This is a genomic window from Lelliottia sp. AC1 (assembly GCF_023278595.1).
GTDB lineage: Bacteria > Pseudomonadota > Gammaproteobacteria > Enterobacterales > Enterobacteriaceae > Enterobacter > Enterobacter nimipressuralis.
This window is the reverse complement of record NZ_CP025699.1, coordinates 4,160,909-4,203,978: the sequence shown is the minus strand read 5'-3', so window position 1 is coordinate 4,203,978 and position 43,070 is coordinate 4,160,909. Positions and strand designations below refer to the sequence as shown.

29 protein-coding genes and 1 rRNA gene are annotated in these 43,070 nt (G+C 56.9%); 22 read left to right on the top strand and 8 right to left on the bottom strand.

Translation table 11 applies throughout. The features are described 5' to 3' along the window. Positions 1-181 precede the first annotated feature (181 nt). From rrf to C0560_RS19930, 10 genes are all read left to right on the top strand, one after another. Positions 182-297: ribosomal RNA gene (gene rrf, locus C0560_RS19975) — 5S ribosomal RNA — on the top strand. A gap of 146 nt (positions 298-443) precedes the next feature. After that, complete coding sequence (gene murB, locus C0560_RS19970; RefSeq protein ID WP_248859303.1) at positions 444-1,472, top strand: UDP-N-acetylmuramate dehydrogenase; 1,029 nt, start codon at positions 444-446, stop codon at positions 1,470-1,472. After that, positions 1,469-2,431 (top strand): bifunctional biotin--[acetyl-CoA-carboxylase] ligase/biotin operon repressor BirA, encoded by a 963-nt coding sequence (gene birA / locus C0560_RS19965; protein ID WP_100778477.1) that lies wholly within the window; start codon positions 1,469-1,471, stop codon positions 2,429-2,431. Before murB ends, birA begins: the two co-directional genes overlap by 4 nt. Positions 2,432-2,960: 529 nt before the next feature. Further along, a complete protein-coding gene (bcsO, locus tag C0560_RS19960) occupies positions 2,961-3,452 on the top strand; it encodes a cellulose biosynthesis protein BcsO (protein WP_248859302.1) in 492 nt (163 codons plus the stop codon). Continuing rightward, on the top strand, positions 3,443-4,246 hold the full coding sequence (gene bcsQ / locus C0560_RS19955; RefSeq protein WP_123429841.1) for a cellulose biosynthesis protein BcsQ: 804 nt from the start codon (positions 3,443-3,445) through the stop codon (positions 4,244-4,246). Before bcsO ends, bcsQ (C0560_RS19955) begins: the two co-directional genes overlap by 10 nt. 18 nt (positions 4,247-4,264) lie before the next feature. Then, entirely contained in the window at positions 4,265-6,364 is a 2,100-nt protein-coding gene (gene bcsA, locus C0560_RS19950; RefSeq protein WP_248859301.1) for a UDP-forming cellulose synthase catalytic subunit, read from the top strand. Then, the gene (gene bcsB / locus C0560_RS19945; protein WP_123429840.1) at positions 6,361-8,643 is read left to right on the top strand and encodes a cellulose biosynthesis cyclic di-GMP-binding regulatory protein BcsB; all 2,283 of its coding nucleotides are present in this window, start codon (positions 6,361-6,363) and stop codon (positions 8,641-8,643) included. Before bcsA (C0560_RS19950) ends, bcsB (C0560_RS19945) begins: the two co-directional genes overlap by 4 nt. Further along, the gene (locus C0560_RS19940) at positions 8,640-12,665 is read left to right on the top strand and encodes a cellulose biosynthesis protein BcsC (protein ID WP_248859300.1); all 4,026 of its coding nucleotides are present in this window, start codon (positions 8,640-8,642) and stop codon (positions 12,663-12,665) included. The genes bcsB (C0560_RS19945) and C0560_RS19940 overlap by 4 nt, the downstream gene beginning before the upstream one ends. Continuing rightward, positions 12,665-13,144 carry a cellulose biosynthesis protein BcsD gene (gene bcsD / locus C0560_RS19935; protein ID WP_248859299.1) on the top strand — a complete coding sequence of 160 codons (480 nt, stop codon included), beginning with the start codon at positions 12,665-12,667 and terminating at the stop codon, positions 13,142-13,144. Before C0560_RS19940 ends, bcsD begins: the two co-directional genes overlap by 1 nt. 7 nt (positions 13,145-13,151) lie before the next feature. After that, positions 13,152-14,144, top strand: a complete 993-nt coding sequence (locus C0560_RS19930) for a glycosyl hydrolase family 8 (RefSeq protein ID WP_248859298.1) — start codon at positions 13,152-13,154, stop codon at positions 14,142-14,144. A gap of 67 nt (positions 14,145-14,211) precedes the next feature. Here C0560_RS19930 and bcsG read toward each other — a convergent pair whose 3' ends face one another. From bcsG to bcsE, 3 genes are read right to left on the bottom strand one after another with little or no spacing between them, the layout of a single operon-like run. Next, positions 14,212-15,891: a cellulose biosynthesis protein BcsG gene (gene bcsG, locus C0560_RS19925; RefSeq protein ID WP_100778485.1), complete on the bottom strand. Its 1,680-nt coding sequence runs from the start codon at positions 15,889-15,891 to the stop codon at positions 14,212-14,214. Then, a complete protein-coding gene (gene bcsF, locus C0560_RS19920) occupies positions 15,884-16,078 on the bottom strand; it encodes a cellulose biosynthesis protein BcsF (RefSeq protein WP_100778486.1) in 195 nt (64 codons plus the stop codon). The genes bcsG and bcsF overlap by 8 nt, the downstream gene beginning before the upstream one ends. Then, entirely contained in the window at positions 16,075-17,637 is a 1,563-nt protein-coding gene (gene bcsE, locus C0560_RS19915) for a cellulose biosynthesis c-di-GMP-binding protein BcsE (protein WP_102105270.1), read from the bottom strand. The genes bcsF and bcsE overlap by 4 nt, the downstream gene beginning before the upstream one ends. Positions 17,638-17,815: 178 nt before the next feature. On the opposite strand from bcsE, the gene bcsR reads away from it, so the two are divergent. The 9 genes from bcsR (at position 17,816) to C0560_RS19870 (ending at position 33,705) form a co-directional block, all read left to right on the top strand. After that, the gene (gene bcsR, locus C0560_RS19910) at positions 17,816-18,004 is read left to right on the top strand and encodes a cellulose biosynthesis protein BcsR (protein WP_100778488.1); all 189 of its coding nucleotides are present in this window, start codon (positions 17,816-17,818) and stop codon (positions 18,002-18,004) included. 11 nt (positions 18,005-18,015) lie between these two features. Continuing rightward, positions 18,016-18,768, top strand: coding sequence for a cellulose biosynthesis protein BcsQ (bcsQ, locus tag C0560_RS19905; protein WP_100778489.1), 753 nt, complete (start codon positions 18,016-18,018; stop codon positions 18,766-18,768). Continuing rightward, entirely contained in the window at positions 18,765-21,383 is a 2,619-nt protein-coding gene (gene bcsA / locus C0560_RS19900) for a UDP-forming cellulose synthase catalytic subunit (protein ID WP_100778490.1), read from the top strand. The genes bcsQ (C0560_RS19905) and bcsA (C0560_RS19900) overlap by 4 nt, the downstream gene beginning before the upstream one ends. A gap of 10 nt (positions 21,384-21,393) precedes the next feature. Next, entirely contained in the window at positions 21,394-23,826 is a 2,433-nt protein-coding gene (gene bcsB, locus C0560_RS19895; RefSeq protein ID WP_100778491.1) for a cellulose biosynthesis cyclic di-GMP-binding regulatory protein BcsB, read from the top strand. Between the two features lie 6 nt (positions 23,827-23,832). Beyond that, entirely contained in the window at positions 23,833-24,939 is a 1,107-nt protein-coding gene (bcsZ, locus tag C0560_RS19890) for a cellulose synthase complex periplasmic endoglucanase BcsZ (protein ID WP_248860316.1), read from the top strand. Further along, positions 24,921-28,418 carry a cellulose synthase complex outer membrane protein BcsC gene (bcsC, locus tag C0560_RS19885; RefSeq protein ID WP_248859297.1) on the top strand — a complete coding sequence of 1,166 codons (3,498 nt, stop codon included), beginning with the start codon at positions 24,921-24,923 and terminating at the stop codon, positions 28,416-28,418. The genes bcsZ and bcsC overlap by 19 nt, the downstream gene beginning before the upstream one ends. Before the next feature lie 119 nt (positions 28,419-28,537). Beyond that, positions 28,538-30,544 (top strand): biofilm formation regulator HmsP, encoded by a 2,007-nt coding sequence (gene hmsP, locus C0560_RS19880; RefSeq protein WP_248859296.1) that lies wholly within the window; start codon positions 28,538-28,540, stop codon positions 30,542-30,544. 159 nt (positions 30,545-30,703) lie between these two features. Then, positions 30,704-31,990, top strand: a complete 1,287-nt coding sequence (gene dctA, locus C0560_RS19875; protein ID WP_100778496.1) for a C4-dicarboxylate transporter DctC — start codon at positions 30,704-30,706, stop codon at positions 31,988-31,990. A 224-nt stretch (positions 31,991-32,214) separates the two neighbouring features. Next, positions 32,215-33,705 (top strand): pitrilysin family protein, encoded by a 1,491-nt coding sequence (locus C0560_RS19870; protein WP_100778497.1) that lies wholly within the window; start codon positions 32,215-32,217, stop codon positions 33,703-33,705. Positions 33,706-33,778: 73 nt separating this feature from the next. Here the strand turns inward: C0560_RS19870 and C0560_RS19865 are convergent, their stop codons facing one another. Further along, positions 33,779-34,708: a sugar kinase gene (locus C0560_RS19865; protein WP_123429833.1), complete on the bottom strand. Its 930-nt coding sequence runs from the start codon at positions 34,706-34,708 to the stop codon at positions 33,779-33,781. Positions 34,709-34,939: 231 nt separating this feature from the next. Between C0560_RS19865 and pdeH the strand changes: the two genes are divergently transcribed. After that, on the top strand, positions 34,940-35,713 hold the full coding sequence (gene pdeH, locus C0560_RS19860) for a cyclic-guanylate-specific phosphodiesterase (protein WP_100778499.1): 774 nt from the start codon (positions 34,940-34,942) through the stop codon (positions 35,711-35,713). A 122-nt stretch (positions 35,714-35,835) separates the two neighbouring features. Beyond that, the gene (locus tag C0560_RS19855; RefSeq protein ID WP_123429832.1) at positions 35,836-37,896 is read left to right on the top strand and encodes an AsmA family protein; all 2,061 of its coding nucleotides are present in this window, start codon (positions 35,836-35,838) and stop codon (positions 37,894-37,896) included. Between the two features lie 88 nt (positions 37,897-37,984). On the opposite strand, the gene C0560_RS19850 is transcribed toward C0560_RS19855, so the two are convergent. From C0560_RS19850 to C0560_RS19840, 3 genes are all read right to left on the bottom strand, one after another. Then, a complete protein-coding gene (locus tag C0560_RS19850; protein ID WP_100778501.1) occupies positions 37,985-39,307 on the bottom strand; it encodes an MFS transporter in 1,323 nt (440 codons plus the stop codon). Between the two features lie 274 nt (positions 39,308-39,581). Next, positions 39,582-40,607, bottom strand: a complete 1,026-nt coding sequence (gene yhjD, locus C0560_RS19845) for an inner membrane protein YhjD (RefSeq protein WP_100780794.1) — start codon at positions 40,605-40,607, stop codon at positions 39,582-39,584. A gap of 52 nt (positions 40,608-40,659) precedes the next feature. After that, complete coding sequence (locus C0560_RS19840; protein ID WP_100778502.1) at positions 40,660-41,559, bottom strand: LysR family transcriptional regulator; 900 nt, start codon at positions 41,557-41,559, stop codon at positions 40,660-40,662. A 119-nt stretch (positions 41,560-41,678) separates the two neighbouring features. Between C0560_RS19840 and C0560_RS19835 the strand changes: the two genes are divergently transcribed. Beyond that, positions 41,679-42,437 carry an SDR family NAD(P)-dependent oxidoreductase gene (locus tag C0560_RS19835; protein ID WP_102105277.1) on the top strand — a complete coding sequence of 253 codons (759 nt, stop codon included), beginning with the start codon at positions 41,679-41,681 and terminating at the stop codon, positions 42,435-42,437. 4 nt (positions 42,438-42,441) lie between these two features. On the opposite strand, the gene C0560_RS19830 is transcribed toward C0560_RS19835, so the two are convergent. Further along, positions 42,442-42,981: a GNAT family N-acetyltransferase gene (locus tag C0560_RS19830; protein WP_123429831.1), complete on the bottom strand. Its 540-nt coding sequence runs from the start codon at positions 42,979-42,981 to the stop codon at positions 42,442-42,444. Between the last annotated feature and the right edge of the window lie 89 nt (positions 42,982-43,070).

The following is a 43,070-nucleotide window of genomic DNA, read 5'->3' as shown; positions in this document are numbered from 1 at the left end:
GTTGAAGACTACGACGTTGATAGGCTGGGTGTGTAAGTGCAGCGATGTATTGAGCTAACCAGTACTAATGAACCGTGAGGCTTAACCTTACAACGCCGAAGATGTTTTGGCGAAGCAGAGACCGATTTTCAGCTGATACAGATTAATTGATTCGCAGGAATGCGTGTTGATACAGAATTTGCCTGGCGGCTTTAGCGCGGTGGTCCCACCTGACCCCATGCCGAACTCAGAAGTGAAACGCCGTAGCGCCGATGGTAGTGTGGGGTCTCCCCATGTGAGAGTAGGGAACTGCCAGGCATCAAACAAGTGAAAAGGCCATCCGCAAGGATGGCCTTTTTGCGTTTTTGTCGTACATCAGATCCCCTTTACTACGCGTCAAACTAATCACCCATCCCCCCACATATACGGTAAACTATCCCTGATTTTGCATCAGGATAGCATCTATGAACCACTCCCTTAAGCCCTGGAATACCTTTGGCATTCAACGTAATGCTAATAATATCGTGCGTGCAGAGAACGCTCAGCAACTGCTCGGTGCGTGGAAAACCGCCACTGAAAATCACCAGCCTGTCCTGATTCTTGGTGAGGGAAGTAACGTTCTCTTTCTTGATGATTTTGCCGGTACGGTTATTGTTAACCGCATTTCAGGCATCGATGTCACCGAGACAGACGACAGCTGGCATTTGCACGTTGGGGCAGGTGAAAACTGGCACAATCTGGTGCAATTCACCCTGGAACACGGAATGGCTGGCCTGGAAAATCTGGCGCTTATTCCCGGCTGTGCAGGATCATCCCCCATTCAAAATATCGGTGCCTACGGCATTGAGTTAAAACACGTTTGTGAGTATGTCGATTGCATTGAGCTGGCGACGGGCAAAGCCAGCCGGTTGACCACTGAACAGTGCCGTTTTGGCTACCGCGACAGCATCTTCAAGCATGAATATCAGGATCGTTATGTCATTGTTTCTGTAGGATTTCGCCTGGCAAAACAGTGGCAGCCAGTACTGACGTACGGTGATTTGACGCGCCTTGATCCGCAGACCGTAACGCCTCGCGAAGTGTTCGACGCCGTCTGCCACATGCGCATGACAAAACTGCCCGATCCAAAGGTGAATGGAAACGCCGGCAGCTTCTTCAAAAACCCAGTGATCAGCAGCGAAACAGCGCAAACGCTGCTCGCACAATGGCCAAACGCGCCACATTATCCGCAGGCTGATGGCAGTGTAAAACTGGCTGCAGGCTGGCTTATCGATCAATGTCAGTTAAAAGGTGCGGTTGAAGGGGGGGCAGCGGTGCATCGCCAGCAAGCCCTGGTGTTAATCAATGAAAATAATGCGACCAGTGAAGATGTTGTGCGTCTGGCGCACCACGTTCGCCAGTGCGTAGGCGATAAATTCAACGTATGGCTTGAGCCGGAAGTTCGCTTTATCGGTCGTACAGGTGAAGTGAACGCCGTGGAGACAATTGCGTGAAAGATAACACTGTACCCTTAACGCTGATTAGCATCCTGTCTGATGGGGAATTTCACTCTGGTGAGCAGCTGGGTGAACATCTCGGGATGAGTCGTGCTGCCATTAACAAACATATTCAGACCCTTCGCGACTGGGGTGTGGACGTTTTCACTGTTCCGGGAAAAGGGTACAGCCTGCCCGAACCTATCCAGTTACTGGATGAATCAGTGATTTGCCGCCAGCTTGATCAGGGTAAAGTGACGGTCTTGCCGGTTATCGATTCCACCAATCAATATCTGCTCGACCGTATCAGCACCCTCAACTCCGGTGACTGCTGCGTCGCGGAATACCAGCAAGCCGGTCGTGGTCGTCGTGGCCGCAAATGGTTCTCACCCTTTGGTGCCAACCTTTACCTGTCGATGTTCTGGCGCCTTGAGCAAGGCCCGGCGGCGGCAATTGGCTTAAGTCTGGTGATCGGCATTGTGATGGCCGAAGTGTTACATGACCTCGGCGCTGATAAAGTCCGTGTAAAATGGCCGAACGATCTCTATCTGAACGATCGTAAACTTGCAGGCATATTAGTGGAACTGACAGGTAAAACCGGCGATGCCGCGCAAATCGTGATCGGTGCAGGTCTCAATATGGTCATGCGACAAGTTCAGGCGGATATCGTTAACCAGGGCTGGATTACGCTGCAGGAAGCGGGCATCACGATGGACCGCAACACGCTCGCCGTTCGTCTGATTAAAGAGCTGCGTGAGGCGTTGACGCTCTTTGAGCAGGACGGGCTTGCACCTTTCCTCTCCCGCTGGGAGAAACTGGATAACTTTATTCATCGTCCGGTAAAACTGATCATTGGCGACAAAGAAATCTTCGGGATTTCACGCGGTATTAACGCCCAGGGCGCACTCATGCTGGAGCAGGATGGCATTCTGAAGCCGTGGGTGGGGGGGGAAATCTCCCTCAGAAGCGCGGAATAATCAAAGGGAGCCACTGGCTCCCTTTTTTAATCTCCATTTAACGCGCCCTACCTAAACGGGTAGGTTTCAAAGATCAGTAATGAGAAGAAGGGGTTACTGATTTTCTCAAAATAATAACGACATAAAAGTATTTCTAAATATTTCACAGAGTAACTTTTTATTAAAATGAGATTCATCCTGGTTGGTTTTTAATTCTTAGTATTTTCAAGTTAGCAATTTATCACGCTGCATTTATTGTTATTATCCCTCTTAAATCGCCACAGTTTTGGTTAGTTTAAACCAAAAACACTTCGATATTTTTATGTGTTAAAAACAGTTAGCATGTGTCGAGTCGATGTTTAAGCTTATGCCGTAAATAAGCAAATCGGTAATAAACCCATAATTTAAACATGCCAAAAATAAGCGTTCGGTTTAAACCGAAACGTGAATGTACGCCTGCGCCTGAATAAAACACGTCTGTTGATCGTGAATGGCCACTGAAGTCAAACGTGGTGTGTACATTATTTATTTGTAAATCATGAGTATAACTATGAATCATTATGATGATTTGCAGCGATTTAAGGATAAAACGCGCAATCAAGCGCTCGATTTCAAAGACTTTTCAGGACAAAACCAGGTGAGCGATCAAGGGAGTTGGGCCATTCTCAACCAGCTTCAGCCACAGGCTGAAAACGATACTTTCGCGCACGGGGGGCATGTTTCTCTAGCCGCGCCGCAGCCTGTCAGTGCAGAGACCTTCACCCAGGCTGAGGCAACGCCATTACCCGATGTTACTGCTGTCGATATCATTTCATCCAATGCCTCGTCGATTTTTCAGGGCGTTGCTGAGCAACTTGCTACTCAAGCAGAAAGCCTCCCGATGCCCACACCTGCGCCGGTTCGCGTCGCGGCACCCGTCCATGCCCCGACAGAGGTGAATTTTTCACGTCTGTTTGCGCCTGCCGCAAGTGCGCCAAAACCCGCGGCTGAAAAGAATCAGCCACTCAATTCCCTGCTGGAAAGGATCGCCACATGCCGTTAGTTTGCGTTTGCTCGCCGAAGGGCGGCGTAGGGAAAACGACCATAACCGCAAACCTGGCTTATGCGCTGGCGCGCTCAGGAAGCAAAGTGTTAGCGCTGGATTTTGATGTGCAAAACGCGCTGCGTCTGCACTTCGGCGTGCCGCTTGCCGACAGCCGGGGTTACGTTGCCAAAGCTGCGGAATCCTCAGACTGGAGCCAGTTTGTCCTCACGGCGGGCGGAAACCTGTTCGTGCTGCCGTACGGCGATGCCAGCGAAGATCAGCGCATGGCGTTTGAAGAGCGACTTAAGAACGATGAGCACTTCCTCACGCGTGGGCTGAGTACGCTGCTCAACTATCCGGGCCTGATTATTGTTGCTGACTTTCCTCCTGGCCCGTCACCGGCGCTAAAAGCGATGTCGCGCCTGGCCGATCTGCATCTGATCACGCTGCTGGCAGACACCGCTTCACTCTCACTGCTGCCGCAAATTGATAATCAGCGCCTGACGGGCGGGGTGCTCAACCACAAAGCCGGACACTATTTCGTCCTCAACCAAAGTGACAACCGCCGTCAGATCAGCCGCGATGTCACCACCTTTGTGGAGAATAAACTCGGCGACAAGCTGCTGGGTGTGGTTCACCGCGATGAAAGCGTCGGAGAAGCCAACGCCTCTCAACAGTCCATATTCGACTTTAGCCCGGCGTCAGCCGCCGCCTTCGACATTGAGCTTATTGCCAAAAAAGTCGCAGGTATTCTTGGCGTAAAAGTGGGCGACGGCACTGTCCATACCCTTCCGCGTAAGTCAGGGTTTTAAATCCACCCAGGACGACCTATGAAAAAGTTTCTTTATATTTTGCTGACGTTAGCAATGCTTCCCGTCGCGCTGCTGATCGTCATCACGCCGATGGACAGCCAGAAACAATATATCTTTGGCTTTATTAGCATTGGCCTGCTGTTTTTAATGGGCTTCAGCAAAAGACGCAGTATCTCCGTGATTATGGTGGTGATGTCATTATTGATGTCGACCCGCTATATGTATTTCCGCCTGACGCAAACCCTGCATTTTAATTCCGAGATTGAGACCATTCTCGGGATGGGACTTTTTCTGGCAGAGGTCTACGTCTGGGTCCTGCTCCTGCTGAATTATCTGCAAACCATCTGGCCGCTCAAGCGCGAGATCGTGCCGCTGCCGGATGACATGTCGCTCTGGCCGACAGTCGACGTCTATATCCCCACTTATAACGAATCGCTGGATGTAGTGCGCGATACGGTCCTTGCCGCGCAATGTATTGACTACCCGCGCGACAAAATGAAGATCTACCTGCTTGATGACGGCAAGCGTCGCGAGTTCGCCGTCTTTGCGGCAGATGTCGGCGTGGGATACATCACGCGCAACGACAATTCCCATGCGAAAGCGGGCAACCTCAACCACGCGATGAAACTCACCCAGGGCGAGCTGATCACCGTTTTTGACTGCGACCACGTCGCCACGCGCATTTTCCTGCAGGCCACCGTGGGCGGGTTCCTGAAAGATCCGAAGCTGGCGCTGGTGCAGACGCCGCACTACTTCTACTCACCCGATCCGTTCGAGCGTAACCTCTCCGTCGGGCGCAATATCCCGAACGAAGGGACGCTGTTCTACGGCCCGATTCAGCAGGGCAACGACAACTGGAACGCTACTTTCTTCTGCGGTTCGTGTGCCGTGATTCGTCGCAGCGCGCTGGAGGAGATCGGCGGCTTCGCGGTAGAAACGGTCACGGAAGATGCCCACACCGCGCTGAAAATGCAGCGTCTCGGCTGGAAATCCGCGTTTCTCGATATTCCACTGGCAGCAGGCCTCGCAACCGAACGTCTGGTGCTGCACGTCATTCAGCGTACGCGCTGGGCGCGCGGGATGACGCAGATTTTCCGTCTGGACAACCCGCTCTTTGGCCGCGGGCTGACCATCCAGCAGCGTCTGTGCTACCTCAGCGCCATGCTTTACTACCAGTTTGCCCTGCCGCGCATCGCCTTCCTGACCGCGCCGCTGGCCTATCTGCTGTTTAACCTCAACATCATCCACTCCTCGGCGGGGCTGGTCTTTGCCTACGCGCTGCCGCATCTGTTCCTGGCGATTTACCTGAACTCGCGCATGAACGGCCGCTATCGCTACAGCTTCTGGGGCGAAATCTATGACCTGGTGCTGGCGTTCCATCTGGTACTGCCCACCGTCGTTACCATGGTTTTCCCGAAGCGCGGCAAGTTCAACGTAACGGACAAAGGGGCGCTGCTTAACGTCGGTTATTTCGATTTCCGCGTCGTTCGCCCGCACCTGGTGATTGCGATCCTGCTGGGCATTGGCGTTATCGCGGGTATCGTCCGCGCCTGCGCTCACGACTACTACGGCGTCGATCCGAGCGTGATCGCCCTGAACGTCGGCTGGGGACTCTACAGCCTGATCTTCCTGCTGGCGGCGATTGCCGTCGCCCGGGAAACGCGCCAGACGCGCAAAACCATCCGCATCGACGTCAAAATTCCGGTGCTGATCCACTATGCCAGCGGGATTTCCTCCCGTAGCCAGACCGCCGACCTGTCGATGGGCGGCTGTCGCGTAGAGCTGCCGGACGATCGCCATCTGACAGACGACATCGAAGAGGTCGAGTTGCTGCTGCAATCAGGTGCAATCAGCATTCCCGTCAACGTTGTCGCGACGGACGAACACTTTATCCGCCTGATGTTTGAAGATATTCCTCTGGCGCGCCGCCGTGAGCTGGTGCGCGTGGTGCTCGCGCGTGCAGATGCGTGGATCCAGCCACCGAAACCGCAGGACAACCCATTCCGTTCGCTGTTCACCATTGTGCGCTGCGTGTTTGATCTCTTCTGGCTGACGTGGAAAACGCGTCGGGAAAACCGGCGTGCGCAAGCGCAGGTGCAGGAGGACGGCAACGCATGAAACAGCTGACAAAACTCACCTTGCTTGCGGCATCCCTGTTCGCGTTGCCGCTCCACAGTGAAGAGACCACCGTTGCCTCGCTGCTACCGGTCGAAATGCCTGCGCCAACGGCGGCTGCGCTGCCGACTTTTGTCCCTTCGACGGTGAACAGCATCAGCGTGGCGCAGATGGGCCAGCCGCAGGGGCTGGTCTTGAGCGGCGGCCAGCTTCAGGGGGGAATGAACTTCACCCTGCCGGTCGATCAGGTGATCACCAACGCCCAGCTCTCACTGAACCTGAAAGTCTCGCCAGCGATGGCGACACGTAACGCCACCCTGCAGCTGATGCTCAACGGACAGCCGCTGGGTACCGTGCCTCTGGGCGCGGCGGACAGTGATATCTCACGCTTCCAGCTGGATATTCCGGCGGCGCTGCTGGTCTCCAGCAATAACCTGAGCCTGCAGATCAATGACGGCGACGCGATGCAGTGCCAGCGCGATCTGTCGGATAAATATCGCGTCACCATCCTGCCGGATTCCCGCTTCGAGCTGGAAGGGCAGCAGCTGGATATCGGCTCGGACCTGAGCCATTTCCCGCGCCCGTTCTTCGACAGTATGCAGATGACGCCTGCGGCCATCGCTTTTGCCTTCGCCCCCACGCTCAGCAGCGACGCACTCAGCGCAGCGGCGCTTATCTCCTCCTGGCTGGGGATTCAGGCTGATTATCGCGGCGTCTCTTTCGCGGCGTTGCACGACATCCTGCCGGAGAAAAACGGCATTCTGATTGGCCATTCGGGTGACAAAATCGGCGGCCTGACGCTGCCGCAATCCACCGAGCCGATGCTGCAGGTGATCGATAACCCGGCGAACCCGGTGTACAAACTGCTGCTGGTCGTCGGGAACGACGACGCGGCGCTGCGCACGGCGGCATGGCGACTGACGCGCGGCAACTTTGCCCTGCAAACCGCCAGCATTTCGATCCCCGCGCAGACGATCCCGACGAGCAAGCCTTACGATGCGCCGCGCTGGATCCCAACGGATCGTCCGGTGAAGCTCTCGGAGCTGATCCGCAAGGATCAAAGCCTGACCGTCACCGGGATCTGGCATGCGCCGCTGCGGGTGGCCTTCCGCGCCGCGCCGGACCTGTTCCTCTGGGACGGGGAAACCATTCCGCTGCACATCGGCTACCGTTTCCCGACGGAGAGCTGGATTGACGAAAACCGGTCCTGGCTCAGCATGACTCTTAACGACACCTTCCTGCACAATCTGCCGGTGAACAAACAGGGCGCGCTGGAAACCTTATGGCACAAAGTGGGCGGCGACGCGCGGCAGGAGAAGTTTGATATGCCGCTTGAGCCGTACATGATTTACGGCGACAACCAGCTCTCGCTCTATTTCAACATCACGGCGAAAGAGAACGCGCCGTGCAGCGTGCTGCTGAACAACAACATCAAGAGTCGCATCGATGAAGACTCGTGGATCGATCTGAGCCACACGCGTCACTTCTCGCTCCTGCCGAATCTCTCTTACTTTGTCGGCGCGTCGTTCCCCTTCACGCGTCTGGCGGACTACTCCCAGACGGTGCTGCTGCTGCCTGAACAGCCAACGGAGACGCAAATCGCCACGCTGCTGGATATGGCGGCGCGTTCCGGTAACGCCACCGGCACCGCGCTGTACAACAACCGCGTGGTGCTCGGCGTGCCCACGGCAGGCGGCAATCTTGAGCTTCTGCGCACGCGGGATGTGCTGGCGGTCAGCGGTATGGCGCAGCACGACTTTAACCAGGCCCTGCTGAACGCATCGCCGTTTACCTCTCACGACAACACGCTGGGCGTGCGTACGCCGTCCACCTGGCAAAAACTGCAGCGCTGGCTGGCGGGCGACTGGACCTCCGACGGCGTCGAAGCAGACCGCTATTTCTCCTCCAACGAAGCGTGGCGCGGATTTGTCAGCTTCCGCTCGCCGTGGAGCAGCGACCGCCTGGTAGTGATGGCGCTGGGCAGCAACGACGATCAGCTCTCGCGCCTGCATGACGACTTAACCTCCGCGCGCATTAACGCCGGAATTCGTGGCGACGCGGCAATCATCACCAACGAAAACGGTGTGCGCAGTTTCCGCGTCGGCTCGCAGTTTCCGAGCGGTGAAATGCCTGCCCACATGATGATTGTCTGGTATGCCAACCAGCACTCGGCGCTGCTGGCGATCCTGGGTTTGATCATGAGTTCGCTGGCCGGTCTGGGCTTGTACGCCTGGCTGAAAAAGCGTGCGCGTAAGCGCCTGAATCCGGAGAGCGGAAAGTGAAAAAAAACAGTCTACAATCGGTCCTCTGTCTTTCCGGTGTGCTGGCCTTTGGCGGCACCGCGCAAGCGGCGCAAAACGAGGCGGCGCTGAAGGCGCTGTTTGACCAGGCCAACTACTGGCACGAAAAATCCCACGACGATCTGGCGAGCGAGTCGCTGAAAAAGGTGTTGATGGTCGATGCCAATAACACCCAGGCGCTCTACCTGATGGCCCTGTGGGCGCAGCAAAACGGCGATTTGCAGGCGGCGGCGCAGTGGCGCGCACGGCTGGCAAACGTCTCGCCAAATGATGGCGGTCTGCAGGCGCTGGATAATGCCAAACAGATGACCCAGGTTCCGCAGGGCACGCTGACGCTGGCTCGCCAGCAGGCGCGCAGCGGAAACATTCCGGCGGCGCTGGCGACCTGGAAAACGCTGTTCAACGGCGACACACCGCCCGCGAGCCTCGCGCCAGAGTATTACCAGACGATGGGCAGCGACAAAACCCTCTATCCAGAGGCGCTGGCCGAGCTGCAGCGTTTTGCGGCACAAAATCCGCAGGACAACGCCGCACGCGTGGCGCTGGGCAAAATGCTCACCTGGCAGGAGAGCACGCGCCGCGACGGGATCATTCAGCTGCAGCAGATGGCGAGCGGCAGCAAAGACGCGGATGCAGGCCTGCGTCAGGCCCTGCTGTGGTTAGGGCCAAAAGTAGGTGACGAGCAATTCTACGACACCTGGCTGCAACGCCATCCGCAGGACAGCGAAGTGCAGGCCTATTACCGCAAAAACGTGGGCGGCGCGGCGAAAGGCGAAGGCTTCACCGCGCTCAACAGCGGCAACACCGATGCCGCCAGACGTCAGTTTGAGCAGGTGCTGCAAACCAACCCGCAGGACGCCGACGCGCTCGCCGGGATGGGCTATATCGCTCAGCGCAGCGGCGACTATCAGGCTGCCGCGCAGTATCTCGGACGCGCAGCCAGCCAGGGCGGCGACGCCTCCAGCGAACGCCAGCAGCAGGCCGACGACGCCGCCTTTTATGGTCAGCTCGCTCAGGCGCAGCAGGCGCTAAAAGAGGGCAATGTCAGCCAGGCGCTGGCGCTTTCGGCTCCGCTGGTGCAGCAGAGCGGTGAGCGCGGCACGGCGGCTCGCCTGTTCCGCGCCGATGTGTTGCGTCACAACAAAGATTATCCGCAGGCCGAACAGACCCTGCGCGAGTTGCTGAACCAGCAGCCAAACAACGGCGCCGCGCGGGAAAATCTCTATTACGTCCTGAAAGAGCAGAACAAAACCGCCGAAGCCCAGGCGATGCTGCGCACGCTGCCCGCCAGTTTGCAGGCGAAACTTCAGCCGCGCGTGGTAACCGGTTTACCGGGCGATCCGATTCGTCGTCAGGCGCAGCAGGCGGCGGCAAGCGGGAACACTCAGCAGGCGATCGCGGTTCTGCGCGAGGGGATTGCCCGTCTGCCGGACGATCCGTGGCTCCGCCTCGATCTGGCACGTTTGCTGCAAAAATCCGGTGCCGACGGCGAAGTCGCTTCGGTGATGCAGCCCGCATTTCGTCAGGGAGCGGGGGCCAGTTCGCTGTATGCGGCGGCGCTGTTCGCCAGCGAAAACGGAGCGTGGCAGCAGTCGCAAACCATTCTGTCGCGCATCTCGCCCGCCAGCCAAACGCCGCAAATGCGCGAGCTGGCTCAGCGCGTGAACTACAACCTGCAAATGGCGACGGCAGAGCGTTACCTGGCGCAGGGCAATTCCGTTGCGGCGGCCAATACCCTGAAAACCCTCTCAACGCGCCCACCGGAAAACCCGGCCGATGCGGGGAAACTGGCGCGAATGCTGGCGCAAAGTGGCGATCTGACGGGCGCGGTGGCGGTGGTGCGCAGCAATATGCGTGAGGGTGTGCAGGGTAACGCGGGCGATTACGCCGATCAGGTGTCAGTGCTCAATCAGGCCGGGCTGAGCGGCGAAGCCCAGAGCTTCCTCGCGAATCCTGAACTGCTGGCGCGCAGCACGCCGACTCAGCTGGCGGGCGTGCGTAACGGGTATGTGATCAACGAAGCCGACCAGCTGCGCGAGCAGGGCAACTATGCGGCAGCGTATGACAAACTGATCCGCGCCCTGCAAAGCGATCCGCAAAATACCGACCTGATGTTTGCGATGGCGCGTCTGTATCAGACCGGCAAAATGAACAAAGAGGCGGGTGTGGTCTACGACTACCTGATGACGCGGGATACGCCGGATCAGGATGCCCGCGCGGGCGCCATCGACGTGGCGCTGGCTGAAGACAACGTGGTGAAAGCGAAGCAACTTGCCAACGGGCTGCAAAATAACAGCTCGCCGGAGCGCCTGGTGTTACTGGCGCGTCTGGAAGAAGCTCAGGGCAACCATCAGCAGGCGATGACTTATCTGCGCAGCGCGCGCGGCAAACTGCTGGGTCTGCAATCCACCAACAGCGCGGCGACGCCGACGATGGGCGGCTTGCTGCTGGCGGATAACCCGTTCGTAAGTACCAGCCGCACTGCTCAGGCTGTCGGCGCTACGGCCTCCAGTGATAACGGGCTGCCGTGGCAACTGGCGCAAACGGCACGCGAGCCAGGCTCGACGCTGCCGGGCACCACGCGTCCCGATCTGCCGCAGGAGACGGCCCAGAGCCGCACCTTGCGTCAGGTCGATGAGATGATGCAGCAGATGAACGAGCAGACCGGTATGTGGCTGCAGGGCGGGGTGGACGTACGCGGGCGCGATGGCGAATCAGGCACCAGCAAGCTGACGGAAGCCAAAGCACCGCTCACCTGGTCCAGCTCGCCGTTTGGTGAGTCTCGCTTCGAATTCACCGCGACGCCCATTACGCTCAGCGCGGGCAGTGCCAGCGGTGACGCGTGGCGCCGCTTCGGCTCTAATCCGCTGGCAAACGCCGCGTCGAACATGGTGGCAACGGCGACCAACGAGCAAAAAGCCATTGCAGCGATGAACGCCACGGAGCGGGCAACTTATCTTGCCGCGCATCCGGGGGCTGCATCGCTGGTGGGCTTAGGCGATCTGGACAGCAACGACTTTAACCTGACGAGTTCCGACGGCCAGCTGAATCTGGCGAAACTTGGAGCCTACGACGGTGGTAAGGTCGGGGAATACCTTGAAGCCTCGAACCTGAAGGCCAACGTCAATCAGCCAGGGGATGTCTCTACGGATTCGCAAAAAGCGAATGGCGTGGAGCTGAACATGGCGCTGAGCGGGAAAGATTATCGGCTTGATGTCGGCAGCACGCCGCTGGGACAGGATCTGAGCACGCTGGTGGGCGGCGTGAAATGGTCGCCAAAACTGACCAATTACCTGTCGCTGATCATGACCGGAGAGCGCCGTGCGGTAACAGACAGCCTGTTATCTTACGTGGGGCTGGAAGACAAATATTCCGGCAAACGCTGGGGGCGGGTCACTAAAAATGGCGGCAGCCTGCAGCTGAGTTATGACGACGGTGATGCCGGTTTCTACGCGGGCGGCGGTGGTTACAGCTATCTCGGTGAAAACGTGGCGAGCAACACCAGCATCAATGCGAACGCCGGGGTCTATCTGCGTCCTTACCACGACGACTTCCGCGAAGTGAAAACCGGGCTAAGCATGAGCTGGATGGATTTCTCAAAAAATCTCAGCCAGTTTACCTTCGGCCAGGGCGGATACTTCAGCCCACAGAACTATGTCAGCGTCTCGCTGCCGATCGACTACGCGCAAAAAATCGATAACTGGAAGCTGAAACTGGGCGGCTCGGTAGGCTACCAGTCTTACAGCCAGGACAGCAGCGACTACTTCCCGACTAACGACAGCTGGCAGCAACTGCTGGAAGGGGCCGTCGAGAGCGGCTTTGCGAAAGAAGCGACCTACAAAGGCACCTCTGAAAACGGCATTGGCTACACCGTCCGCGCCGGGGTCGATTACAACGTCAACAAAGACATGACCATCGGCGGCAAGGTCGGGTATGACACCTTTGGCAGCTATAACGAAAGTACGGCGGGACTCTATTTCCGCTACATGCTGGGAGATAAATAATGACAACGACGCTGGAAAACCCTGCGATCCTGAGCTGGTTTCGCGCGCAGCAAACGCCGGAAGGCTGGTTTGACCTACTGGCGCTGATCGTTGACGGCATGGTGCGTAACGTCGGTGAGCTGGAGAGCCAGCCGTTCCTGCATCAGATGGGGGGGGCGCTGGCCGAACAGTTTCCGTTGCCGCCGTCAGAAACGGTGGGCGAACTGGAAGCCAACATCAACGCCCAACTGGCGCGTTTTGGCTGGGGCTGCGTGGAGATCAACACCACCGACACCGACCTCACCCTGCGCCATCTGGCGCTGCCCGTAAGCCGCCGTGAGGACCAGCAAAGCCGCTGGTGTCACGCCTTCTGTGCAATACTGGAAGGGCTGTATGTCCGCTGGATGCAGGACCAGGGCGGGAAAGCGCATGTGACGGTGAGTCGCGAGCGTCTCTATTCCCTTTCGGACGTGCAGTTCCGTTACCACAACCCACAGTGAGTAAATGATGAGAAAGCCTGCATGCGCCGCACTGGCGGTCATGATGAGTCTCTGTTTTTCGCCGTTTTCTCAGGCCGGTCAGGCCTGGGAGAGCTATAAAGCGCGCTTTTTAATGCCGGATGGCCGCATTGTCGATACCGGAAATGGCAACGTTTCCCATACGGAAGGGCAAGGTTTCGCCATGCTGATGGCGGTGGCGAGCGACGACAAAGCGGCGTTTGATAAGCTTTGGCAGTGGACCGACAGGACTCTAAAAAATAAAGAGAACGGCCTGTTTTACTGGCGCTACAACCCCGTCGAGCCGGACCCGATTACCGACAAAAATGACGCCACCGATGGCGATACGATGATCGCCTGGGCGTTGTTAAAAGCCGACGCCCGCTGGCATGACAAAGGCTACAGCACCGCCTCGGATGCCATTACCAAAGCGCTGGTGGCCCACACGGTGATTCGCTACGCGGGCCAGCGCGTGATGTTGCCGGGCGCGCAGGGGTTTAACCTCAACAGCGAAGTGGTCCTCAATCCGTCGTATTTTATCTTCCCCGCCTGGCAGGCGTTCGCTGACCGCAGCCATTTGCAGGTGTGGCGCGAGCTGATCAAAGACGGGCAAACGCTGCTCGGAAAAATGGGAAGCGGTAAGGCCAATCTGCCGACCGACTGGGTTTCTCTGGCCGCAGACGGCACGCTGACGCCCGCGAAAGCGTGGCCACCGCGCATGAGCTACGATGCGATCCGCATTCCGCTGTATGTGCACTGGTTTAATCCACAAAGCCCGCTGCTCTCGCCCTGGCGCAGCTGGTTCGGTCAGTTCAGGCGGGAGCAAACCCCGGCCTGGGTCAATGTCACGACCAACGACTATGCGCCGTACATGATGGAAGGTGGCCTGCTGGCGGTAAGGGATTTAACGATGGGGCAGGCGATGAGTGAGCCGGAGATTACGGCGAAGGATGACTATTATTCGGCGAGCCTCAAGATGCTGGTGTGGGTGGCGGGACAGTAGAACGGATCTCCCCACCCCGGCGGCTCTCCTGTGCGGAGAGTCGTCAGGGTGGGGGAGTTACTGAACCTTATTGCGGGTATGGCACCCAATCACCACCGTTCAACCGTACATACGGCTTGTTCTGGTACTGAATCACCACCGCATTCGCGTTCTCAGACACTTCCGCCGTCTGCGGCAGACCGCTGGTGAGCTGATTCCAGTTCACGCTGTCTTCCACAAACAACTTCCCGTCTACCGCACGTGCAACCAGCTCGGAAATCGCCAGATAGCTGCTCGGCTGGGTGATTTCGATTGGCGCACCCTGATGCGGTGCTTTCATGCCGAAGAACTTAATCCCGGCGGGCACGTTGGTGATGGACGGGCTTGGGATATCGCGCAAGCCGGAGACCTGCATTCTGTCGCCTTTCAGCGCGCCACCGTGCTCTGGCACCACAACCACCATCACCCGACGGCCTGATTTTTCCAGTTCGGTAAAGAACGCATCCAGCTCATCGAAGAACTTCTGCGCACGAACTTTGTAATCCGCCGTTTTGCTCACGCCTGGATAGTGGTTACCGTCGTGCAGCGGCAGGGTGTTGTAGAAGGTCGCGCTACGGGTGTTTTCCTCTTTCCCGACCGTTTGCAGCCAGCGTTGCAGCGTGGCGGTGTCGTCATACACCGGTGAACCGTCAAAGCCCAGCAGCGGCACCGGCAGACCGGTTTGGTCCATCAGCGGCGCATGCATCCCGCCGTTCTCGCGCACCTCTTTCAGGAAGCCGCCAAAGATACCGTTATGGCCGAGCATCAGGTGCTGGGTAAAGCCCAGTTTTTCGAGGTTATCGAACAGGTAGCACTGATTGCCCGCGGGCTGATACAGATTTTTATGCGACGGCTGACCGCAGCTGGCGCGCAGCAGACGAATCGCCGCCGGGCCGCTGTACGAGGTGGCCGAGTTAAAATCTTTGAACTGGATATCGAAATGCGACCACAGCGGGTGAGACGACAGACCTGCTGCCTCCACATCGGCCCAGGAGAGGGAACAGATGTTGATCACCAGCAGTTCAAACGGCTGCGCGTCGGCAGGCAGTGACGCCGGGAATTTCGTCTGACGCTTGGCTTCCGCGTTATAGAAGCTGGACAGCCAGGCGTTAAGGTTGGTGGAGGTCGGTGGCGCAGTTTGCGCCGGGATATCCCCGATCACAGCTGTATCTCCGGCGGTGGCAACTGTCGGCGCGGCGCTGCCGCCCGTGGTAGTCACGGTTTCTGTTGGCTGACCGGCTGGCCACAGGGAGAAGCTCGGGCCTGCCAGCGTCAGGACGTTCAGCCAGATCATAATCGCCACCACGAACACCGTGATGCGGATCCATTGGGAGAGGAACAGCCATGCAATCAGCATCACGAAGATGGCGCCAATCATCTGCCAGTTGATAAAGCGTTCGGTCAGATCGAGAAGATAATCGCTGCTAAAGCCCGCCACCTGCGAGCCCTGGCTCATGATGCTATCCGGGCCTGGAAGCCAGGTGTCATGCCAGAACAGCCCGAAGCCAATCGGTATCGCTACCCAGTGGCGCAGGCGGTGCAGCTTCAGGTTCGGAATGGGCATCAGCAAAAATGCCATAAACACCAGGTTAAGCAGCGGATGGAAATTCAAATAGCCCGCCCAGAGCAGGCCAAATTTCACCAGAAAATAGAAGTTCCAGCCGGACAGGCCGCGCCAGTATTGCCAAAGCGGCGAAGGTGCCGAAGCAGTATAGGTAGAATTAGTCATGTTTTCGGTTTGCCTTGACGTGTGAAGCCCGTTTCAGTGTTCCAGCTGGTTTAACATAGCGAGGTTTTGCAAACAGCAGTCTTACCGTATCGCGGGTACGGCGTAATGAATGGCGCGCATAGTAGCCAAGTGGGAAGAAGATGATCGCGCACAGGATCACGAGCTGAATAATGTCAGTGTTGTTCATGATGATGCCCTCTCCTCTGCATCACTCAGCAAACGCAGCGGCTCAGGGACGCGACGCCAAACGTGTCCGTCGTGGGTGGCGTTCAGCACCGGTTTGCTGTCGCTCGCGACCAGCAGCGGTTTGCCCCATTGTTCCGGCTGCAGCTGTTTCATCTGCACAATTTCGGCGCTGATCAAATTGTCTTCAAACCAGACCATGCGGTTGGAGAAGATATCTCCGGTTGGCAGCGGGAAAATGTGGTTAAGGGCGGTATCCAGGTCGTTGATGCGACAGAAGGATAAAAACAGCACCAGGCGATTATCGCCGATGGTCATGATATCCCCGGTACGGTTCGGGCGGCATAACGTCAGCGCCTGCTCAATACGGATACCCGGAACCGGACGCAGCGCGACCATCACCCCTTTACCGTCTGCGGGCAGCAGCGTGTTGCTCATCATGTTGCTCACCGCGTCGCAGAAGGTATCCCATTTCTGGTAGCCGCGCAGCTTCATCGGCTGGGTCATGGAGAGCAGCGTTGAGATCTCTTCCGGGACGTGGCGATTAAACTGCTGACCCTGGAGGCTTTCAATGAGCGTCAGGCAGCGAGAAAGCGGGGCGTTCCACGGGATCACCATGTTCGCGCCGCAGCCGAGCAGCAGGCGTTCATCGGTGGCGCGCAGGCTGGTGTTGTTCTCACGGACCACGATTTTCAGTGCGCTGCCGCGCTGGCGACGCAGGGTGTGGATCTGTCGGGCTATCGACTCAATCTGATTATTCTGCGTCAGTGAAAAGACAATCGTCGCGGCCTGCGTGGTGCGGGCTTCATTAAACAGCGATTCGTTGGTTTCGAACAAAGACCAATATTCAGAGAGGGCAGGGGCGCCTTCTAATACAGCGATGTGGCTCAGTATGCGTTTTTCATCGTTTCGTGGCTGAACGACGGTTTCTTCCTGCTGGGCGACATGCCACTCGCCAGCAATATGCTTCAGCGTCAGCTGTTGTCGGGCGCTCACCCCTTTTTCATTGCACCAGAACGCAATATCGTAAAGATGGCTGTCGGCCTGATGGCGCGTACTGGCCAAACCAAACAGGGAACGATATTCACTCATTAAAAATGAGAACTGCTTATCATTATTACTACCAGGACTGATCACCAGCAGCGTGCAATTTTGATCGCGCACCCATTTATTGATTTTTTCCAGCCAGACTCGCAATTTTTCTGTGGGTATATTTTGCCAGGTATTGTTCGCGCATTTAAGCACCAGTAAATAATGATGAGGATCGATGCTGCATTGAATGTCGCGGGGCAAAAAGTATAGACCATCTTCCTGGTTTGGCATGGAAAACAGACGTACTTTATCTGGCCCCTGTTCATTACTCAGGCTGATGATATCTTTAGGGTCCTCACCCATGGTCACCACAGCAACGTGGGCACTTTTCTCTTGCGCTGCAATTGTTTGATTCACAAGACTAATAGCGTCTTCATTGCGGTCCGTACTGATCCACCAGACTCCGCCGGCTGGCATGTGGCGCAATTCATCCCATAATGACTGGATACCAACTGAAAATATGGGGTTCACGGTGTCCCTCTTCGCGACTAATTTACCTGTATCTCAGTTTACTAGCGAAAGCTCAGAAATAAACCTAACATTGAAATTAAAGACCATCAGATTTAGCATATGAATGAATTTTCGCAGGCAGGAAGCCGTGCAACTACCTCTGTTGTTCGTTGAGAATTAATAAAGGAATGAAACTAAAATGCATAATAACGAACCAACAACGCCGGTTGATTCTGGCCTTGGGTACACATTCCAAAATGATTTTTTGGCGTTAAGCCAGGCTTTCTCATTGCCTGAAATAGACTACACCGATATTTCACAGCGAGAACAGCTGGCAGCGGCGATTAAACGCTGGCCATTATTAGCTGAATTTGCCCGTCAACAATAAGGGAGCCATTGATGGCCATACTTGGATTACAGGGCATTCGTGGCGGTGTTGGCACGACGTCAATAACAGCAGCGCTGGGATGGTCATTACAGATATTAGGCGAATCGGTACTGGTTATTGATGCCTGTCCCGATAATTTGCTGCGGATGTCTTTTAACGTTGACTTTGACACTTCTGATGGCTGGGCGCGGGCGTTGCTCGACGGTCGCGACTGGCGAGATACCGCACAACGTTACACGTCGCAGCTCGATATCCTGCCGTTCGGCCAGTTGACCGCGAGCGAAAAAGAGTCCATTTACACCCGCTATGGCACGCTGGGCTATTTTGCCGATGCATTGCAGCTGTTACAGGAAAAAAGCCACTACCAGTGGATTTTGCTCGATCTCCCAAGCGGCTTCTCACCGCTCACCCGCCAGTTAATCGAACACTGCGATCACACGCTGACGATTGTGAACGCGGATGCCAACTGCCATGTTCGCCTGCATCAGCAGGTGCTCCCGAACGGAGCGCATATTCTGATCAACGATTTACGCCTGAACAGCCAAATTCAGGACGATCTCTACCAGGTCTGGCTGCAAAGCCAGCGTCGTCTGCTGCCGATGGTCATTCATCGCGATGAAGCCATCGCCGAGTGCATGGCATCCAAACAGCCGCTCGGCGAATACCGTAGCGATTCTCTGGCGGCGGAAGAGATCCTCACTCTGGCGAACTGGTGCCTGTTGCACTATACCGGACGCCCGGAGCCTGCCGGGAGAGGCCTATGAGCCGGCTGTCCAACGCGCTCCTCATCCCGCCCGTTAGCGCGCGCTTAAGCGAGCGATACCGGAATTATCGCCGTCACGGTGCGTCTGCCTTTAGCGCCGCGCTGGGCTGCTTCTGGGTGATTTTGGCCTGGATGTTCATCCCCCTCGAACATCCGCGCTGGCAGCGTATTCGTGCACGCCATCGCGAGCTTTATCCGCATCTCGACCCTGACCGACCGCGCCCTCTCGATCCGGCGCGCTACGCGATTCAGGCGTTATGGCTTATCGTCAGTCAGGCGAAACGCGAAAAAACCGAACCGCGCTGGCGCACGTACAGTCGCTTTAAGAACGTGCGCGGGCGTTACCATCAGTGGCTGGAAACACTGCCTGAGCGCTTCAGCGACCAGACCAGCCATCTCGATTCACATAAAGAGCTGGGGCATCTGCATCCCGGCTTGCGGCGTTTTATTCTCGGGGTGATCGTCGTTTTCTCGCTCATTCTGGCGCTGCTCTGTATCACTCAGCCGTTTAACCCGCTGGCGCAGTTTATCTTCCTGATTCTGCTGTGGGGCGTGGCCCTGCTGGTGCGGCGTATTCCAGGGCGTTTCTCGGCGCTGATGCTGATTGTGCTCTCCCTGACCGTCTCCTGCCGCTACATCTGGTGGCGCTATACCTCGACGCTGAACTGGGATGACCCGGTGAGCCTGACCTGCGGTTTGGTCCTGCTGTTTGCGGAAACTTACGCGTGGGTAGTGCTGGTGCTGGGGTATTTCCAGGTGGTCTGGCCGCTGAATCGCCAGCCGGTTCCGCTGCCGAAAGACACCGCCCAGTGGCCAACGGTGGATATTTTCGTTCCGACCTATAACGAAGATCTGAACGTGGTGAAAAACACCATCTACGCCTCTCTCGGTATCGACTGGCCGAAAGACAAGCTTACTATCTGGATTCTGGACGACGGAGGGCGCGAAGAGTTTCGCCAGTTCGCCGACAGCGTGGGGGTGAAATACATCGCCCGTACTACCCACGAGCACGCCAAAGCCGGGAACATCAACAACGCGCTGAAGTATGCCACGGGCGAATTCGTGTCGATTTTTGACTGCGACCACGTCCCGACGCGCTCGTTCCTGCAGATGACCATGGGCTGGTTCCTCAAAGAGAAACAGCTGGCGATGATGCAGACGCCGCACCACTTCTTCTCGCCGGACCCGTTCGAGCGCAACCTCGGGCGTTTTCGCAAAACGCCTAACGAAGGCACGCTGTTCTACGGGCTGGTGCAGGACGGGAACGACATGTGGGATGCCACCTTCTTCTGCGGCTCTTGTGCGGTGATTCGCCGTAAACCGCTGGATGAAATTGGCGGTATCGCCGTCGAAACCGTCACCGAAGATGCGCACACCTCTCTGCGCTTGCACCGTCGCGGCTACACCTCGGCGTACATGCGTATTCCGCAGGCGGCGGGGCTGGCGACGGAATCGTTATCCGCCCACATTGGCCAGCGTATTCGCTGGGCGCGCGGAATGGTGCAGATCTTCCGTCTCGATAACCCGCTGACGGGTAAAGGGCTGAAGCTCGCGCAGCGTCTCTGCTACGTCAACGCCATGTTCCACTTCCTGTCCGGTATCCCACGGCTGATCTTCCTGACGGCACCGCTGGCCTTCCTGCTGCTGCACGCGTACATCATCTTTGCCCCGGCGCTGATGATTGCCCTGTTCGTTCTGCCGCACATGATCCACGCCAGCCTGACCAACTCGAAAATTCAGGGGAAATACCGCCATTCGTTCTGGAGTGAAATCTACGAAACGGTGCTGGCCTGGTACATCGCACCGCCAACGCTGGTGGCGCTGATTAACCCGCATAAAGGCAAATTCAACGTCACCGCAAAAGGCGGGCTGGTGGAAGAGGAGTACGTCGACTGGGTGATCTCCCGCCCGTACATTTTCCTCGTCCTGCTGAATATCTTCGGCGTGATGGTGGGGATCTGGCGCTACTTCTACGGCCCGGAAAACGAAGTGCTGACGGTCTTCGTCAGCCTCGCATGGGTCTTCTACAACCTGATCATTCTCGGCGGCGCGGTGGCGGTATCGGTGGAGAGCAAACAGGTTCGTCGCTCCCATCGCGTTGAAATCTCCATGCCTGCGGCGATTGCCCGTGAAGATGGCCATCTCTTCTCCTGTACCGTCCATGACTTCTCCGACGGGGGGTTAGGCATCAAGATTAACGGCCAGGCGAAAGTGCTCGAAGGGCAGAAGGTGAAATTGCTGCTCAAGCGCGGCCAGCAGGAGTACGTCTTCCCGACGCAGGTTGTGCGTGTGTTGGGCAATGAAGTGGGGCTGCAGCTGATGCCGCTCACCAAGAAGCAACATATTGATTTTGTACAGTGTACCTTTGCCCGCGCGGATACGTGGGCACTCTGGCAGGATAGCTTCCCGGAAGATAAGCCGCTGGAAAGTCTGCTGGATATTCTGAAGTTGGGGTTCCGTGGTTATCGCCACCTTGCAGAATTCGCTCCGCCGTCAGTGAAAATAATTTTCCGTTCACTTACCTCGCTGGTTTCCTGGGTGGTGTCGTTTATCCCTCGTCGCCCTGAGCGGGATGAGGCGAAACAACAACCGGACCCGGTTATGGCTCAACAATGATGATAACGCGATGAAAAGAAAACTTTCCTGGATATGTGCTGTGGCGGTTGGGATGAGTTCGCTGCCCGCAATGATGGCTCAGGCGGCGCCTGAAAATTCGACGCAAACCCCTGCACCGACGGTGCCTGTCGTGGCGCAAGCGACGGATCCGGTGGTTACCGCAGCACCTGGGCAAACCGAAAACGTGGTGCCTAATCAGCCAACGGAGGGGAACACCCTGCCGGGAACGCCGACGGGCGCGCAGGCGGTTGGCCAGGTGATGCCGGGCGTGAACGGTGCGAATGCGCCTATCGTTGCGGATAACGTTCCGTCGCGTGACGTGAAGCTGACGTTTGCGCAGATTGCGCCGCCTCCGGGCAGCATGATCCTGCGCGGGATCAACCCGAACGGTGGCGTTGAGTTTGGCATACGCAGCGATGAAGTGGTCTCCAGCGCGCTGCTGAATCTGGAATACACCCCATCGCCGTCCCTGCTGCCGGTTCAGTCCCAGCTGAAGGTCTACCTCAATGACGAGCTGATGGGCGTACTGCCGGTCACCAAAGAGCAGCTGGGCAAGAAAACACTGGCGCAGGTGCCGATCAACCCGCTGTTTATCACCGACTTTAACCGCGTGCGCCTCGAATTTGTCGGCCACTATCGCGACGTCTGCGAAAACCCGGCCAGCAGCACTCTGTGGATGGACGTCGGTCGTAACTCCTCCCTGAACATGACGTACCAGACGCTGGCGGTCAAAAATGATCTTTCCGCGTTCCCGATTCCGTTCTTTGATCCACGCGATAACCGCGAGCTGAACCTGCCGGTGGTGTTTGCCGGTTCACCGGACGTGGCGCAACAGCAGGCGGCGACCATCGTCACCTCGTGGTTTGGCTCCCGCTCTGGCTGGCGCGGGCAGAGCTTCCCGGTACTGTTCGACAAGCTGCCGGAAAGAAACGCTATCGTGTTTGCCACCAACGACAAACGCCCGGCGTTCCTGCGCGATCACCCTGAGGTGAAAGGCCCGACCGTCGAAATGATGAATCATCCGGATAAGCCGTATGTGAAATTGTTAGTGGTATTTGGTCGCGATGATAAAGATCTGGTCCAGGCGGCGAAAGGCATTGCCCAGGGGAACGTGCTGTTCCGTGGCAATAGCGTCGCCATTGGCGACGTGAAACCGCTGCTGGCGCGTAAACCTTACGATGCGCCAAACTGGATCCGCACCGATCGCGCGGTGACCTTCGGCGAACTGAAAACCTATGAAGAGCAGCTCCAGTCTACCGGGCTTGAGCCATCCGCCATTAACGTCTCCCTGAACCTGCCGCCGGATCTCTATCTGCTGCGCAGCAACGGGATCGATATCAATCTGAACTATCGCTATACCGCGCCGCCAACGAAAGACAGCTCGCGCATGGATATCAGCCTGAACAACCAGTTCCTGCAATCCTTCCCGCTGACCAGCAGCCAGGACACCAACAAGCTGTTGCTGCGTCTGCCGGTCCTTCAGGGTCTGCTGGACGGCAAAACGGACGTCTCCATTCCGGCGCTGAAACTCGGGGCGGTGAACCAGTTGCGCTTTGATTTCCAGTACATGAACCCAATGCCTGGCGGCTCGGTGGATAACTGCATCACCTTCCAGCCGGTCGCGAATCATGTGGTCATCGGCGATGACTCCACCATCGACTTCTCGAAGTATTATCACTTTATCGCGCTGCCGGATCTGCGCGCTTTTGCTAACGCCAGCTTCCCGTTCAGCCGTATGGCCGACCTCTCTGAAACCATCGTTGTGATGCCAAAAACACCTAACGAAGGCCAGGTGGCGACGCTGCTCGATGCGATGGCATCCGTCGGCGCACAAACCGGTTTACCGGCGCTGAACGTCACGTTGACGGATGATGGCAGCCAGATTCAGGGTAAAGACGCCGATATCATGCTCATTGGCACCATCCCGGATAAGCTGAAAGACGATAAACGTATCGACCTGCTGGTCCATGCGACCGAGTCCTGGGTGAACACACCGCTGCGCCAGACCTCCTTCCCGAGCATCATGCCGGATATGGCCGACCGCGAAGCGAGCGCTCAGACCAACATCAGCTCCCAGGGACCGATGGCGGCGATTGTCGGCTTCCAGTCTCCTTACAACGATCAGCGCAGCGTCATCGCCCTGCTGGCAGACAGCCCGCGCGGGTATGAGCTGCTGAATGGCGCGATGAATGACAGCGGTAAGCGCGCCGCGATGTTTGGTTCGGTCGCGGTGATCCGTGAGTCCGGCGTGAATAGCCTGCGCGTGGGTGACGTCTACTACGTCGGTCATCTGCCGTGGTTCGAGCGCATGTGGTATGCCCTGGCAAACCATCCGGTGCTGCTGGCGGTCTTCGCGGCGATAAGCGTCGTGCTGCTCGCGTGGGTGATGTGGCGTCTGCTGCGTATTATCAGCCGTCGTCGTCTGCATTCGGATCGTGAGTAACCGGTGATGAAAGGGTTTCGCTGGTGCGTAATGGCTATGGTGGTAATGGCGGCGGTGAACGTTCGCGCCGCCTGCACCTGGCCTGCATGGGAGCAGTTTAAAAAGGACTATATCAGCGAAGGCGGGCGCGTCATTGATCCCAGTGACGCGCGCAAAATCAGTACGTCGGAAGGGCAAAGCTACGCGCTGTTTTTTGCCCTCGCGGCGAACGATCGTCAGACCTTTGATCGCCTGCTCGGCTGGACGCGCGACAACCTCGCGCAGGGCGATTTAAGCCAGCATCTCCCCGCCTGGCTGTGGGGAATGAAAGAGAAAGACGCCTGGGCGGTGATCGACAGCAATTCAGCGTCGGATGCCGATATCTGGATTGCCTGGTCGCTGCTGGAGGCGGGGCGTCTGTGGAAAGCGCCAGAGTACACCGCCACCGGGAAAGCGCTGCTCAAGCGCATCGCCAGTGAAGAGGTGGTAAAAGTGCCGGGCCTGGGGCTGATGCTGCTGCCCGGCAAAGTCGGCTTTGCCGAAGAGAAATCCTGGCGCTTCAATCCAAGCTATCTCCCGCCGCAGCTGGCGAACTATTTCACCCGCTTTGGCGCACCCTGGACTACGCTTCGTGAAACCAATTTGCGCCTGCTGCTGGAAACCGCGCCAAAAGGGTTCTCACCCGACTGGGTGCAATATCAAAAAAATAAGGGCTGGCAACTGAAGCCAGAAAAAACGTTTATCGGCAGTTACGATGCGATTCGCGTCTATCTCTGGGCGGGCATGTTGCACGACCGGGACCCGCAGAAAGCACGGCTGCTGGCGCGTTTTAAACCCATGGCGACGCTAACAACAAAAAAAGGCGTTCCCCCTGAGAAAGTCGATGTCGCCAGCGGTAAAACCACGGGGAATGGCCCGGTTGGTTTCTCCGCCTCACTGCTGCCGTTTTTACAAAACCGCGATGCACAAGCGGTACAACGTCAGCGTGTCGCCGACCATTTTCCCGGTAACGACGCCTATTACAGCTACGTACTGACCCTGTTTGGACAAGGATGGGATCAGCACCGTTTTCGTTTCACCGCAAAGGGTGAATTACACCCTGACTGGGGCCAGGAATGCGCAAGTTCTCATTAAGTTTACTCAGTTTATCCCTTGGATTGACGCTGATGCCGCTGGCGCAGGCCGCCAATTCTCCGCAGCAGCAACAGCTGCTGGAACAGGTGCGCCTGGGCGAATCGACCAACCGCGAGGATTTGGTTCGCCAGTCGTTGTATCGTCTTGAACTGATCGACCCCAACAATCCGGATGTGGTCGCCGCGCGTTTCCGCTATTTGCTGCGTCAGGGTGATAACGCCGGGGCGCAAAAAGAGTTAGACCGTCTCAAAGGGCTTGCGCCCAGCTCCAGCGCCTATAAAGCGTCGCGCAATGCGATGCTGCTCTCGACCCCAGAAGGGCGTCAGGATCTGCAGCAGGCGCGCCTGCTGGCCACAACGGGCCATACCCAGGAAGCCATTGCCGCCTACGATAAAATCTTCGCTGGCGATCCGCCGAACGACGTTCTGGCGGCGGAATACTGGAACGTGGTGGCTAAAAATCCCGCCCGCAGCAACGAGGCTATTAACCAGCTTAAAAAAATTAACCTCAGCAGCCCTGGCAACACCGAACTGCAGAACTCGTTATCCCAGCTGCTATTCAAAAACGGCCGTCGTGATGAGGGCTTTGCCGTCCTCAGGCAGATGGCGAGATCGAACGCCGGGCGCGATGCGGCCTCTGATATCTGGTATCAGCAGATCAAAGACCTGCCGGTCAGCGCCGGCAGCGTAAAAGCGCTCCAGGATTATCTGCAGGTGTTCAGCGCGGGCGATAACGTTACCGCCGCCCGCTCGCAGCTGGAAGCTCAGCAAAAACAGCTGGCCGATCCGGCGTTCCGCGCCAAAGCCGAAGGGCTGGCCGCCGTGGAGGCAGGACAGGGCAATAAAGCGGTATCTGACCTGCAGCAGGCGGTAAACGCCAATCACACCGACAGCGAAGCGGTAGGCGCGTTGGGCCAGGCCTACTCCCAGCGCGGCGATCGTGCCCGCGCCGTTGCACAGTTTGAAAAAGCCATTGCTCTCGATCCACAGAGTGATAACCGGGGGAAATGGGACAGCCTGCTGAAAGTGAACCGTTACTGGCTGCTGATCCAGCAGGGCGATGCCGCGCTGAAAGCCAACAATGTCGCACAGGCAGAACGTTACTACCAGCAGGCGCGCACTATCGATAATACCGACAGCTACGCGGTGCTCGGGCTGGGTGATGCCGCCGTCGCGCGCAAAGACAACGCCGCCGCCGAGCGCTTCTACCGGCAGGCCCTGCGGATGGACAGCGGTAACAGCAACGCGGTGCGCGGGCTGGCGAATATCTATCGCGCGGAATCGCCGGAAAAAGCCGACCAGTTTATCCGTTCGCTCTCTGCCAGCCAGCGTCGCAGTATCGACGATATCGAACGCAGCCTGACCAACGACAGATTATCTCAGCAGGCAGAACAGCTGGAGAACGAGGGTAAATTTGCACAGGCAGCGGAAATTCAGCGCCGCCGTCTGGCGCTCTCGCCAGGCGATGTGTGGATTACCTATCGCCTGTCGCGCGATCTCTATAGCGCCGGACAGCGCAGCCAGGCGGATACGCTTATGCGCCAGCTGGCCAGCCAAAAACCGGCCGATCCGGAGCAGGTGTATGCCTACGGGTTATATCTTTCGGGTAACAATCAGGATCGCGCGGCCCTTGCGCACCTGAACACTCTGCCGCGCGAGCAATGGAGCGGCAATATTCAGGAACTGGCTAACCGCCTGCAAAGCGATCAGGTGCTGGAAACCGCCAATCGCCTGCGTGAAAGCGGCCAGGAGCGGGAAGCCGAAACGCTGCTGCGCCAGCAGCCTGCCTCCTCACGTATCGATTTAACGCTGGCCGACTGGGCGCAGCAGCGCGGGGATAACTCGTCGGCCATTGCGGCCTACAACACTGTCCTGCAGCGTGAACCGCAAAATGTTGACGCCCTGCTCGGCCTGACGGAAGTCTATATCGCGCAAGGCAATAAAGACGCTGCCCGCGCTGAGCTTGCCAAACTGCCCGCCGGGCAGAACGGTGAGGCGCCGTCGATCAACACGCAGCGTCGTATCTCGCGGGTGCAGGCCGATCTCGGTGATACGACTGCCGCACAGCAGACCTACAGCAAAATTATTCCGCAGGCCAAATCGCAGCCGCCGTCGATGGAAAGCGCACTGGTGCTGCGCGATGCGGCTAACTTCCAGGCCCAAAGCGGTCAGCCGCAGCAGGCGCTGGAAACCTACAAAGATGCAATGGTGGCCTCCGGCGTCACCCCGTCGCGCCCTGAAGATAACGACAGCTTCACCCGTCTGACGCGCAATGACGAAAAAGACGACTGGCTGAAACGCGGCGTGCGCAGCGATGCGGCGGATCTCTATAAGCAGCAGGATGTGAATGTCACGCTGCAGCACGACTACTGGGGTTCCAGCGGTACGGGCGGGTATTCCGACCTGAAAGCGCACACCACCATGCTGCACGTGGATGCGCCGCTGTCGGACGGACGGATGTTCTTCCGAAGCGACATGGTGAACATGGACGCAGGTTCCTTCGATACCAACGGTGGCACCTACGACCCGAAATGGGGGACCTGTGCGGCGACGCCGTGTAGCGGCAACACCAGCCAGAAACAAAACGGCGCCAGCGTGGCCGTTGGCTGGCAGAACAAAACCTGGGAGATGGACATCGGCACCACGCCGATGGGCTTTGACGTCGTCGATGTGGTCGGCGGCCTGAGCTACAGCAACGATCTCGGCCCGATCGGTTACACCCTGAATGCCCATCGTCGCCCGATCTCCAGCTCACTGCTGGCCTTCGCCGGACAAAAAGACCCGAACACGGGAACCACCTGGGGCGGCGTGCGCGCAACCGGCGGTGGCGTCAGCGTCAGTTACGACAAAGGCGAAGCGAACGGCGTCTGGTCAAGCCTGAATATGGACGCTTTGCAGGGCAAAAACGTCGAGGATAACTGGCGTATTCGCTGGATGACCGGCTATTACTATAAGCTTATCAACGACAACAACGAGCGTCTGACGGTGGGCGTGTCGAATATGCTCTGGCATTACGACAAAGATTTGAGTGCCTATTCTCTGGGACAGGGCGGCTACTACAGCCCGCAGGAGTATGTCTCCTTCGCGCTGCCGGTCACCTGGCGTAAACGCACCGAAAACTGGTCATGGGAGCTGGGCGGGTCGTTCTCCTGGTCGCATTCCAAAACCAAAGACGGGATGCGTTACCCGATTCAGGGGCTGATTCCAGATAATCACTACGATATCGATGACAACCTGATGTATTCCGACAAAAAAGAGCCGGAAAATGGCAGCAGCTCGTCCGGCACCGGTTATACCGCGCGGGCGATTATCGAACGTCGCGTGACCTCAAACTGGTTTGTCGGTCTGGGCGTTGATATTCAGGAGGCGAAAGATTACACCCCGAGTCATGCGTTAATTTACGTGCGCTACTCGGCTGAGGGCTGGCAGGGCGATATGGACCTGCCTCCGCAACCGCTTATCCCTTACGCGGACTGGTAACCGGATTTATCTTTAATCCACCTCTTAGGCTCTCTTAAAATCGTCGCGATCGGGTATACTCTGCCGGGAATAGGGTAACACTTTGTTACCCTATGCTTCGGGTTTTGTGGAGAGTCAATTTGCGTGTCAGCCGTTCTTTAACTATCAAACAAATGGCGATGGTCTCAGCCGTCACTATGGTGTTTGTATTCGTCTTTTGCGTCATTTTGCTGTTTCATTCCGTACAGCAGAATCGCTACAACACGGCTTCGCAACTGGAAAGTATTGCCCGCTCGGTCCGTGAACCGCTTTCCGCCGCCATTCTCAAAGGGGATATCCCCGAAGCAGAAACCATCATCAAGCGCATTCAGCCTGCGGGGATCGTCAGCCGCGCGGATGTGGTATTACCCAATCAATTCCAGGCGTTGCGGATGAGCTTTATTCCCGAACGCCCGGTGCCGATGATGATCATGCGGCTGTTTGAGCTGCCAGTGCAGATTTCGCTCCCGCTCTATTCTCTTGAACGCCCTGCGAACCCGCAGCCGCTGGCCTATCTGGTGTTGCAGGCAGATGCCTATCGCATGCATAAGTTTGTCATGAGCTGGATCGCCACGTTGGTGACCACTTACTTACTTTTGACGCTGATCCTGACCGTGGCGCTCACCTGGTGCATCAACCGGCTGATCGTCCATCCGCTGCGTAAAATTGCCCGTGAGCTAGATAATCTCGCCCCGCAGGACCAGGTCGGGCACCAGCTGGCCCTGCCGCGTCTGCACCACGACGATGAAATCGGTATGCTGGTGCGAAGCTATAACATCAATCAGCAGCGCCTGATGCGCCAGCATGATGAAATCAACAGCAACGCGACCCGCTTCCCGGTCTCGGACCTGCCGAATAAGGCGTTCCTGATGGCCCTGCTGGAGCAGACCGTTGCGCGCCAGCAGACCACCGCACTGATGGCAGTGGCCTGTGAAACCCTGCAGGACACGGCGGGCGTGCTGAAAGAGAGCCAGCGTGAAATGCTGCTCTTGACGCTGGTGGAGAAGATCAAATCGGTGCTGGCGCCGCGCATGGTACTGACGCAGGTCAGCGGCTACGACTTTGTGATTCTGGCCCACGGTGTGAAAGAGCCGTGGCACGCCATCACATTAGGTCAGCAAGTGCTCACTGTCATCAATGAGCGGCTGCCCATCCAGGGGATTCAGCTGCGCCCAAGCGCCAGCATTGGCCTGGCGATGTATTATGGCGATCTGACGGCGGAACAACTCTATCGCCGCGCCTTCTCGGCGGCCTTTACCGCCCGTCGTAAAGGCAAAAATCAGATCCAGTTCTTCGAGCCAGAGCAGATGGAAAAGGCGCAGCAGCGCCTGACGGAAGAGAGCGATATCCTCACGGCGCTCGATAATCACCACTTTGCGATCTGGCTCCAGCCGCAGGTGAATCTGGCCACGGGCGACGTCACCAGCGCGGAAGCGTTGCTGCGCGTCATGCAGCCAGATGGCTCCTGGGAGCTGCCCGAGGGACTTATTGAGCGCATCGAATCCTGTGGCCTGATGGTGACGGTCGGCTACTGGGTGCTGGAAGAGTCATGCCGCCAGCTTTCGGCCTGGCAGGAGCGCGGTATCAACATGCCGCTGTCGGTGAATCTGTCGGCGCTACAACTGATGCATCCGACGATGGTTTCGGAGATGCTGGAGCTGATCAACCGCTACCGCATCAAGCCGGACACTCTGATTCTGGAGGTGACGGAGAGCCGTCGCATCGACGATCCAAACGAAGCGGTGGCGATTCTGAAACCGCTGCGCAACGCCGGTATCCGCATTGCGCTGGATGATTTCGGCATGGGCTACGCCGGTCTGCGTCAGCTCCAGCACATGAAAACGCTGCCGGTCGATGTCCTGAAGATCGATAAAACCTTCGTTGACGGCCTGCCGGACGACAGCAGCATGGTGGAAGCCATTATCCAGATGGCACGCAGCCTGAATCTGCACGTCATTGCCGAAGGGGTCGAAACCGAAGCCCAGCGCGACTGGCTGGCGCAGGCGGGTGTCGAAAGTGGACAAGGTTTCCTGTTTGCCCGAGCCGTTCCGGCGGAAGAGTTCGAAAAACGCTACTTTACGGGCGACAATTCTTACGTAAATGTCTAACTTTGTTGCTGGCTTGTTCGAGTCAGCACACAGTTTTTAACATTCATGTTTCATATTTGATCTAAGTTCATTTCTGTCATGTTTTACGGGTGTTATTTTAAAGCCGCAGGAAAGTTGTACCCATAAGAATCCTGTGGTTTTTCTTTCCAAGGACACCCTATGAAAACCTCTCTCTTTAAAAGCCTTTACTTTCAGGTCCTGACAGCGATTGCCATCGGTATTCTGCTTGGCCATTTCTACCCTGAACTGGGCGCTCAAATGAAACCGCTTGGCGACGCGTTCGTTAAGCTCATTAAAATGATCATCGCGCCCGTTATCTTCTGTACCGTGGTGACCGGTATCGCTGGCATGGAAAGCATGAAGGCGGTAGGCCGGACCGGTGCGGTGGCGCTGCTGTACTTTGAAGTGGTCAGTACGATTGCGCTGATTATCGGCCTGATTATTGTCAACGTCGTGCAGCCGGGCGCGGGGATGAACGTCGATCCTTCGACGCTGGATGCGAAAGCGGTCGCCGTTTACGCCGAGCAGGCTAAAGACCAGGGCATCGTCGCCTTCCTGCTGGATGTCATTCCCGGCAGCGTGATTGGCGCCTTCGCCAGCGGGAATATCCTGCAGGTGCTGCTGTTCGCCGTGCTGTTTGGTTTTGCCCTGCATCGCCTGGGCAGCAAAGGGCAGCTGATTTTCAACGTCATCGAAAGCTTCTCGCAGGTGATTTTCGGCATCATCAATATGATCATGCGCCTGGCACCCATCGGGGCGTTCGGGGCGATGGCCTTTACCATCGGTAAATATGGCGTCGGCACCCTGGTGCAGCTCGGCCAACTGATCATCTGCTTCTATATCACCTGTATTCTGTTTGTGGTCGTGGTGCTGGGCAGTATTGCGCGCGCGACGGGCTTCAGTATTTTCAAATTTATCCGCTACATCCGCGAAGAGCTGCTGATTGTGCTGGGGACGTCGTCCTCCGAATCCGCACTGCCGCGTATGCTTGATAAAATGGAAAAACTGGGCTGCCGTAAATCGGTGGTGGGGCTGGTCATTCCGACGGGGTACTCGTTTAACCTTGATGGAACGTCGATATACCTGACCATGGCGGCGGTGTTTATCGCCCAGGCGACCAACAGCCACATGGATATCTTCCATCAGATCACCTTGCTGGTGGTGCTACTGCTCTCCTCGAAAGGGGCGGCGGGCGTGACGGGCAGCGGGTTTATCGTGCTGGCGGCGACCATCTCGGCGGTAGGGCATCTTCCGGTGGCGGGCCTGGCGCTCATTCTCGGCATCGACCGCTTTATGTCCGAAGCCCGCGCCCTGACTAACCTGGTGGGTAACGGTGTTGCCACGGTGGTGGTGGCGAAATGGGTGAAAGAGCTGGACCATAAAAAACTCGACGATACGCTGAATAATCGCGTGCCGGAGAGCAAATCCCACGGTTTATCCTCATAAATTCAGCACTTATGCCCGCTCACCCTTGTCGGGGAGCGGGCTCCTGCGCATAATAACTGCTCATACCCGTCATACTTCGACAAGATTTTTTTCGGGTATATTTCACTTCTCGCCGTGACGTTTCGCAGAACACGCGGTCTAATCGAAGTGTTTGAACATTATCTTCAGAGTGCTCAATGTAGTGAGACACTCTTTTTAACCAGGAATGTTGATCAGGGGTTTACATGCAGGGCACAAAAATTCGACTCTTAACCGGCGGTTTGCTGATGATGGCAGCAGCCAGTTATGTGCAGGCAGATACGCTCCAGCCCGACCCAGCCTGGCAGCAGGGCACACTGGCGAATGGTTTTCAGTGGCAGGTTTTAGCCACTCCGCAACGTCCCAGTGACCGCATCGAAATTCGTCTTTCCGTCAATACCGGTTCATTAACCGAGAGCACGCAGCAGAGCGGGCTTAGCCATTTTATTCCTCGACTGGCGCTGACCCAAAGCGGCAGTTTGCAAGCCGTGCAGGTGCGTTCACTGTGGCAGCAGGGCATCGACCCGAAACGTCCACTTCCACCTGCAGTTGTCTCCTACGACTACACCATGTTTAACCTCAGCCTGCCCAACAACCGTAACGACCTTCTGAAAGAGGCCCTGACGTGGCTGGGCGATACCGCCGGTAAAGTGGCGATCACCCCTGATACGGTTAACTATGCCCTGAGCAACAGCGACATGGTGGCGACCTGGCCTGCGGATACCAAAGACGGCTGGTGGCGTTACCGCCTGAAAGGCTCATCGCTGCTGGGACACGATCCGGCAGAGCCGGTCAAACAGCCGGTGGATATCGAGCAGGTCAAATCGTTCTATCAAAAATGGTACACCCCGGATGCGATGACCCTGATTGTGGTCGGCAACGTCGACAGCCGCGCGGTGATCGAACAGATTGGCAAAACCTTTGGCGATCTGAAGGGTAAGCGCGAAGTCCCTGCGCCGGTTTCCACGCTGGCCCCGCTGCGTGCCGAGCCGGTGAGCATCATGACCGACTCCGTGCGTCAGGACCGTCTGTCGCTGATGTGGGACACACCATGGCAGCCGATTCGTGAATCCGCCGCGCTGCTGCGCTACTGGCGTGCCGATCTCGCCCGTGAAGCGCTGTTCTGGCATGTTCAGCAGACCCTGAGCAAAAACAATGCGAAGGATATCGGGATTGGCTTCGACTGCCGCGTGCTGTTCCAGCGCGGACAGTGTGCGATCAACGTGGAGTCGCCAAACGACAAACTGAACACGAATCTCAGCGTTGTCGCCAAAGAGCTGGCCAAAGTGCGTAAAGATGGCCTGGGCGAAGAAGAGTTCAACGCGCTGGTGGCGCAGAAGAATCTGGAGCTGCAAAAACTGTTTGCAACCTACGCCCGCACTGACACGGATATCCTGATCAGCCAGCGCATTCGCTCCCTGCAAAATCAGGTGGTGGATATTGCGCCGGAGCAGTATCAGAAGCTGCGCCAGGACTTCCTGAACAGCCTGACCGTTGAGATGATTAATCAGGATCTGCGTCAGCAGTTGTCGCAAGATATGGCGCTTGTTCTGCTGCAGCCGAAAGGCGAGCCGGAATACAACATGAAAGAGCTACAGGCCACCTGGGATGAGATCATGTCGCACGAAGAGCGTACCGCTCAGCCTGCGGCCGATGATTTGCATCAGGATGCGACGGATATTCCGCAAGCGCAGTAATGGCGAAAAGATAATAAAACGGCAACCGATGGTTGCCGTTTTTTTGTTTGTCAGCCGGGTGTCGTGCACGAACTCAGTCAGGCATCGCCTCGCGCGGGATAATCGCCCCGCGATACTGAATCACTGTACTGGCCGTCAGATGTCCGCGTTTTGCGGCTTCCGAAGGCGTACCACCCGTCAGGCGCACGGCCAGATATCCGGCGCTGAACGAATCGCCCGCCGCCGTGGTATCCACCACTTTTTCTTTCGCCAGTTTCACCGCAGGGACGTCCACCACGGCAGCACCTGCCACGGAGACCAGGCAGGAATCGGCGCCACGCTTAATCACCACTTCCGACACACCGGCCTGATGCGTACGTGCGATCACGTCGTCGACCGGTTTTTCGCCCCACAGGGCATCTTCGTCATCGAGGGTTAAGAACGCGATATCGGTGCAGTTCAGCATCTGCTGATAAACCTGCTGCGTCTCTTCGCGGCTCGCCCACAGGCGCGGACGGTAGTTATTATCGAAAATCACTTTCCCGCCGTTCGCGCGGCATTCGTGAAGCAGGGAGAGCAGTTTTTCGCGGCTGGATGGACTTAAGATCGCCAGGCTGATTCCGCTCAGGTAGAGATAATCATAGGTCGCCAGCTCTTCGCAGATGGCCGCAGATTCGTCGCTCTCCAGCCAGAATTTGGCTGCGGCTTCGTTGCGCCAGTAGTAGAACGTGCGCTCGCCGGTGCTGTCGGTCTCGATGTAGTACAGCCCCGGAAGACGGTTTTCCATACGCTGAATCAGCGACGTCTGGACGTTTTCACTCTGCCAGGCTTCCAGCATCTGCTGGCTGAAGCTGTCGGTACCGAGTGCGGTCACATAGTTGACTGTCAGCGCGTCTGGCGCGACCTGACGGGCAATATAGACCGAAGTATTCAACGTATCGCCACCAAAACCGCGGCTAACGTCCGCACCTTTTTGTGACAGCTCAATCATGCATTCGCCAATCACGGCAATTTTTTTAGACATAGTCGTGAACCTGAACCGATAAATTAATGTAAGTGTGCGCTGTGGGGATTTTATGGTCAACTATATTAAAACGTCGTTCCAAATTTTTTTTTGAGCCAGCGCGCGTTCCGGGCAGATTCTGTCATCTTAATTTCATTTTCCCCGCCAGCTGAACATAAAGTTCTCACATCCCGGGCCGATAACCTTTTGACGAGTCCAGACACGTCATCTCTTTTCAACAGGACATCTGAAATGAAGTCAGAGCAGGTTATCCAGCGGCTATGCACCACTCCGGAAGCAAGTATTGAAAGCTTGCAGGAGCATCGCTATTGGCTGCAATGTGAGCGTGCTTATACTTATCAGCCGATTTACCGCATTGACGGCAGACTCATGGCAATTGAAATCTTAACTGTCGTGACCCACCCGTCGAATCCCACGCAGCGCATCGCCCCGGATCGCTATTTCGCCGAGGTGAGCGTACGTCAGCGTCTGGATGTGCTGGAAGAGCAGCTCGAAATGCTGGGGACGAAACGGGACTTTTTCGCCCGGCACGACATTCTGGCGTCGGTGAACGTCGACGGCCCGACGCTGATCGCGCTGCGCCAGAACCCGCAGCTGCAGAAGCTGGTCGCCTCGCTGCCGTGGATGCGCTTTGAGCTGGTCGAGCACGTGCGCCTGCCGCAGGACTCCTCCTTTGCCTCGATGTGCGAGTTTGGCCCCCTGTGGCTGGATGATTTCGGCACGGGCATGGCGAACTTCTCCGCGTTAAGCGAAGTACGCTACGACTACATCAAAGTGGCCCGCGACCTGTTCATCATGCTGCGCCAGACCCAGGAAGGCCGCAATTTGTTCACACTGCTATTGCAGCTGATGAATCGCTATTGCCAGGGCGTGATTGTTGAAGGCGTTGAAACGCTCGAAGAGTGGCGGGATGTGCAGAACTCCCCCGCAGCGGCTGCACAGGGGTATTTCCTCTCTCGTCCGGTACCGATGGATACGCTCGATAACGTTATTATCACGTTGTAACCTCTGCTGTTTCCCAGAATAGCGCGTGGCGAACACGCGCTATTCCCGGAAGCAGCGTCCCCCTTTTTTCCCAGGCCTGAGCTATATTCATGAAAGGCAAGGTAATAAAAAAGGGGATAACGATGTCCAAAACCACCAGGATCGTCACCTGGGTAGCAGGGATCTTCTTGTTGTTGATTGTGGTCGCCATCATCATCATCGCGACGTTCGACTGGAACCGCCTCAAACCGACCATCAACCAGAAAGTCTCCACTGAACTGAACCGGCCTTTCGCCATTCGCGGCGATCTCGGTGTGGTCTGGGAGCGTCAGAAAGACGAAACGGGCTGGCGCAGTTGGGTGCCCTGGCCGCACGTTCATGCCAACGATATTATTCTCGGCAACCCGCCCGATATTCCGGAAGTCACCATGGTCCACCTGCCGCGCGTGGAAGCGACGCTGGCACCGTTAGCGCTGCTGACGAAAACCGTCTATCTCCCGTGGATCAAACTGCAACAGCCCGACGCGCGGCTGATTCGCCTGTCAGAGAAGAACAACAACTGGACCTTTAATCTGGCCAGCAGCGGTGAGAAAGATCCCAATGCGCCGCCGTCGGCCTGGTCTTTCCGGCTGGATAATATTCTGTTCGATCGTGGGCGGATCGCCATCGATGACAAAGTCAGCAAAGCGGATATTGAGATCCTGGTCGATCCGCTGGGCAAACCGCTGCCGTTCAGCGAAGTCACCGGCACCAAAGGCAAAGACGAGAAAACCCGCGTGGGTGATTACGTCTTTGGCCTGAAGGCGAAAGGGCGCTACAACGAGCAACCTCTCACCGGGACCGGCAAAATTGGCGGCGTACTGGCGCTGCGCAGTGAGGGTACACCGTTCCCGGTGCAGGCGGATTTCCGCTCGGGCAACACCCGTGTGGCGTTTGTCGGCACGGTACATGACCCGATGAAAATGGGCGGCGTCGATTTGCAGCTCAAATTCTCCGGTGATTCGCTCGGTGAGCTGTACGACTTAACCGGCGTCCTGCTCCCGGATACGCCACCGTTTGAGACGGACGGGCGGCTGGTCGCCAAAATCGATACGGAAAAATCGTCGGTCTTTGATTACCGCAATTTTAATGGCCGTATCGGTGACAGCGACATTCACGGCTCGCTCGCTTATACCACTGGCAAACCGCGCCCGAAACTGGAAGGTGATGTGGAATCGCGCCAGCTGCGCCTCGCCGATCTCGGGCCGCTGATTGGCGTCGATTCGGGTAAAGGTGCTCAGCAATCCAAACGCTCTGAGCAGAAGAAAGGCGAGAAAGACATTCAGCCGTCGGACAAAGTGCTGCCGTACGACCGCTTTGAAACCGACAAATGGGACGTGATGGACGCCGATGTACGCTTCAAAGGGCGCAAAATTGAGCACGGCAGCACGCTGCCGATAAGCGACCTCTCGACCCATATCATCCTGAAAAACGCCGATCTGCGCCTGCAGCCGCTGAAATTCGGACTGGCGGGCGGGACCATCTCCTCCAACATTCACCTCGAAGGCGATAAAAAGCCGATGCAGGGGCGGGCCGATATTCAGGCGCGCAGGCTGAAGCTGAAACAGCTGATGCCGAACGTGGAGCTGATGCAGAAAACCCTCGGTGAAATGAACGGTGATGCGGATATTCGTGGGGTGGGGAACTCCATCGCGGCGCTGCTCGGCAGCAGCAACGGAAATCTCAAACTGCTGATGAATGACGGCCTGGTGAGCCGCAACCTGATGGAGATCCTCGGGCTGAACGTCGGTAACTTTATCATCGGGCAGATTTTTGGTGATGATGAAGTGCGGGTGAACTGCGCGGCCGCCAACCTGGATCTGGTCAACGGCGTGGCGCGTCCGCAGATTTTTGCCTTCGATACGGAAAATGCGGTGATCAACGTAACGGGGACGGCGAGCATGGCCTCGGAGCAGCTGGATTTAACCATCGATCCGGAGAGTAAAGGCTTCCGTATTATTACCCTGCGCTCACCGCTTTATGTTCGCGGTTCGTTCAAAAATCCGCAGGCGGGTGTCAAAGCCGGGCCGTTGATTGCGCGCGGCGCTGTCGCGGCAGCGCTGGCAACGCTTGTCACGCCAGCGGCGGCTCTGCTGGCACTGATTTCGCCGTCAGAAGGTGACACCAATCAGTGTCGGACGATTTTGTCGCAGATGAAAAAGTAACGAGGCGTGTGATGCTCTCAACCAGCCCTCTCCCGAATGAGAGAGGGTGAACAGAAAAAAAACGGCAACCCGAGGTTGCCGTTTTTATTTATAAGGACTGATGCCGCGTTTCGTGCGTCAACAGCAGCGCAATCAGCGTCAGTCCTGCCATCGCCGCCAGATATACGCCCACGTAGAACAGCCCATAGTTCGCCTGCAGCCAGGTGGCGATATACGGCGCGACAGAGGCACCCAGAATCGATGACACGTTATAGGAGAACGACGCGCCGGTGTAACGCACTTCGGTCGGGAACAGCTCCGGCAGCAGCGCACCCATCGGGCCAAAGGTCAGCCCCATCAGGCTCAAACCAATCAGTAAGTAAGCCATCACCAGCGCCGGGCTACCGGAACCCAGCAGCGGTGGGAAGACAAACAGTGCGAAGAGAATAATCAGCGACGTAATCACGATCATGCTTGAACGACGGCCAAATTTATCCGCCAGCAGCCCGGCAATCGGCACCATCACGCCGAAGCCGATCACCGCCATCATCAGCATCCACAGCACTTCATTGCGCGGCAGACCAAGGCCCACGGGTGCTGCTGCGGTACTGAAGGTCATGGAGTAGACCGTCATAATATAAAACAGCGTATAGGTCGCCAGCATGATGAAGGTGCCGAGTACGGTCACGCGAAGGTGTTTGGTCAGCAGCGTGCCCAGCGGGATTTTCACCTGCTTTTTCGCCGCCGCGACTTTGGCGAACACCGGCGTCTCATGCAGGGAAACGCGCACATACAGGCCGATCAGCACCAGCACTGCCGAGAAGATAAACGGAATACGCCAGCCCCAGCTCATGAACTGCTCGTCGGTCAGCAGCCAGGAGAGCAGCAGGAAGGTGCCGTTCGCGAAGAAGAAGCCAATCGGCGCGCCCAATTGCGGGAAAGAGCCGTACAGCGCGCGTTTACGCGGTGGCGCATTTTCTGTCGCCAGCAGCGCCGCGCCGCCCCACTCACCGCCAAGCCCCAGGCCCTGACCAAAACGCGCCAGCGCCAGCAGCATCGGCGCCAGAATACCGATTGTTTCGTAGGTCGGCAGCAGGCCAATCGCTACGGTAGATATCCCCATCGTCAGCAGCGACGCTACCAGCGTCACTTTACGCCCGACGCGGTCGCCAAAGTGTCCGAAGACCGCCGAACCAATCGGGCGGGCGATAAAGGCGATGGCGAACGTTGCCAGCGATTGCAGCGTGGCAGCCGTCGGATCACCCTGCGGGAAGAAGATATGCGGAAAAACGATGACCGCGGCGGTTGCGTAAATATAGAAATCGAAGAATTCGATAGCGGTGCCAATCAGAGAGGCAACGACGACTTTATTACGCGAGTTTACCGGCGTGCTTTCCGGTTCTGAATCGAGAGTTGTGGCTGTGGCTTGCATAAAATTTTCTTATTGTTTGGTCTGACGAAAGGCCATATTACGCATAGCAAAAGCGACATTTCAATCTGTAACAAGGGCGCGACGCGGTGAGAAAAGCAGCAAAAAGCGGATAATATTCAGGCTGACGAAATACCTTCCATGAAATGCTTCACAGAATTCAAATATCAGTTGATAAAACTGGTTTTTGGTTAAATAAAAGTTACAGGCTGGATTTATATGCTGAAATGACGGATCGGGCTGAAACTTTGCATTCTTATTCAGCCCGATACGCCGTTTAGCGGTGGGTTTTGCCCGGCATTCGCGGGTCGTCTTTGTATTCGGCGGTGGCAATCCACGCGGCGCAGAACAGCGTCAGACGGGCGAAGAAGTAGAAGAACGCCATCAGACCGAGGACCGAGCCAAACGCCGCGCCAGACGGGGATTTCACCAGCGACGGCAGGGTGTACGTCATCACGATCTTAATCACTTCAAAGCCAATCGCGGCGATAAAGGTCCCACGGATCAGCGCTTTCTTGCGCGGACGGTGGCGCGGTAATCGCCAGAAGATCCAGAAGAACAGCAGATAGTTGGCAAAAATGGAGATCGCCAGACCAATCAGCCGCCAGGCGGGTTTCAGCCAGTCGATGTAATCCAGATAGAGCGCTGAAATGATCATCTGCTGCGCGGAACCGGCGACAGAGGTGATCGACAGCGTCACAACCAGGGCGACCAGCAGGCCAATCAGCGACACGAAATCGCGGAAATACTTAATCCAGATTTTTTCCTGATCCTGCGGCTTGCGCTCCCAGACGTCGCGCGACTGAGCGCGAATCGCCTCGCGCAGGTTCCCCATCCAGTTGATACCGGAATAGAGGGCAATCAGCAGCCCGACAATCCCCACGGTGGTACGCTGCTGCACCGCAGTGTTGATGGTGCTTTTCAGGGTGCCGGCCAGCGTCGGGTCGCTCACGTTAACCAGAATCTTGTTGAAGATGTCCTGCAAGAGCGTCGGGTGCGAGGCGAGGACAAAACCCGCCGCCGCAAATGACACCATCATAATCGGGATCATCGACAGGAAGGAGAAGTAGGTAATCGCCGCACCAAACTGGTTGCCCATGCGGTCGTTGAAGCGCTCTGCGGCGCGGATCAGGTGCGCAATCATCGGCCGGCGCTGAATCTTTTGCGCGGTTCCGGTGACGGTCTCCAGCGCTTTGGTGGCTTTAGCGGCTGAGGGGCTTTTTTGCGGCTCAGATTCCATCTTTTTGATGGGTTCGTATTCCAGTTCTTGAGTGGGTCGTTGCGGGTTGTTTTCCGGCGTCACGCGCATTTTCCTTTTTTCGTTTGGCGGGAATTTATTGAATTATAGCTCGCGACTAATCAACGTAAGCTTTCATTATCGTCGTCAGCCATTCCATGAACAGATGAACCCGCCGCGAGAGATTGCGACGATGCGGGTAAATCAGCGAAACCGGCATCGGTTCGGCGCGGTATTGCGGCAGGATCTCGACCATTTTTTTGGCCTTAAGCGCCTCGCGCACGCCGACGCGCGGCACCTGAATAATCCCCAGTCCGGCGAGGCAGGCCGCGTGGTAGGTCTCGGTGCTGTTAACCGTTAAAATGCCGCCGGTCTTCACCCACTGGGTGGCATCGCCGTTATAAAACTCGAAACCCTGCGGGCGGGTACCCAGATTCAGCGCGTAATGAATTACCGCGTGGGAAGCCAGATCGTCCAGCGTCTCCGGATAGCCAAAACGCGCCAGATAGTCCGGGCTGGCGCAGTTAATGATCGACAGTTTACCCAGCGAGCGGGCGATTAAGCCCGAATCCTTCAGCGTGCCGACGCGTACCACGCAGTCAAATCCTTCGCGGATGACATCGACCATCCGATCGCTGCTGCTCAATTCCAGCTCAATGCCGGGGTACTGCTGTAAAAAAGCGGGCAGTTTTGGGATGACTAAATTTCGCGCAACGCCAACGGGCATATCGACGCGCAATCGTCCGCTGATGCTGGTGGGATCATGCTGGAAAAGACCGTCCAGTTCGTCGAGGTTTGCCAGCAGATCTTTTGCCCGCTCGTAATAGACCATGCCGTCCTGCGTAAGGCTGACGCGGCGCGTCGTGCGGTGCAAAAGCTGAGTACCGAGCAGGTTCTCCAGCGCCTGAATCTGGCGCGATACGCTACCTTTAGGTAGACCCAGCGTGTCCGCGGCGCGAGAAAAACTCTCCAGTTCCGCCACGCGGATGAAGAGCTGCATTGCGTGAATTTTATCCATAGGCTGCGCTCATTATTGTTATTAATGAAACAGTGAAGCGTTTTTAACCCTCTTTATTGATTTTCTATCACCTAATAAGCTCTTTCTCAATCGCCATATCAAACGAAACGAGGTTTCTCATGAGTGAACGTATTGCATTAGTGACAGGTGGCAGCCGTGGGCTGGGGAAAAACGCGGCGCTGAAGCTGGCTGCGAAGGGAACCGGAATCATCCTGACTTACCAGAGCAGCCAGAAAGAGGCGCAGGATGTTGTGCGCGAAATTGAATTAAAAGGGGTGAAAGCGGTGGCATTACAGCTGAACGTCGGGGATACCTCGACCTTCGAACGCTTTGTCGCTGAAGTCCGCTCCCAGCTTAAACATGTGTGGCAGCGCGACACCTTCGATTATTTATTAAACAACGCCGGAACCGGTTTATATGCCCCGTTTGCAGAGACCACCGAAGCGCAGTTTGATGACGCCCTGAACGTCCATTTCAAAGGCCCGTTCTTCCTGACCCAGCGCCTGTTGCCGTTGATTAAAGACGGCGGGCGCATCCTGAACGTCTCCAGCGGGCTGGCGCGCTTTGCGCAGCCTGGCTCCAGTACCTATGCGGCAATGAAAGGGGCGATGGAAGTGCTGACGCGCTATCAGGCCAAAGAGTTAGGCGCGCGTAAAATCACGGCCAATATTATCGCGCCGGGTGCGATTGAAACCGATTTTGGCGGCGGGCGGGTGCGCGATAATGTCCAGATCAATCAGATGGTGGCGTCGAACACCGCCCTTGGGCGCGTCGGGCTGCCGGATGACATCGGTGATGCTATCGCCGCGCTGCTGAGCGATGAGCTGGGCTGGATGAACGCGCAGCGCATCGAAGTCTCAGGCGGGATGTTCCTGTAAATCGTTAACGGCGCTTTGCGGGGTACTCATGTTTTAACAGGCTGAATATCCAGTCGTTTTGCCAGCGCTCAGCAAGCCAGTAGTTTTCACGCAGCTCGCCTTCCAGCACAAAGCCCGTTTTTTCCAGCAGGGCGCGGGAGGCGAGGTTGCCCACCGTCACCGTGGCGGTGAGACGGCGAATTCCCCCCTCATTAAACGCGTAATCACACACGGCGCGCAGCGACTCATATCCGTAGCCTTTCCCCTGTGCGTGTGGGTCGAAAATAAATCCCACTTCGGCGCAATCATTATCTCTGTGAATATATCCGGTGGCGCCCAGCGGCGTTTGGCTGGCGGTGTCGCGCACGATAAGGCACATCCAGTGCGCGCTGCCTGGTTCCCACGGCTGGAGGCGTGGCTCAAAAGCCTCACGGATCACCGCAATAGGGCGCTTTTCGGCGATAAATCGCATCACATCGGGGTTTTGTTGCAGCGACAGGTAAAACGGCCAGTCCTGCTCCTCAACGGGCGAGCATGTCAGACGCGAAGTGGTGAGTACCGGCATTCGAATTCTCCCATAACTATTTTCAATGATTATAGAGCTGTCACTTTATTTCTCCATAATCTCAGTTATGGTTTAACAGCACATAAATA

Bases quoted from the DNA above. Each gene is read 5' to 3' on its own strand.
- bcsB (WP_123429840.1), top strand. From the start codon at position 6,361: ATGAAACAGCTGACAAAACTCACCTTGCTTGCGGCATCCCTGTTCGCG.
- bcsQ (WP_123429841.1), top strand. From the start codon at position 3,443: ATGCCGTTAGTTTGCGTTTGCTCGCCGAAGGGCGGCGTAGGGAAAACG.
- bcsQ (WP_100778489.1), top strand. From the start codon at position 18,016: ATGGCCATACTTGGATTACAGGGCATTCGTGGCGGTGTTGGCACGACG.
- bcsZ (WP_248860316.1), top strand. From the start codon at position 23,833: ATGAAAGGGTTTCGCTGGTGCGTAATGGCTATGGTGGTAATGGCGGCG.
- pdeH (WP_100778499.1), top strand. From the start codon at position 34,940: ATGAAGTCAGAGCAGGTTATCCAGCGGCTATGCACCACTCCGGAAGCA.
- bcsG (WP_100778485.1), bottom strand. From the start codon at position 15,891: ATGACTAATTCTACCTATACTGCTTCGGCACCTTCGCCGCTTTGGCAA.
- C0560_RS19930 (WP_248859298.1), top strand. From the start codon at position 13,152: ATGAGAAAGCCTGCATGCGCCGCACTGGCGGTCATGATGAGTCTCTGT.
- bcsR (WP_100778488.1), top strand. From the start codon at position 17,816: ATGCATAATAACGAACCAACAACGCCGGTTGATTCTGGCCTTGGGTAC.
- murB (WP_248859303.1), top strand. From the start codon at position 444: ATGAACCACTCCCTTAAGCCCTGGAATACCTTTGGCATTCAACGTAAT.
- C0560_RS19830 (WP_123429831.1), bottom strand. From the start codon at position 42,981: ATGCCGGTACTCACCACTTCGCGTCTGACATGCTCGCCCGTTGAGGAG.
- bcsA (WP_248859301.1), top strand. From the start codon at position 4,265: ATGAAAAAGTTTCTTTATATTTTGCTGACGTTAGCAATGCTTCCCGTC.
- bcsC (WP_248859297.1), top strand. From the start codon at position 24,921: ATGCGCAAGTTCTCATTAAGTTTACTCAGTTTATCCCTTGGATTGACG.
- bcsA (WP_100778490.1), top strand. From the start codon at position 18,765: ATGAGCCGGCTGTCCAACGCGCTCCTCATCCCGCCCGTTAGCGCGCGC.
- bcsF (WP_100778486.1), bottom strand. From the start codon at position 16,078: ATGAACAACACTGACATTATTCAGCTCGTGATCCTGTGCGCGATCATC.
- bcsD (WP_248859299.1), top strand. From the start codon at position 12,665: ATGACAACGACGCTGGAAAACCCTGCGATCCTGAGCTGGTTTCGCGCG.
- bcsB (WP_100778491.1), top strand. From the start codon at position 21,394: ATGAAAAGAAAACTTTCCTGGATATGTGCTGTGGCGGTTGGGATGAGT.
- C0560_RS19840 (WP_100778502.1), bottom strand. From the start codon at position 41,559: ATGGATAAAATTCACGCAATGCAGCTCTTCATCCGCGTGGCGGAACTG.
- C0560_RS19865 (WP_123429833.1), bottom strand. From the start codon at position 34,708: ATGTCTAAAAAAATTGCCGTGATTGGCGAATGCATGATTGAGCTGTCA.
- C0560_RS19835 (WP_102105277.1), top strand. From the start codon at position 41,679: ATGAGTGAACGTATTGCATTAGTGACAGGTGGCAGCCGTGGGCTGGGG.
- dctA (WP_100778496.1), top strand. From the start codon at position 30,704: ATGAAAACCTCTCTCTTTAAAAGCCTTTACTTTCAGGTCCTGACAGCG.
- C0560_RS19855 (WP_123429832.1), top strand. From the start codon at position 35,836: ATGTCCAAAACCACCAGGATCGTCACCTGGGTAGCAGGGATCTTCTTG.
- bcsO (WP_248859302.1), top strand. From the start codon at position 2,961: ATGAATCATTATGATGATTTGCAGCGATTTAAGGATAAAACGCGCAAT.
- C0560_RS19870 (WP_100778497.1), top strand. From the start codon at position 32,215: ATGCAGGGCACAAAAATTCGACTCTTAACCGGCGGTTTGCTGATGATG.
- C0560_RS19850 (WP_100778501.1), bottom strand. From the start codon at position 39,307: ATGCAAGCCACAGCCACAACTCTCGATTCAGAACCGGAAAGCACGCCG.